This window comes from Bacillus sp. NPDC057893 (assembly GCF_042796455.1).
GTDB lineage: Bacteria > Bacillota > Bacilli > Bacillales > Bacillaceae_G > Bacillus_A.
Genome location: NZ_JBHVNG010000013.1, coordinates 1 through 57,671, shown reverse-complemented (window position 1 = coordinate 57,671; position 57,671 = coordinate 1). Strand labels below are relative to the sequence as shown.

53 protein-coding genes and 10 pseudogenes (1 of these 63 running past the window's edge) are annotated in these 57,671 nt (G+C 34.5%); 45 read left to right on the top strand and 18 right to left on the bottom strand.

What is annotated here, in order from left to right; genetic code table 11:
* The 7 genes and pseudogenes from ACFVQC_RS27160 to ACFVQC_RS27130 all read left to right on the top strand — a co-directional run.
* On the top strand, positions 1-508 hold the end of the coding sequence (locus tag ACFVQC_RS27160) for an MFS transporter (RefSeq protein ID WP_377899822.1). Its footprint begins 689 nt before the window's first position; the window shows 508 of its 1,197 coding nt (coding positions 690-1,197); its start codon lies beyond the left edge, outside the window; the stop codon is at positions 506-508.
* Positions 492-692, top strand: coding sequence for an NETI motif-containing protein (locus tag ACFVQC_RS27155; protein ID WP_000166302.1), 201 nt, complete (start codon positions 492-494; stop codon positions 690-692). The genes ACFVQC_RS27160 and ACFVQC_RS27155 overlap by 17 nt, the downstream gene beginning before the upstream one ends.
* 185 nt (positions 693-877) lie before the next feature.
* Positions 878-1,169 (top strand): annotated as a pseudogene (locus ACFVQC_RS27150) (DUF817 family protein); the annotation flags it as partial.
* 318 nt (positions 1,170-1,487) lie between these two features.
* Entirely contained in the window at positions 1,488-2,723 is a 1,236-nt protein-coding gene (locus ACFVQC_RS27145) for a CapA family protein (protein WP_377899820.1), read from the top strand.
* 48 nt (positions 2,724-2,771) lie between these two features.
* Entirely contained in the window at positions 2,772-3,497 is a 726-nt protein-coding gene (locus tag ACFVQC_RS27140; RefSeq protein WP_377899828.1) for a M15 family metallopeptidase, read from the top strand.
* A gap of 500 nt (positions 3,498-3,997) precedes the next feature.
* A pseudogene (locus ACFVQC_RS27135) lies at positions 3,998-4,117 on the top strand (alpha/beta fold hydrolase); the annotation flags it as partial.
* A 249-nt stretch (positions 4,118-4,366) separates the two neighbouring features.
* Positions 4,367-4,702 (top strand): DUF3895 domain-containing protein, encoded by a 336-nt coding sequence (locus tag ACFVQC_RS27130; protein WP_002161149.1) that lies wholly within the window; start codon positions 4,367-4,369, stop codon positions 4,700-4,702.
* Between the two features lie 93 nt (positions 4,703-4,795).
* Here the strand turns inward: ACFVQC_RS27130 and ACFVQC_RS27125 are convergent.
* Positions 4,796-5,373, bottom strand: a pseudogene (locus ACFVQC_RS27125) (DNA alkylation repair protein).
* Positions 5,374-5,555: 182 nt separating this feature from the next.
* Here ACFVQC_RS27125 and ACFVQC_RS27120 point away from each other — a divergent pair.
* On the top strand, positions 5,556-6,014 hold the full coding sequence (locus ACFVQC_RS27120; protein ID WP_377899819.1) for a hypothetical protein: 459 nt from the start codon (positions 5,556-5,558) through the stop codon (positions 6,012-6,014).
* 171 nt (positions 6,015-6,185) lie between these two features.
* On the opposite strand, the gene ACFVQC_RS27115 is transcribed toward ACFVQC_RS27120, so the two are convergent.
* Entirely contained in the window at positions 6,186-7,433 is a 1,248-nt protein-coding gene (locus ACFVQC_RS27115; protein WP_377899818.1) for an MFS transporter, read from the bottom strand.
* A 221-nt stretch (positions 7,434-7,654) separates the two neighbouring features.
* On the opposite strand from ACFVQC_RS27115, the pseudogene ACFVQC_RS27110 reads away from it, so the two are divergent.
* From ACFVQC_RS27110 to ACFVQC_RS27065, 10 genes and pseudogenes are all read left to right on the top strand, one after another.
* Positions 7,655-8,237, top strand: a pseudogene (locus tag ACFVQC_RS27110) (TetR/AcrR family transcriptional regulator).
* A gap of 443 nt (positions 8,238-8,680) precedes the next feature.
* Positions 8,681-9,436, top strand: a pseudogene (locus ACFVQC_RS27105) (DnaD domain-containing protein).
* A 111-nt stretch (positions 9,437-9,547) separates the two neighbouring features.
* Complete coding sequence (locus ACFVQC_RS27100) at positions 9,548-12,967, top strand: DUF4132 domain-containing protein (protein ID WP_377899817.1); 3,420 nt, start codon at positions 9,548-9,550, stop codon at positions 12,965-12,967.
* Positions 12,968-13,067: 100 nt separating this feature from the next.
* Positions 13,068-15,458: a penicillin acylase family protein gene (locus tag ACFVQC_RS27095; protein ID WP_377899816.1), complete on the top strand. Its 2,391-nt coding sequence runs from the start codon at positions 13,068-13,070 to the stop codon at positions 15,456-15,458.
* A 277-nt stretch (positions 15,459-15,735) separates the two neighbouring features.
* Positions 15,736-16,803: a glycoside hydrolase family 113 gene (locus ACFVQC_RS27090; RefSeq protein ID WP_377899815.1), complete on the top strand. Its 1,068-nt coding sequence runs from the start codon at positions 15,736-15,738 to the stop codon at positions 16,801-16,803.
* Between the two features lie 88 nt (positions 16,804-16,891).
* Positions 16,892-17,083, top strand: coding sequence for a DUF378 domain-containing protein (locus ACFVQC_RS27085; protein ID WP_016095805.1), 192 nt, complete (start codon positions 16,892-16,894; stop codon positions 17,081-17,083).
* Between the two features lie 210 nt (positions 17,084-17,293).
* On the top strand, positions 17,294-18,376 hold the full coding sequence (gene serC, locus ACFVQC_RS27080) for a 3-phosphoserine/phosphohydroxythreonine transaminase (RefSeq protein WP_377899814.1): 1,083 nt from the start codon (positions 17,294-17,296) through the stop codon (positions 18,374-18,376).
* A gap of 12 nt (positions 18,377-18,388) precedes the next feature.
* On the top strand, positions 18,389-19,561 hold the full coding sequence (locus tag ACFVQC_RS27075) for a 3-phosphoglycerate dehydrogenase family protein (protein ID WP_377899813.1): 1,173 nt from the start codon (positions 18,389-18,391) through the stop codon (positions 19,559-19,561).
* A 13-nt stretch (positions 19,562-19,574) separates the two neighbouring features.
* Positions 19,575-20,822, top strand: a complete 1,248-nt coding sequence (locus ACFVQC_RS27070; RefSeq protein WP_377899812.1) for a DUF1015 domain-containing protein — start codon at positions 19,575-19,577, stop codon at positions 20,820-20,822.
* Between the two features lie 80 nt (positions 20,823-20,902).
* The gene (locus tag ACFVQC_RS27065; protein WP_377893016.1) at positions 20,903-21,280 is read left to right on the top strand and encodes a hotdog family protein; all 378 of its coding nucleotides are present in this window, start codon (positions 20,903-20,905) and stop codon (positions 21,278-21,280) included.
* Between the two features lie 240 nt (positions 21,281-21,520).
* Here ACFVQC_RS27065 and ACFVQC_RS27060 read toward each other — a convergent pair whose 3' ends face one another.
* From ACFVQC_RS27060 to ACFVQC_RS27050, 3 genes are all read right to left on the bottom strand, one after another.
* A complete protein-coding gene (locus ACFVQC_RS27060; RefSeq protein ID WP_078214105.1) occupies positions 21,521-21,808 on the bottom strand; it encodes a hypothetical protein in 288 nt (95 codons plus the stop codon).
* Positions 21,805-22,908, bottom strand: a complete 1,104-nt coding sequence (locus ACFVQC_RS27055) for a tetratricopeptide repeat protein (RefSeq protein ID WP_377899810.1) — start codon at positions 22,906-22,908, stop codon at positions 21,805-21,807. Before ACFVQC_RS27055 ends, ACFVQC_RS27060 begins: the two co-directional genes overlap by 4 nt.
* A 303-nt stretch (positions 22,909-23,211) precedes the next feature.
* Positions 23,212-23,625, bottom strand: coding sequence for a hypothetical protein (locus tag ACFVQC_RS27050; protein WP_377899808.1), 414 nt, complete (start codon positions 23,623-23,625; stop codon positions 23,212-23,214).
* 468 nt (positions 23,626-24,093) lie between these two features.
* Here ACFVQC_RS27050 and ACFVQC_RS27045 point away from each other — a divergent pair, with 468 nt between their 5' ends.
* The 3 genes from ACFVQC_RS27045 (at position 24,094) to ACFVQC_RS27035 (ending at position 26,413) form a co-directional block, all read left to right on the top strand.
* Positions 24,094-24,735 carry a hypothetical protein gene (locus ACFVQC_RS27045; RefSeq protein ID WP_377893020.1) on the top strand — a complete coding sequence of 214 codons (642 nt, stop codon included), beginning with the start codon at positions 24,094-24,096 and terminating at the stop codon, positions 24,733-24,735.
* A gap of 217 nt (positions 24,736-24,952) precedes the next feature.
* On the top strand, positions 24,953-25,222 hold the full coding sequence (locus tag ACFVQC_RS27040) for a 2TM domain-containing protein (protein ID WP_377899807.1): 270 nt from the start codon (positions 24,953-24,955) through the stop codon (positions 25,220-25,222).
* A gap of 351 nt (positions 25,223-25,573) precedes the next feature.
* On the top strand, positions 25,574-26,413 hold the full coding sequence (locus tag ACFVQC_RS27035; RefSeq protein ID WP_377899805.1) for a YitT family protein: 840 nt from the start codon (positions 25,574-25,576) through the stop codon (positions 26,411-26,413).
* Between the two features lie 222 nt (positions 26,414-26,635).
* On the opposite strand, the pseudogene ACFVQC_RS27030 reads toward ACFVQC_RS27035, so the two are convergent.
* Positions 26,636-27,158: pseudogene (locus tag ACFVQC_RS27030) on the bottom strand (DUF6141 family protein).
* 603 nt (positions 27,159-27,761) lie between these two features.
* Here ACFVQC_RS27030 and ACFVQC_RS27025 point away from each other — a divergent pair.
* Both ACFVQC_RS27025 and ACFVQC_RS27020 read left to right on the top strand, forming a co-directional pair.
* On the top strand, positions 27,762-28,439 hold the full coding sequence (locus tag ACFVQC_RS27025) for a response regulator transcription factor (RefSeq protein ID WP_002066188.1): 678 nt from the start codon (positions 27,762-27,764) through the stop codon (positions 28,437-28,439).
* 1 nt (position 28,440) lies between these two features.
* On the top strand, positions 28,441-29,817 hold the full coding sequence (locus ACFVQC_RS27020) for a sensor histidine kinase (protein ID WP_016095800.1): 1,377 nt from the start codon (positions 28,441-28,443) through the stop codon (positions 29,815-29,817).
* Positions 29,818-29,862: 45 nt separating this feature from the next.
* On the opposite strand, the gene ACFVQC_RS27015 is transcribed toward ACFVQC_RS27020, so the two are convergent.
* Positions 29,863-31,146: an MFS transporter gene (locus tag ACFVQC_RS27015; protein WP_377899803.1), complete on the bottom strand. Its 1,284-nt coding sequence runs from the start codon at positions 31,144-31,146 to the stop codon at positions 29,863-29,865.
* Positions 31,147-31,365: 219 nt separating this feature from the next.
* Entirely contained in the window at positions 31,366-31,989 is a 624-nt protein-coding gene (locus ACFVQC_RS27010; RefSeq protein WP_377899802.1) for an ArsR/SmtB family transcription factor, read from the bottom strand.
* A 184-nt stretch (positions 31,990-32,173) separates the two neighbouring features.
* Between ACFVQC_RS27010 and ACFVQC_RS27005 the strand changes: the two genes are divergently transcribed.
* Both ACFVQC_RS27005 and ACFVQC_RS27000 read left to right on the top strand, forming a co-directional pair.
* Positions 32,174-33,238 (top strand): ABC transporter permease, encoded by a 1,065-nt coding sequence (locus ACFVQC_RS27005; protein WP_078181080.1) that lies wholly within the window; start codon positions 32,174-32,176, stop codon positions 33,236-33,238.
* Positions 33,238-33,909, top strand: a complete 672-nt coding sequence (locus ACFVQC_RS27000) for an ABC transporter ATP-binding protein (RefSeq protein WP_002146733.1) — start codon at positions 33,238-33,240, stop codon at positions 33,907-33,909. Before ACFVQC_RS27005 ends, ACFVQC_RS27000 begins: the two co-directional genes overlap by 1 nt.
* A gap of 77 nt (positions 33,910-33,986) precedes the next feature.
* On the opposite strand, the gene ACFVQC_RS26995 is transcribed toward ACFVQC_RS27000, so the two are convergent.
* Both ACFVQC_RS26995 and ACFVQC_RS26990 read right to left on the bottom strand, forming a co-directional pair.
* Positions 33,987-35,336, bottom strand: coding sequence for an FAD-binding oxidoreductase (locus tag ACFVQC_RS26995; protein ID WP_377899801.1), 1,350 nt, complete (start codon positions 35,334-35,336; stop codon positions 33,987-33,989).
* 533 nt (positions 35,337-35,869) lie between these two features.
* Complete coding sequence (locus ACFVQC_RS26990) at positions 35,870-36,988, bottom strand: LPXTG cell wall anchor domain-containing protein (protein WP_377899800.1); 1,119 nt, start codon at positions 36,986-36,988, stop codon at positions 35,870-35,872.
* A gap of 587 nt (positions 36,989-37,575) precedes the next feature.
* Between ACFVQC_RS26990 and ACFVQC_RS26985 the strand changes: the two genes are divergently transcribed.
* From ACFVQC_RS26985 to ACFVQC_RS26960, 6 genes and pseudogenes are all read left to right on the top strand, one after another.
* The gene (locus tag ACFVQC_RS26985) at positions 37,576-38,049 is read left to right on the top strand and encodes a DUF4188 domain-containing protein (RefSeq protein ID WP_377893033.1); all 474 of its coding nucleotides are present in this window, start codon (positions 37,576-37,578) and stop codon (positions 38,047-38,049) included.
* Between the two features lie 188 nt (positions 38,050-38,237).
* A complete protein-coding gene (locus ACFVQC_RS26980; RefSeq protein ID WP_377899799.1) occupies positions 38,238-39,158 on the top strand; it encodes a class I SAM-dependent methyltransferase in 921 nt (306 codons plus the stop codon).
* A gap of 161 nt (positions 39,159-39,319) precedes the next feature.
* Entirely contained in the window at positions 39,320-39,745 is a 426-nt protein-coding gene (locus ACFVQC_RS26975) for an ester cyclase (RefSeq protein WP_377899798.1), read from the top strand.
* A gap of 447 nt (positions 39,746-40,192) precedes the next feature.
* Positions 40,193-40,432: pseudogene (locus ACFVQC_RS26970) on the top strand (RtcB family protein); the annotation flags it as partial.
* Between the two features lie 924 nt (positions 40,433-41,356).
* Positions 41,357-42,316 (top strand): RtcB family protein, encoded by a 960-nt coding sequence (locus ACFVQC_RS26965; RefSeq protein WP_377899827.1) that lies wholly within the window; start codon positions 41,357-41,359, stop codon positions 42,314-42,316.
* 499 nt (positions 42,317-42,815) lie between these two features.
* Positions 42,816-43,316: a DinB family protein gene (locus ACFVQC_RS26960; RefSeq protein WP_002146751.1), complete on the top strand. Its 501-nt coding sequence runs from the start codon at positions 42,816-42,818 to the stop codon at positions 43,314-43,316.
* 142 nt (positions 43,317-43,458) lie between these two features.
* On the opposite strand, the gene ACFVQC_RS26955 is transcribed toward ACFVQC_RS26960, so the two are convergent.
* Positions 43,459-43,782: a hypothetical protein gene (locus ACFVQC_RS26955; RefSeq protein ID WP_377899797.1), complete on the bottom strand. Its 324-nt coding sequence runs from the start codon at positions 43,780-43,782 to the stop codon at positions 43,459-43,461.
* A 210-nt stretch (positions 43,783-43,992) separates the two neighbouring features.
* Between ACFVQC_RS26955 and ACFVQC_RS26950 the strand changes: the two are divergent.
* A pseudogene (locus tag ACFVQC_RS26950) lies at positions 43,993-44,225 on the top strand (hypothetical protein); the annotation flags it as partial.
* 246 nt (positions 44,226-44,471) lie between these two features.
* Here the strand turns inward: ACFVQC_RS26950 and ACFVQC_RS26945 are convergent.
* From ACFVQC_RS26945 to ACFVQC_RS26935, 3 genes are all read right to left on the bottom strand, one after another.
* Positions 44,472-44,669, bottom strand: coding sequence for a YolD-like family protein (locus ACFVQC_RS26945; protein ID WP_128280575.1), 198 nt, complete (start codon positions 44,667-44,669; stop codon positions 44,472-44,474).
* 385 nt (positions 44,670-45,054) lie between these two features.
* Complete coding sequence (locus tag ACFVQC_RS26940; RefSeq protein WP_002084593.1) at positions 45,055-45,252, bottom strand: hypothetical protein; 198 nt, start codon at positions 45,250-45,252, stop codon at positions 45,055-45,057.
* 704 nt (positions 45,253-45,956) lie between these two features.
* Positions 45,957-46,529, bottom strand: a complete 573-nt coding sequence (locus tag ACFVQC_RS26935) for a cupin domain-containing protein (RefSeq protein ID WP_377894769.1) — start codon at positions 46,527-46,529, stop codon at positions 45,957-45,959.
* Between the two features lie 1,122 nt (positions 46,530-47,651).
* Between ACFVQC_RS26935 and ACFVQC_RS26930 the strand changes: the two genes are divergently transcribed.
* Both ACFVQC_RS26930 and ACFVQC_RS26925 read left to right on the top strand, forming a co-directional pair.
* Entirely contained in the window at positions 47,652-47,903 is a 252-nt protein-coding gene (locus ACFVQC_RS26930; protein ID WP_377894766.1) for a hypothetical protein, read from the top strand.
* A 434-nt stretch (positions 47,904-48,337) separates the two neighbouring features.
* Positions 48,338-48,676: a hypothetical protein gene (locus ACFVQC_RS26925; RefSeq protein WP_377899795.1), complete on the top strand. Its 339-nt coding sequence runs from the start codon at positions 48,338-48,340 to the stop codon at positions 48,674-48,676.
* 130 nt (positions 48,677-48,806) lie between these two features.
* Here the strand turns inward: ACFVQC_RS26925 and ACFVQC_RS26920 are convergent, their stop codons facing one another.
* On the bottom strand, positions 48,807-49,022 hold the full coding sequence (locus tag ACFVQC_RS26920) for a spore germination protein (protein WP_002084597.1): 216 nt from the start codon (positions 49,020-49,022) through the stop codon (positions 48,807-48,809).
* 448 nt (positions 49,023-49,470) lie between these two features.
* Here ACFVQC_RS26920 and ACFVQC_RS26915 point away from each other — a divergent pair, with 448 nt between their 5' ends.
* From ACFVQC_RS26915 to ACFVQC_RS26885, 7 genes are all read left to right on the top strand, one after another.
* A complete protein-coding gene (locus tag ACFVQC_RS26915) occupies positions 49,471-50,103 on the top strand; it encodes a Holliday junction resolvase RecU (protein WP_377899793.1) in 633 nt (210 codons plus the stop codon).
* Between the two features lie 138 nt (positions 50,104-50,241).
* Positions 50,242-50,697, top strand: a complete 456-nt coding sequence (locus ACFVQC_RS26910; RefSeq protein ID WP_377899792.1) for a hypothetical protein — start codon at positions 50,242-50,244, stop codon at positions 50,695-50,697.
* A 578-nt stretch (positions 50,698-51,275) separates the two neighbouring features.
* Positions 51,276-51,473 carry a hypothetical protein gene (locus ACFVQC_RS26905; protein WP_033712261.1) on the top strand — a complete coding sequence of 66 codons (198 nt, stop codon included), beginning with the start codon at positions 51,276-51,278 and terminating at the stop codon, positions 51,471-51,473.
* A gap of 370 nt (positions 51,474-51,843) precedes the next feature.
* Positions 51,844-52,035, top strand: a complete 192-nt coding sequence (locus tag ACFVQC_RS26900; protein WP_377894759.1) for a hypothetical protein — start codon at positions 51,844-51,846, stop codon at positions 52,033-52,035.
* Positions 52,036-52,272: 237 nt separating this feature from the next.
* Positions 52,273-52,467, top strand: a complete 195-nt coding sequence (locus ACFVQC_RS26895) for a hypothetical protein (RefSeq protein ID WP_080017270.1) — start codon at positions 52,273-52,275, stop codon at positions 52,465-52,467.
* Between the two features lie 304 nt (positions 52,468-52,771).
* Positions 52,772-53,356, top strand: a complete 585-nt coding sequence (locus ACFVQC_RS26890; protein ID WP_377899791.1) for a recombinase family protein — start codon at positions 52,772-52,774, stop codon at positions 53,354-53,356.
* Between the two features lie 152 nt (positions 53,357-53,508).
* Positions 53,509-53,787, top strand: coding sequence for a hypothetical protein (locus tag ACFVQC_RS26885; RefSeq protein WP_377894748.1), 279 nt, complete (start codon positions 53,509-53,511; stop codon positions 53,785-53,787).
* Positions 53,788-53,864: 77 nt separating this feature from the next.
* On the opposite strand, the gene ACFVQC_RS26880 is transcribed toward ACFVQC_RS26885, so the two are convergent.
* Entirely contained in the window at positions 53,865-54,086 is a 222-nt protein-coding gene (locus ACFVQC_RS26880) for a hypothetical protein (RefSeq protein WP_215557192.1), read from the bottom strand.
* A gap of 12 nt (positions 54,087-54,098) precedes the next feature.
* Entirely contained in the window at positions 54,099-54,302 is a 204-nt protein-coding gene (locus ACFVQC_RS26875) for a hypothetical protein (RefSeq protein ID WP_377894746.1), read from the bottom strand.
* Between the two features lie 106 nt (positions 54,303-54,408).
* Between ACFVQC_RS26875 and ACFVQC_RS26870 the strand changes: the two are divergent.
* Positions 54,409-54,666 (top strand): annotated as a pseudogene (locus tag ACFVQC_RS26870) (N-acetylmuramoyl-L-alanine amidase C-terminal domain-containing protein); the annotation flags it as partial.
* A 275-nt stretch (positions 54,667-54,941) separates the two neighbouring features.
* Here the strand turns inward: ACFVQC_RS26870 and ACFVQC_RS26865 are convergent.
* Positions 54,942-55,283 carry a YolD-like family protein gene (locus tag ACFVQC_RS26865; RefSeq protein ID WP_377899790.1) on the bottom strand — a complete coding sequence of 114 codons (342 nt, stop codon included), beginning with the start codon at positions 55,281-55,283 and terminating at the stop codon, positions 54,942-54,944.
* Between the two features lie 173 nt (positions 55,284-55,456).
* Between ACFVQC_RS26865 and ACFVQC_RS26860 the strand changes: the two are divergent.
* The 3 genes and pseudogenes from ACFVQC_RS26860 to ACFVQC_RS26850 all read left to right on the top strand — a co-directional run.
* Positions 55,457-55,662, top strand: a pseudogene (locus ACFVQC_RS26860) (N-acetylmuramoyl-L-alanine amidase); the annotation flags it as partial.
* 42 nt (positions 55,663-55,704) lie between these two features.
* A complete protein-coding gene (locus ACFVQC_RS26855; RefSeq protein ID WP_377899789.1) occupies positions 55,705-56,499 on the top strand; it encodes a MerR family transcriptional regulator in 795 nt (264 codons plus the stop codon).
* A gap of 109 nt (positions 56,500-56,608) precedes the next feature.
* Positions 56,609-57,442 (top strand): CPBP family intramembrane glutamic endopeptidase, encoded by an 834-nt coding sequence (locus ACFVQC_RS26850; RefSeq protein WP_377899788.1) that lies wholly within the window; start codon positions 56,609-56,611, stop codon positions 57,440-57,442.
* Positions 57,443-57,671 lie beyond the last annotated feature (229 nt).

The window sequence follows — 57,671 nt, the reverse complement described above, 5'->3', positions numbered from 1 at the left end:
ACTTCGCAAAGGATGGTCTATAGCGGAAGTTTCCTTCTTATTACCAGCATTCGCAGTTGGAGGTATTATTACACAAATCCCGCTCGGTATGTTAAGTGATAAATACGGAAGAGATCGTATTTTAACGTGGATGTTCAGCGTAAGTACTGGCATTTTCCTACTTGCAGCAGTATTTGATCAATATTACTGGATCGTCTTTGCCTGTATGCTTTTAGCTGGTATGGTCATTGGCTCGTGCTTCTCATTAGGTCTTGGATTTATGACAGATTTATTACCGAGGCACTTACTACCAGCAGGTAATATATTATCCGGAATCGCCTTTAGTATAGGAAGTATTATGGGCCCTGTATTAGGAGGCGTATTTATAGAAAAAATACAGTATACAAGCTTTTTTATTGCGGTTATGATTATAATGGGTATTCTCGCAATGGTATATATTATTCACATGAAAAATCAATTCGCATCAAGAAAAATAGAAAGTAGGTTAGGGCATGACAAAACAACCTAATAAAAAGAAATTTGAAGTACTAGAAAACGAAACAATTACAGACTGTTTAGCACGTATGGAACAAGAAGGATATGCACCGTCTCGTCGCATGGAAGAGCCAATCTTTCATGAAGTGAAGAAAGACGGGAAAACAGAAGTTGAACCGTGTGGTAGAAAAATTGTTTTTGAGGGGAAATTGAAATAATCAAATAACAGATTTTCTTTTTGATACAGAACAAGCCATCCAATTCATCCTCTATGAATTGGATGGCTTGTTTTTTTACAATTGATCAGTGAAGGAAAATATATTTTCTGGGAAGAACGAAAAGACATGCCCAATTCTCCTAGATCCTGTTTTCTAGAGTATAGCTTCATGTAGAAAACTTTGCAACAGAGCCTTTATTTATTGTTTTTGCTAAAACTTATGTACAATTCACAGTGCGAAACAACACATATAAAATGCCACTTCCTTTTTCATTTCTCCTAATTGGCTTCTTTATATGGATCGCAGAAAATATTGCTACTTTTTTCGTATATTGGTAAAATAAGTTCTTGGGTCTTACTTGTTGTTATCAGTATAATGATTGTCGCTCAATTTAAAGAAATTAGTTACAAAGATCTCGGAATATCTAAAGGGGGTACGGCAACGATTCCCTCTTTTTGGAGCCACTCACAAACGTAAAACAAGAGAGGAGGCTATATGAACTATTCTCCTCTCTTGTTTAGATTAACCAGCTACTACAATTGGAACAGGTATATCAAATTCAGTATCTGGAGGATGTTGATTAGAATCTAGTCGACATCCTGGTGGATAATGTTTTTCTAGCAATCTATCAATTCTGATGGAATCGATAGATTGTTAGAAGGTGGAAAACGATTATCAGCATATTCCGAAGCAAATGTAATCCTTCCATAATTAAGTGTAAAAACCACAATACACTGTTTTAAAAAGTTATTTGTTAGAACTGGTTATAAGTAATAAAACAGAAAAGAGGATCACATGTTAGATAATTTACAGAGAAGTAAAAAGTTTTTTTTATTATGTCTTATTTTTTTAGTGCTTTTAACCGCTTGCGATAATACAGATGTTAAGACATCTAAAGCTTCAGTAGCACCTGCTCAATCAAATACAGATAAATTATTAAAAGCACCAAATTGGGTAGATAAAAGTCCTATTCAACAGTCTCCTAATTTTAGTGAAGATAAAAAAGTAAAATCGGTTGTGAATTTAATGGCAACGGGTGATAATTTATATCATGACGCAGTAATTAAAGATGGCAAACAAAAAGACGGTTCATATGATTATCACTATATTTATGAAAATATAAAAAAAGCTGTTCAATCAAGTGATCTTGCTATAGTGAATCAGGAGACTCCAATTGCAGGAAATAATCTAAAAGTACAGGGATATCCAACTTTCAATACACCTGAAGAAGTAGGTCAATCTTTAGTGGACACTGGATTCAACATAGTAACTCAAGCAACAAATCATGCTATGGATATGGGTATCAAAGGTGTATTGAATACAAGAGAATACTGGAAGAAATATCCGGATGTTATTCCGTTAGGTATTAATGAGAGCCAAAACGAGCGTAATGAAATAAAAACGATTACAAAAAATGGTATTCGCTTTGCGCTACTTAATTATACATATGGTACGAATGGAAATAAAATTAAAGATGATAAGTCTTGGGCAATAAATTTAATTGATAAAAAAGCGATACAAAATGATGTGGAAAAGGCAAAGAAAAACTCTGATATGGTGATTGTTATGGTGCATTGGGGAGTAGAATATACCTTTACACCTTCAAATCAACAAAAAGAAATTGCTCAATATTTAACAGATTTAGGGGTAGATGTAGTAATTGGAACTCATCCACATGTAATTCAACCAGTTGAGTGGAAACAAAATAAAGATGGACATCAAACGCTAATCTATTATTCTCTTGGAAATCTAATTTCTGCTCAAGAAAAATTAGAAACATTAGTTGGAGGTCTATCTTATATACAATTTGTCAAGTATGAAGATGAAACTTTTGGTATACGACAAGCTGCAGTCGTACCGACAGTAACCGACTATGCTGATGGTAAGAAACAGTTTAAAATTCAATTTTTAAAAGATTATTCGGATGAAAATTCTAAAAATCATGGGATTAAAAAATTTGTCGGCCCCGTTTCTTTGAAGGATTTCAAAGATATTCCTAGAGATGTGTTTGGGAATTGGTATAAAGACTAATAAATAAGAAGGGAATGAGAGATAATTAAAAAATTTATAATGTTAGCATTGGTATTGGCATTGGGATGGAGTCTTGCTGCTTGTAGTGGAAAACAAATATCTCAGGAAAATACTAAAAGTAACAATAAAAATGAGACAGATGCAAATAAAAAAGATGTTTTACCTATCTCTGATCTTAATGATTGGAGAATCATTCTTGTAAATAGAGAACATATGTTATCAAAGGAACTAGGGATTGAATTAACAAGTATCACCCAAAATGCTAAGCCAAATATGAAAATAGATAGCAGAATTTCAACTTCCTATCAGGATATGGTAACAGCTGCAAAAAAAGAGGGGATTAATCTTTATTTAAGGTCAGGTTATCGAGCTATAAAATTACAACAAACTTATTATGATGCTTCAGTTAAAAGTTATAAATCTCAGGGTTTGTCGGATAAAGAGGCTAGTGATAAGGCATTGGAATATCTTCAGTATCCTGGTGCAAGCGAACATCACACTGGATTAGCGTTAGACATTATTTCAGTTGAATGGCAGAATACGGTGGAAGATTTAAATGCAAAATTTGATACTACCGATGCATTCAAATGGTTAGATAAGAATGCTGCAGAGTATGGGTTTACTCTCCGCTATCCAAAAGATAAAGAGAATATTACTGGCATAAAGTATGAGCCATGGCACTATCGTTATGTAGGAAAAGAAGTTGCTATTTATCTAAAAGAAAAGGGGTTAACTTTAGAAGAGTATTGCAAAAAAATTAATCCTGACAAGTAAAAATACAATTTGATTCTATTAAAAAGCCAGTGGACATTTTTCCCTTCCTCAAAGGAAATAAATTATGCACTGCTACCGGAAAAGGCGGATCTGGAGGATGTGTTAACCTTCCTCCTAGTATTGTAAAAACTGTGTATGATAATTTAAGCACGTATGAACCGGCTATCGTGTTCTAGTAAATAGCAACCTCGTGTGAAGCGATGTATGTATCAAGAACTTAAATTTATAAAAGAAGCAGTGGAAAAGGATCTGATATTCATATCAGATCCTTTTTCATTCGTAACATAGAATACTTGCTTACTGTATCTGCTTAACTAGGCTTTAGAGACTGCCTGCTTTCCAGATGCTACAATATTAACCTCGCCATCTTTTTTGTTTTGGATGTTCGCTTTTCTTAGCTTGATAGACATGTGGAGGTAGCCCGAACACTGCGATTGGTATTGTTGTTTATTTGTTAGTATCTTACAAATTTTGTTAATAATCGAAATAAGAAAGTACACATCACAGAATGGGGTAATAAGAAAAATGCGGTTATCTTTTGTTTACATGGGTTAGGTGGCTCTAGTCTTACTTTTATAGAAGTGGCTGATAAACTAAAAGATGAGTATAGATTTGTTACATGTTTTGTGCAACTAACAAATCAGATGATGTTCACTATTGCTTTCAGTCCTGCTATAACGAATTCTACAATAGATAATAGAACGTATATTTGGTATAATCGAAACATACTACTTGAAACGCTGTACATAATGTATGAAATTCATGTAATAAGGTAAGGACTACATGACAATAACTAAATTTAAAAGTTCTAGTACATATAGGATTCAGTTCATGTTATACAAATCCATTGTCAGAAAGGAAAAGATGTAATGAATCAAATTTCATTTGAAGATTTATTTGAAGAAGAAAAAGAAAAGGTGGAGGTAGCTGAGGTATCTAAGATACCAGCTCCTTTATCGCCATTACAAAAAGATATTTTGGAATTAATTGATTCTGAAGAAATAAGTGCACTTGAGCTATGCGAACGATTAATACGATCTGGTAAAATACCCGATGAAAGATTCACAACGAATAAGCCTAAAGCATATGGACAAGTATGCTTAATATTAGAAGGTTTTGTTACGGAAGGGAAGCTTACTTTTATCAAAAATGATGAGAAAAGAGATAGGGTATATAAATTGAAAGAAGAAGTTTCTAACGGATAAGATGTACAGTGGGAAATGAATGATTGGTTCCCCGTAACTTTTAATATCTACAAAAAGGGTGTCAATCTAAGCAAGATTGACACCTTTATACTTTTAACATCTTACATATTTACGTTTGAAACCAAGTCTTCCTCTATCAAGTTCTTTCTGAATACTTTCGTGAGCATTTAGCAAACTACTTTTTTGTTGTCACGTTTTACTTCAACTATACCAACTTCTTTTGCAGTCTCGACTGCCTTTTCGTGTAGTGGCACATATGAAATTGCCACAGTGTTTAGAAAATTATTCATAGAGGATTTTGCTTGTTATGGCGAATCATGAATTGTATTTTTCAACATTTCAAGCATATCGGAAATTTTGCTTTCGGAAAATTCATTGTCTTTGCGATTCCCTAAAAGCCAGCGGTAGCAACTCCAGCCTGCAGACATTCTAAGCTCGTCCCCATTTGCAATCCATTTATCAGCAACGTCTTGTGCAATATTTGATTCTGATAAAGTTATTGCTACTACATAATCAGACAGCATATAAAAATACGCCCCATCCATCCAACGATTAAAATCCGATTCACTCATAGCTTTTGGATTTGCAATAATGCCTGCAAAGTACATTGCATCGTAGTTACCTGTGGAATAAAGTTCCTCAGCTAACTCTTTCCATCTAGTTATAATCATGAGAATATTACATTAAGATAAACGGGAAAGAGACAAAATAGATGTATAACTTTCTGCATAGGTTTTTAAAGTGGGAGAATGTAAATAATATTTTATCTTTGGCACTTTCTCTGTAGTGTTATGTTATTATTTGGTAAGGGGATAAATGGAATTTAAAGTTAAACATGTGAGGTTGGTTACAAATGATAAAGAAATTTACTAGAGTAGTATTAACGGCGGTTATGCCAATCGGTCTTATTGCGGGGTGTGGAACTGCTGAAAAAACTGAAGCAAAAGAGCCGAAAGCGGTACAAGCGGAGAAAAAGGATTATACGGATTACTCATATGGTAGCAAAGGTATATTAGTAAGCGGAAAAACGAAAGAACGTCTACAATACGAGGTTGGGTATAGGGATGATAACAAGTTAATTGGGATTGATGAAAATATTGAGGACTGTATTATTTTAGATAATAAAGATGAAGCAGGTTACATTTGGAAACAAATAGAGCGCGGATCTATTATTGAAGTGCAATATGGTAAGGACCGCAAAGACATCGTAGGGGTACAATTAGTAGGAGATCGTAAGCCATACGAAATTAGTGATAAGTTTGATCGAAATACGATAAATGAGATTGTTGGACAAGTTAAAGGTAATTTGTAATAGATGTATTTCGCTAGTATATGATCTATTATCATGAAATGGCGAATCGCATACATAAAAGTTTGGAATCAACGGCATTTTTAATATAAAAATGCCGTTGATTTATGTTAAAAAGTAAATGCTATTCTATAGTCTTGTAGAAAAACACGTATTAAAAAATACACAAATGAATTATTCTTCTTTTAGTTGTGATGATCGCCGTAAGGTTATTACCCAAAATAAAAGAGCGCAAGCACTAACGGATGCACCTAATATACAAACTCCGTTCCATCCGTAGCTTGCATAAATGTTTGTGGAAAGAATGGCACCTGTAGCACTGCCGATAGAATAGAAAATCATATAACTAGCAGTGAGCCGACTTCTCGCTTCAGGACGCACTGTGAAAAGTATACTTTGGTTCGTGACATGTACAGCTTGCACAGCTAAATCTAAAAGGATAACACCGATAACAAGTAGGAATAGAGAATGGTTCATTAATTTAATGAGGAGCCATGAAAGTAATAATAAGGATAAGGCTATGCCAGTAGTTCTTTCTCCGAATCCGCGATCAGCGAGTTGTCCGGCCTTAGTGGCAGCTAATGCACCAGCAACCCCAGCAAGACCAAATGCTCCGATAGCTGTATGTGATAGATTATATGGTGCAGCACTTAGAGGTAAAACTAATGAAGTCCATAAAATACTGAAGGAAGTAAAAATAAGCAATGCTAATATTCCGCGAATACGTAAGATCCTTTCTTCTACAAATAATAAGAGAACAGAACGTAATAATTTACGATAGGTCATAGCTGTTTTTTTATGTTCAAGATTAGGTAAATTACGGTATAACAAACCAATTACGAAGAGCATAAGTACAGCAGAGGTAAGATAAACGGAACGCCATCCCGCTAAATCTGTTAATGTTCCGGCAAATGTACGTGCAAGTAGAATTCCTATTACGACACCACTCGTAACGAAACCTACTATTCGCCCACGGTCTTTTGGGTTAGCTAAAATGGATGCGTATGCGACGAGTGTCTGCGTAACAGTCGCAAGAATTCCGACTAAGGCCATACCTATAAAAAGTACGGTACTTGAAGGAGCGACTCCAACCACAATTAAAGCGAAAACGGATAAAAGCATTTGAACAATAATAAGTCTTTTTTGGTTTAACAAATCACCAAGTGGAACTAATAAAAGTAATCCGAGTGCATAACAAACTTGAGTAATCGTAATAACGACACCAATAGTTGAATGGTTGATCTTAAACTCAGCTGATAAAGAATCAAGTAGAGGATGAGCGAAGTATATATTCGCCACAGCCATCCCGCAAGCTATTGAAAATAATAGAGTTATATAGCGGGGCATGATTGTATTGATAGGTAATTGGAACTGATCATTATTCTGAGTAAGAGCAGTTGTCATTTTTTCTTTAACATCCATAATATCATCTCCTTTTGTTTTTAAAATAATGTACCGAACAGTATGTTATTCCGTAAGTAAAATATAATCAAGGATAAGTTAATATGTCAAGTGAATTGTAAAGTGATTTCAGTTTCTTTTGAAATATCATTTATAATTTAATACGATATATAATATACTGATTAGTACATAAAAACGTGATTTATAATTTAGAAAACAGATGAAGAAAGAGGAGGGGTTAGATGGCTCGACTACGTGAATTTGATAAAGAAAAAGCTTTGGATGCTGCTATGCAACTTTTTTGGGAGAAAGGATACGCTACTACTTCATTAAGTGATCTAACTGCTAGAATGGTAAATACAAAGACCGAGTTAATATGCAGCATTTGGTGATAAAGAAGGGCTGTTTGAAGCTGCATTACGGAGATACACGAATTTACACGCGGCTAGTATTCGAACAAAACTTCAAAAAGAACAATCTGTAAAAGAGGCCATTCGTACATTTTTTGAAGATATGGTGGAAGAGGAATATAAAAGAGAATCAAATAAAGGCTGTTTTTGTATTAACACAATGGTGGAGCTTTCTCCTCATAATGAAAAATTTGAAGTGTTGACTAGAGAACATCAAATGTATCTTTCAATTATATTTCAAGAATTGATCGCCAAAGGTATTCAGTCTGGAGAACTGCAAAGTGATGTGAATGCTAAAGCATTAGCACAAACGCTAGTCACTTCATTAATTGGATTAACAGTGTTAATGAAATCTCGTCCAGAACGTTCAGTTGTAGATAATTCGGTATGTATCATATTATCGTTACTAAAATAAATGTAACAGAATTGTATTTCAATCAACTATGTCGATTATAGAAAATTTTATTTATAAACTTTCAACCTTAAAGCACTGAATTGTCTACGAAGGCAACAAGTGCTTTTTGTTTTCGGGTAAATATGAGCAGGTAAATCATAATGGTTGTCTGCAATGTATGAAGATTGTTGGAGACATTTGTAATTAGACATCAGATAAGAGGGGAATGAAAATACTATATAAGCCCCTTCAAAGCCCCTCATAAGCACCTATCAAGTAATAAATCACTAAGAAAAAACAAAACAAAAACAACTACAAGAACAAAAAAGCGCGAAAAAATAAAACCGGGGTAGTAGTAGTAAAAAAAATTGAAATTCGAATGCCAAAACCGTTACCTCATTCTTATATTTATATTGAAGGATTGGAATTTTCCTATTTGCTAGTAAAGAGTGGAGGGAAAACTGATGGCGGTGTACCGTAATGTGCAGGTGAATTTTTGGCAAGATGAATTCATTTTAGATTTAACGCCAGAAGAGCGTTATTTTTACATATATTTGTTAACTGGTACGAAAACGAAGCAATGTGGTATTTACATATTGCCAAAGCGTTTAGCAGAGCTTGAAACTGGTTACAGTATGGAAACTGTTGAGAAGTTATTGAACCGGTTTGTGGAATACGGGAAGATTTTATATGATACGGAAACGAAAGAGTTATTCATTATAAATTGGTTACACTATAATCCTATTTTTAATGCGAACATAGAGAAATGTGTATTACGTGAGCTGAAAACGGTGAAACGTAAAGAGTTCCTACATAAGTTTTTACGTAAATGTCTTGAAGAAGAATGTAAGATCCCGTTATTACTTCAGTATTTTGGTATGCCGGCAGAAGAGGATAATAGTAGTTTACAAGTAGTTGCTGAGGAGGAAGATATAGAAAAGGATACTTCGCATAGTGAAGTTTATAAATTTTACGAACAAAATATAAGTAGTCTATCTCTATATATCGTGAAGGAATTGAAAGAGTGGATACAAAAAGTTTCAGGAGAGACAGTACTAGAGGCACTTAAAATTGCGTTTGAGAATAATAAGGGGACGTTCGCTTATGTGCAGGGGATTTTGAGGAATTGGTGTAGAAAAAAGTGAGGGAATTCTAGTGAAGAAAAGTGTGTAATGGGAAGTTTAGAGAGAAGGAGAAGTGTTTTGAGTAGTGTGTTTTAATTTACATTAATTTAACATAGAATGTATGTTCGTTTTTTATTAGTTTTATGCTATACTACAATTAAATAAGGGTATTTTTATAGTAGATAAAAAGATGCGGGGGAACAAAGTTTGACTACAAATACAGCTCAGTTGTTTCAATATATTCATATGACAGAAGAACAGGAACAATTATCATTACGTTATTTAAAAACGAGAGAAGAAGAGATTTTAAATAATATTCAACTAACGACAATTAGAGATCAAAAAAGAAGCGATTTTGCAAATCAGTTTATAAATGATTTTAGGAAAGTATATAAACAAGATCCGGCTTTCTTTCGGTTATTTTATTATTTGTTAGGGGAGCAATTGTTAAATGTTCTTATAATAAGGTTTAAATATGTGGATTTTGCTAATATGAAGATTTATTTAGAAAAAAGTGCACTTCCATTGGATAAACTTGTAGTAATTGCGTGTAAATATTTTACTAATATTTCAAGTTATGTGAATGAGGCGTATGGTTTTCTTAAAGGGCTAACAAAAGAGAACCCGAACTATATAGAGGAACAATTACACACTTTACCAAATCAGCAGCAATTATCGTTACTTCTCGTAATGTTTGAAGTAGATTATGAGAGATTCCGTACATACAGTTTTTTATTGGACGAGAGATTAGAAGAACATGCTGAATTTATATTGAATTTGAATGGAGAAAAGGAAAAGATTGAAGCAGTTGAAAGATATATAAAAGGTGAAAGTGATAGGGAATTATTTTTAGGTGGAAATTTACCAGAATATATTTGGCGACTATTATTTAGTATTCATCAGTATTCAAATATTGCGAGGCGGTATGTTGAAATATTAGCGAAGAAAAACGTTTGGGGTTTTATGAATCATGCTACGCGTTACGTGCGTCAAGCTCTCAATCAGCCTCAAAACTATAAAAGAACTGGCAGTGTAAATAAGAAAACGTATGATGAAATTCAAAGTTTTTGTAAACAGTTCTGGATTTCTGAGGAAAGATTTTTTGCGCATCGTCTGAGGCAACATGATTTAAATAATGAGGAATTTTGTAAGACGTATGAATATGAAATGCTATGCTTCATGGCGGAAGAAAATTCTGAATTTGTTCAACGTACTTTGCAATATGTAAGTAAAATTAATTATCTCATTATCGCACGAACGTTAACTGAAAAAGGACATGAGTTAAATAGAGGGAAAATGCGAGAAGAATTTTTTGTCGCTGCTTTGCAAATTAAATTGTCTACAATACGTGACACATATCGTGATTATTTATTAGGGAAAGTGTCACTTGATGATATGAAGCAAATACTTAAAAATCCGAAATTTAGAAGTATGTATTGGGGTATGCCAGTGTTAGAGGTTGTACTCCTTTGGGATATAGATGATGTAGCGAAGAGGGAAGCTGTACTTACACTACAATTCGGAGATGATGATAGTGTTAATTTATACGAACTTCTTTACGAATGTTCTGTCAGAGGGATAGAACCGAAACAAGTATTAGAAGATCTTCTTTCGTATGGGTTAAGTAAGGAAAAGCTTATCGCTTATGCAGTTGAACAAGCTGCATGCTACAGTGAAGAGAGAAATAAGGCGAAGGAAGCGCTTGTTCATGTCATTGTAAAAGAACAAGCGTACATCATTGAACGATTTGATGAGTATTCTGCTGTGGCCAAAGCGTATATTTTAGAAGAGTTAGCAAGGGATAATATGATTAAAATGCGTCCAATTTTAATCAAAAACTTAGGGGATTCATCTAAAAAAATGCGTGAGTCTGTAGTGAAAATTATTTCAAAAGATGTAGGAGCTGCGGCAGATGTAGCAGCTGAACTTCATAATAAAAAGAAAATTGTTCGTGAAAATGTGATGAAAATACTAATAGAGTATAAGATTGAAAAATATATACAACTTGTACAGGAAGCTTTACAAGAAAAGAAGAATGCTTCTTTTGTTGAGAAATTTGCTCCGTTACTTGAAGTGGATGGAGATTCAGAAAATATAGAAGAACTTTGCAGTCGTATAGTAACGGAACAAAAAAGAAATTCATTTGTGCAATGGATTGGGAACGAACCACAAATTCGTCTTCGTAATTTAGATGAAATAGCAGATGCAACAATTCCGTTAGCCTATTTACAACAGTATATTTCAGATTCTGTCATTGAGAAGAAAGATGCGGCTGAAGTAATTAGTACTATTTTGAATGAACAAGACTTGAAGGAATATGTACAAGAAATATATCAAGTATGGATTTCTCAAGATGCAGATGTGAAGAAACGTGGTATTCTTTCGTTATATGGCATGTATAGTGATGATAAAATGGTCGGTATACTTAAAAAGCAAATTGATGAATGGGTGCTTGATATGAGAGGAAAGATTGCAGCAGATGCTGTTCGGGCTCTAGGGTTGTCCTCATCTAAGCTTGCACTTGTGTCTATTCATGCGATGGCATTTAAATATAAGCATAAGTTAGTGCGTAATGCGGCAAAAGAAGCACTAAGTCTTGCTGCGAAAACACGTGGTATAACAGAAGAAGAGTTGGAAGATCAACTGGCACCAGATCTTGGCTTCAATATAAGTGGTGAGAAGGAGATTGATTTTGGGAATAGATGTTTTACTGCTATTTTAACTTCTGAGTCAAAAATTGAATTAGAGACAGAAGAAGGAAAACGTATGAAGTCACTTCCAAAGCCGAATGCAAAAGATGATATAGAAAAAGCTGAAGAGGCTAAGAAAGAGTTAGCCGTATTAAAGAAAGAACTTCGAAGTGCCCTTTCCATGCAGAAACAACGTTTGGAAGACGCTCTATCACGAAAACGCTACTGGTCATATGATACGTGGAAATCGGTATTTTTGGAAAATCCAATTATGAAGCAATTTGCTATTTCGCTTGTTTGGGGTGAATATACGGAAGGAACGTTGCGGAAAATGTTCCGTTACGTGGAGGATGGTTCGTTTTATTCAATGATAGGAGAGAATCATGAACTTTCACCTGGAAATGTTATTGGTTTAATTCATCCGTTAGAATTATCAGGAGCGGAAAAGGAGCTATGGAAAGAGAAACTGACAAATTCCGGAATTGTGCAGCCATTTCTACAAATTGAACGGCCAGTGTTTGTAGTAGAGGAAAATGATAAGATTGATGTTGAGAGATTTGGCGGTATTTTATTAAATGGTCGCTCGTTATTTGGTAAGATGACCAAACTTGGATGGACTCGCGGGTCGGTTCAAGATGGCGGTGTTTATTATACATTTTATAAAGAAGATACTCGCACTGGATTAGGGGCGCAACTATCATTTAGCGGAGCGCCGATTGGATATGAAGGTGAAGAAGATGTATGTGTATTTGAGATTCAATTTTATAAAGCGGGTACAGTGAACCGTGGTTCATATGAATATGACGAAATTGATGATGAGAGACGCATTGTACCAAAACAAGTAGATAAGCGCTTCTTTAGTGAAGTATTATATGATGTGCAATTAGCGACCGAGTCAAATCTTGGTCATAATGAAAGCTGGCGTAACAAACGTTAAGAATTCCCCCTTCATTTGTAGGAAAATGAAGGGGGTTTTTCAAGTTTTTAAAAGGTTCTTCCTTAAATAGAAGCGAATAGTTTGAGAAAGGAGGGGTTATATGGAAGTCGTTATAAAGAAGAAACGAACTAGAGGTAAGAAAATTTTTATTTGGTCTAGTAGTATCGTTCTTTTGTTAGTTATTTGTACAGTGATTTTTTTGAACATATATACGCTTAGATCTGTGCCAAAGATAGATGGAACGATAAAGCTAGAGGATTTACAACATGCTGTTACGGTAAAGCGAGATAGTAAAGGGGTACCGCATATTAAAGCGGAAAATGCACATGATTTATATTTTTCACAAGGGTATGTACAAGCGCAAGATCGTTTGTTTCAAATGGATTTAAGTAGAAGGCAAGCTTCTGGGATGTTGAGTGAAGTTGTAGGGGAAGCAGCTGTTGATCGAGATAAGTTGTTTCGAACGCTCGGTTTACGGCGAGCGGCCGAAGCGTCTGTTAGTCAATATGATGGGGAAGCGAAATATGCCCTGCAGTCATTTGCTGATGGGGTGAACGCTTTTATACGCGAGGCAAAAGAGGAAAAGAGATTGCCGGTTGAGTTTACTATATTAGGTTATGAGCCTACTGAGTGGTCAATCGTGGATTCTTTAACGATTGGAAAGTATATGGCGTTTGATTTAGGCGGACATTGGCACGGACAGGCGTTTCGATATTGGGCACTGAAAAATCTACCTAAAGAGCAAGCAAATGAGCTATTTCCTACATATCCGAAAGATGCGCCTAGATTGCTAGCTGAACTGAAAAATACAAATGTGAATGTAGCACAAAGTTTTGCAAAAGCGATCATTCCACCAGAGTTTAATGGTAGTAATAACTGGGTCATAAGCGGTGAGAAGAGTGCGTCTGGTAAGCCGATTTTAGCGGATGATCCTCATTTATCTCTTGCGACGCCTTCTATTTGGTATCAATCACAACTTGAAATGAAAGATTTACATGTGAGTGGCGTTATTTTTGCGGGAGTGCCAGGTGTTATATTAGGTCACAATGACAAAATAGCATGGGGCGTTACGAATACAGGTCCTGATGTGCAAGATTTATATATTGAGAAGAAAAATCCTAATAATGAAAATGAATTTTTGTATAACGATAAGTGGGAAAAAGCTACAGTTGTTGATGAATCTATTAAAGTAAAAGGCGGGAAAACAATTCCGTATAACGTTACAGTTACGAGGCATGGTCCAGTCATTTCAGAGTTTGCGGATAAAGGAAAAGAGAAAACGAAAACAGTATTCGCTTTGAAATGGACTGCTTTGGAACCTTCCGCTGAATTAAAGGCTGTATTAAATATGAATAAAGCGAAAGATTGGAATGAGTTTGAAACTGCACTTCAAGATTTTCATACACCAACTCAAAACTTTGTGTTTGCATCAAACGACGGCACAATTGCTTATAAAGCGAATGGAAATATACCGATACGTAAAAAAGGTGATGGTAGTTTGCCAGTGCCAGGATGGACAGATGAATATGAATGGGAAGGGTATATCCCATTTGATCAGCTTCCGAAAGTAATAAATCCAAAACAAGGGTTTATTTCAACTGCAAATAATAAAATTGTTGATGATAATTATCCGTACCATATTAGTAATACGTGGGCGCAACCGTACAGGCAAATGCGTATTCAAGAGTTTTTGCAAGAGAAGGATAAGTATACGGTAAAAGATTTAGAAGAGTTACAGATGGATCAAAAAAATTTATACGGGAAAGAGTTTACTCCTATATTTTTAAAGGAGTTAAATAAGACATCTTTATCAGATGTAGAGAAAGAGGGAGTAAAAGAATTATCGAAGTGGAATTTTTACGATAGTAAAGATGAAGCGGCACCATTAATTTTCCATTTGTTAATGAAAGAGATTTCGAATACGTTATTTTCAAAAGAAATACCGAAAGATGTGATGGAGTTATTTGAAGGGAAGTCACAAGTTGTTGATGAATTGATTCGAAAAGAAGCAGCAGGAGAAAATAGCGCTTGGTTTACGAAGTACGGAGGCTTCACAAAAGTTGTGCATACATCGTATGAGAATGTAATGAAGAAATTACAGAAGGAATATGGACCAGATGTTGGAGAATGGAAGTGGGGCGATTATCATCAACTTGCTTTTACACATCCAATTTCGAGATCTTCAAGTATATTAGCACTACTCGCATTTAATCGTGAGAAACCAGTTCCAATTGGCGGAAGCCAAGTTACCGTTCAAGCAGCGAGTTACGGAGATAACGGTATTGTCAATCACGGAGCTTCTTGGCGATTCGTTATTGATACGAAAGATATGTCAAACGGTTATCATATCGTAGGACCAGGACAATCGGGACATTTTAGAAGTGATTGGTATCATGATCAAATAGATGATTGGGTGAACGGTGAGTATCATACGACTACTTTGAATACAGATGGAATTGAAGGGAAAGTATTAACTTTACAGCCGCGATAATGTTAGAAGGGATTCTTACTATATGTAAGGGTCTCTTATTTATAATGGTGACAAAATTTGACCCAACTAAGTTACTAGAAGGAAGACAATGATTTCAATCGTGAGAAGATAAGAAAAAAGAGCGGAAAGCCGCGCCTTTTTTATTTATCTTACTATTTTTAGGGGAATTATAGGGATAATACTTTTATTAATGAAAATTTCATTTAATTTTTTCTGGAATATATGTGAAACGTTGTATAAAATAATCAAGAAAGCCAAAAATTATAGGGGGAAACTTGTGAAGAAAAGTAAGAGTTTAGTAAGTATTTTAGGAGTGTGTATCATGTTGTTTTCTTTTTGTTTCCAAGGAAATGTACAGGCAGATGTAAATACTGTTCAATCTGGAAAAATAAAATCAGGAAACGTAACGGTATGGGAAGTAGGAAATGTAGCGAAAGTGTTAGCTGATGCAGAACGCTTGAATTTAAATACGGTGAATGTACCTATTCAAGTAGATATTCCGGATGTGAATTCGGCTAATATGGTAATTAATCAGGCGCAAAAGAAACAAGCTATTATTTTAATTCAAGAATTATTAAAGCGTAATATACAAGTTATAGTGGAACCATTCCCGTTTATTCAGCAAGGAAATATTGGAGAGACGGAATGGAACCCGAGTAATATTAACGATTTCTTCTGGAATTGGAAAACGGTTGTTTTACAAGATATTTTTGATTCCATTACTAGTAAATACAATGTGTATGGACTCAAGATTGCTTCTAATTTCGTGAATATGGAATATGCAGAAGGATACTGGAGCGATACAATTGATTTTGTTCGTAAACAGTATAAAGGAAATGTTTTGTATCAAATGAACTGGTGGTTAACAGCAAGTTGGGATCCATCTTATGAAGCGAAGTTTCTAGCAAAAATAAATCGCCCGTATTTAAAAAAGGTGGACATCGTAAGTATTGATAGTTGGTTTGAAGTTTCAGGCGAAAGAAATCCATCATACGAAGAAGTAAAACAAAGTTTATTTGCGACGACAGTATACAATCGTGGTCAAAATGTCGTGCAGCAACTGGAACAATTACATAAAGCAACAGGAAAGCCAGTGTACTTTGGTGGGTTTAACGTCCCAGCACGTGAACTTGGATTACAAAGCCCGTGGAACCCAGATGTTACGAATGTGTTTTCAAAAGATGTACAACTTAACGGGTGGCGTGCTTACCGAGATGTATTAGAACCGAAGCCGTATTTTAAAGGTTTTTCAATTTGGTTTATCGGATCTAATGATAGTAATCATTCATATCAAATACATAGTAAAGAAGCAGAGACAGTTATTAATGGATGGTATCGAAAATAAATTTTATAAAATAGGTAAGTTTTAGAATCCATTACATATATTTTAGTGAAAGGCCTTTCACCATCTTATCACCTAGGGGGCAATCATAATGAAATTTTTGTCATACCTTACAGTAATTTTGGTGATTCTTGGCGGTTTGAATTGGTTGTTTGTAGCGTTAGATTATAATGTAGTTGAGAAATGGTTTGGTTCTATGCCGGCGTTTGTGGATACTATTTATTGGCTCTTTGGTCTTTCAGCTATTTATCAAATTTTCGATCGGTTCTTTACGAGTAAGTAGCTATTATACTTTATTACTAGAGTGTTAAGTACGATTATGTACTTAACACTTTTTTGTATGTTTATAAAAAAGTGTTTGCACTTGCAAGCGATTCCATCGCGTCTTGCGCCGTAATAACGGAAAACAAATTGACCGTGTATTGTATATAGGTTATAATTCAGAAAGTTTAAAAAAATAATAAAAATGAGAAATAGGGAGGTTATCTGGGTGATGGAGAGAGTGTATAATTTTTCAGCAGGTCCATCTATACTCCCTTTGCCAGTTTTAGAGAAAGTGCAAAAGGAACTTGTAAATTATAACGGGACAGGCATGTCTGTTATGGAAATGAGCCATAGATCTTCTTATTTCCAAAGTATTATTGATGAAGCAAGCAGCTTACTTCGTGAATTAATGAACATTCCTAATGAGTATGAAGTTTTATTTTTACAAGGTGGTGCGTCATTACAATTTTCTATGATACCGTTAAATTTAATGAGCACGTATAAAAAAGCTGGGTATGTACTGACAGGTTCATGGTCTAAAAAGGCACTGCAAGAAGCCGGAAAAGTAGGAGAAGTACAAGTGATTGCTTCTTCTGAAAAAGATAAGTTTACTACGATTCCTAAAATGGATGATTTACGAAGTGATGAAAAACTAGATTATGTACATATAACAACAAATAATACAATTGAGGGGACAAAGTATGTGGATATACCACATTTAGAAAGAGTGCCGCTTGTCGCGGATATGTCCTCAAATATTTTATCAGAACAATATGATGTTACGAAGTTTGGCCTCATATATGCGGGTGCGCAAAAGAATTTAGGGCCAGCGGGCTTAACGATTGTAATTATAAAAAGAGATTTAATTGGCCGTGCAAATAGTGCTTGCCCTACAATGTTAAACTATGAAACTTACAGTAAAAATAACTCCCTATATAATACACCGCCAACCTTTAGTATTTACGTAGCAAAACTTGTACTAGAGTGGTTGAAAGAACAAGGCGGGGTATCTGCGATGGAAGAACAAAATAGAATGAAATCTTCACTTCTTTACAATTTTTTAGATGAATCTAAATTGTTTACTTCACCAGTTGATCCCACGTATCGATCACTTATGAATATTCCATTTACAACACCGTCAGAAGAGCTTAACAATCAGTTTTTACAAAAAGCGAAAGAACGCGGTTTCGTTACGCTAAAGGGACATCGCTCAGTAGGTGGTATGCGTGCAAGTATTTACAATGCGATGCCAACCCAAGGTGTACACAAATTAGTAGACTATATGAAGGAATTCGAGCTTGAGAATAGATAGGGAGATGGGGATATGTTTCGTGTTCAGACGTTAAATCAAATTGCGGAAAAGGGTTTGCAAATTTTTGATGGGAATCGCTATGAAATTGGAGACAAAGTAGGTCATCCAGATGGTATTTTACTTCGCAGCTATTCTTTACATCAAGAAGAGTTTTCAGAAGATTTAAAGGCGATTGCAAGAGCTGGTGCCGGTGTAAATAATATTCCTGTTGAGCGTTGTACGGAAAAAGGGATTGTAGTATTTAATACGCCAGGGGCTAATGCGAATGCAGTGAAGGAGCTTATTATCGCAAGCCTTATTATGTCTTCCCGTAATGTTATAAACGGAGTGAGCTGGACGAAAGAGTTGGATGGAGAAGAAGTACCACAGCTTGTTGAAGCTGGGAAGAAGCAATTCGTTGGATCAGAGATATCAGGGAAACGTCTAGGTGTTATCGGTCTTGGCGCAATCGGTGCTTTAGTTGCGAACGATGCGTTAGCTTTAGGAATGGACGTTGTCGGATACGATCCGTATATATCTGTTGAAACAGCATGGCGTCTTTCTACGCAAGTACAAAGAGCGTTTAGCTTAGATGAAATTTTTGCAACTTGTGATTATATTACACTGCATATTCCTCTTACGAATCAAACGAAGGGGATTATTGGTGAACACGCGATTGAAACGATGAAGAAAGGGATGCGTTTATTCAATTTCTCAAGAGGGGAACTTGTTGATGAAACAGCTCTTCGAAAAGCGCTAGATGAAGAGATTATTCAGCATTACGTAACGGATTTCCCGAATGAAAATGTTATAAAGATGAAGAATGTAACTGCGACGCCGCATCTTGGTGCATCAACGTCTGAGTCTGAAGAAAATTGTGCGGTAATGGCAGCTCGCCAATTACGTGAATATTTAGAGACAGGTAATATTCGTAATTCAGTAAACTATCCAAACGTAGAACTTCCGTATATCGGAAAGAAACGTATTACAATTATGCATCAAAATGTTCCGAACATGGTGGGGCAAATTACAGGATGTTTAGCAGAACATCATATTAATATTGCGGATATGATTAATCGTAGTAAACATTCTTGGGCATACACAATGATTGATATTGATAACGGAATTGATGATATAATGAAAGAGAATATTGTGGAAAATATAAGCAAAATCACAGGTGTTGTAGCTGTTCGAATGATTGTGTAAAGGAGAGAGAAACTTGGCAAAAATCCGACCGTTTCGTGCTATTCGTCCAGTAGAAGGAAAAGCAGCACAAGTAGCAGCTTTACCGTATGACGTATTAAATAGTGAAGAGGCAAGAGAAGTTGTAAAAGGGAATCCATATTCTTTCTTACACGTTGATAAAGCAGAAATTGATTTAGACCCGGAGATTTCACCGTACGATGATCGCGTATATGAAAAAGCGGGTGAAAATTTAAAGCAATTTATACAAGAAGAAGTGTTCGTTCAAGATGAAGAGCCAGCGCTTTATATTTATGAACTGACGATGCAAGGAAGAACGCAGTCAGGCCTTGTCGTTTGTACATCGATTGACGAGTATGAAGATGATACAATTAAAAAACATGAAAGAACGCGTCATGAAAAAGAACTAGATCGTATTCGCCACGTAGATGGGTGTGACGCAAATACGGGGCCAATCTTTTTAACGTATCGTACAAAAGAAGAAGTGAAACGTTTCATTGCAAGCTGGAAAGAAGAACATGCGCCAATCTTTACATTTACAGCAGAAGATGGTGTGGAGCATGTTGCGTGGAAGATTGCAGATGAAGAAGTAATTACGACTTTAGTAAATGCATTTGAAGATATCCCTAACTTGTACATTGCAGATGGACATCACCGCTCAGCATCAGCGGCAAAAGTTGGACTTATGCGAAGAGAACAATATCCGAATTACACAGGAGAAGAGGAATTTAACTTCTTTTTATCCGTTCTATTCCCTCATGATGAATTATCAATTTGGGATTATAACCGGGTTGTGAAAGATTTAAATGGCTTATCAGTAGAGCAATTTTTAAAGCAAGTTGCGCAATATTTTTATGTGGAAGAAGCAACTGTTTCACCGTATAAACCAAATGAACCAAAATCATTTGGAATGTATGTAAACGAGAAATGGTATAAGCTCACAGTGAAAGAGGAAACATTTGATGCGAATGATCTTGTTAGACGTTTAGATGTATCTATTTTACAAGATCATTTATTAAGTCAGGTGCTTGAAATACATGATCCGCGCTCTGATTCACGCATTGATTTCGTCGGTGGAATCCGCGGGCTAGAAGAACTAGAACGTCTTGTGAAAAGTGGTGAATATAAAGCAGCATTCGCATTATATCCGACATCAATGGAAGATTTATTAGCAATCGCAGACGCTGGAGAAGTAATGCCGCCAAAATCAACGTGGTTTGAGCCGAAACTGCGCAGTGGGTTGTTTGTTCATTCGTTAAAATAAACTTCTTTAGTTTGAAAAACCGAAATGATTTTTAGTTTCGGTTTTTCTTATTTTAAAAGTGTTTTTGAGGAGGGGTATGGATGGAATTGCAAGTAGGCGAAAAAATCACCTTTGAACGAACTTTTACAAAAGAAGATGTTGTTTTATTTACGAAAGTATCTAAAGATGAAGGCGTTCACCATGTTACACCAGATGAGCAGGGGAGATTTGTTGTACAAGGGCTGTTAACATCAACATTGCCTACAAAAATTGGCGGTGATTATAACGTGTTAGCTCGCAAGATGGATTTTGAATTTTTACGTCCTGTTTTTAGCGGTGATACGATTCGTTGTGATGTAACAATTGAACAATTTGAACCGGATGAGAAAAATCGCACAAAAATCATTGCGATGTTTACATGTATAAATCAACTTGAAAAAGAGGTATTGAAGGGGAGTTTTTCTGGGATTATTCTTTAATTATTAGGAAAAGGGATTAAATGAAAAGATGTAATCATTCAATGGGGGAATTGGAAACAAAAATACACCTAGTTAATAGGTGTATTTTTTAGACTTGAAAACCACATATGTATTGGAGATTTCTCTCGGGTACAGTGTATCACAATAGAAATCATGTATATACATAATATTCGTTACATCGAATGGTTTTCTTGTAAATATATAGAAACAGTAATCTAAATAGATTTTAATTTTGTTAACTTACACACCTGTACCATGTTCAGAATTAGCAGGGGCGCCGCCATAATCTCCAACGCTTTCTAATTGAGGAGCAGGGAAATGTGTATGCCCTTCTTGCTTAGGAGCCCCACCGGTGTCACCGATGTTTAATGCAGGAGCGCCTCCAGTATGTCCGTCAGATAAAGAAGGTGCTGGTGGGGAAGGGAAGTGAGTATGTCCAGCTTGGCTTGTGAAACCTGCATTTAATCCAAATGCAGCAATACCTGTAAATGCAATACCTAAAGCGATTTTACCAATTGTTTTTTTCATTTCTTTAACCCTCTTTCATTCGATTTTTTTGCTACTGTACTATTAAAGAAGTAGGAACTTGCTTTCTCGTGTTGTTGTTTGTTATAAAACGCTAGAGCTAGTTTTTCAAGATACTCAGAAACATAGATATATAAAGATTCTTTATTGAAGTATTCAATTCCTTCTAAAACAATCGGTTCAATTTGGTCTAATTCATTTTGCTTCGTGAATGCTTCTAATATAGCAAAGTGATGTCTGTGCTCTTCATTACCGAGTTTAGATACAAGTTGCTTACCTGTTTCGATGTATTCGTTTGCTTTGTCTATCAGCCCTAATTTTTCATGTTCTTGTGCAAGTAAGAATATAGCCTTATAGTGAGAAGGGATTTTTTCAACGACTTGCGTCAAGTGACGAATCGCTTCTTCAGATAGATTCTGGCTTGCATATAAATGTCCTAGATTACCGCGTACATACAGTTGTAATGATTCTTCATTTAATTTCTGAAGAATATCTAACGCTTTGTTATAGCTTTCCTCAGCTTGTTCAAAATGGCCAACGTCTACATAAGAAGCACCAAGTACACTTAAACAGGAAGAAATATTTCTTTCACATCCGTGTTGAGTTTCAAAAATTTCTAATGCTTTCGAAGCATTTACAATCGCAAAACTTGGTTGTTGTTGGTGGCAATGATAAGCTGCATAGCGGTAATAGAAATCAGCCTGTTCGATCTGACTATGTCCTGATAAAAGTGCCTGTGCTTTTAAGAAATATTCTTCTGCTTCTTGATAATGATTAATTGCTGCAAAATGAATCGCTTTATAATAATGATATAGATAAGATAAGTGTTTATCTTCCGTTTTTTCCTGGTCTTCTATGATTTGAAAACTATCTTTCGTGATCGATAGACCATCTGTCAGAGCGGTATGTCGGAACTGGAGTAATGCGTAATATAAATGATAGAGTGGAATTGTTTCGGTTTCTTTCAAAAGCATTTCTTCATGTTCTTTTTTAGCTTCTTGAAACTGAATTTGTGCTTCCTTAACGTTTTGCGTTAAGATTGCATGGTACCAAGCTTCTAAATGTTTTGTTGTATATGTATGTCCCTTTAATGAAATGTTCATATTAGCCCCCTTGTATATTTTTCTATATAATTGTAACTATAATGGTAACACAATCAAAAGTAATTATATGGAATTTTTCATTGATAAATAATATTCTGAATTTTTTGTATAAATAATCCTGTCAGTCCTTGTGTTTTTATGGTGCTGTCCATTTTTTAGGGAGAAAGGGACCATAATTGACTATAGAATCTTAATAAAATGATGTCATATGCACAGTACTAAAATAAAAGTTGAGAAAGTATGCATGAAGTGTGAATAGGATGAGAAGATAAAACCCCTAGCTGCATAGCTAGGGGTTTTATGTTAAATAGTCTCACCGTGAGCGTCTAGTTTCGGAGCAGGGAAATGTTCGTGCCCTTCAAGCTTAGGAGCCCCGCCAGTATCGCCACGTGAATCTAATTTCGGAGCAGGAGTATCCCCAATGTTATAGGTAGGAGCCCATGAATCTCCATGTGAATCTAATTTCGGAGCAGGAAGATCCCCATGTCCCTCTAATTTCGGAGCAGGAAGATCCCCATGTCCCTCTAATTTAGGAGCAGGAAGATCAGCATGGCTCTCTAGTTTAGGAGCATGGGAATCCCCATGTCCCTCTAATTTTGGGGCAGGAGTATCCCCATGTGCAGCCTTTACAACGCCGCCATCCCCAATATTTACACCAAAAAGACCAAAGCTAAATACCGATAAGCCTACAACAGCTGTACTAATTTTTCTTTTCAATCTATCTCTCTCCTTTTGTATTGTTTTTTTCATTTTGTCTAAACGTGGTAGATAAAATGAAATGAATCGTAAAAAATTACCAATTATATTACGATATACGAATAATTCTGTGTAATATTTTGTAAAACCTCCTTGAAATTTGAATTTATAAAAATAAAATTCGACATGGTTCATTTTTCAATTAGTTGAATAGATTTTGATTGAGTTTTTATAAAGCTATTCGCTAACTTTAGGACCGAAAGCAGCTCTTAATTTCTTTATACCGTGCTCATAAGGTTATTTTAGCTTTGAATTAAATTAACTATTATAATTCGAGAATTTAGTCCTCTTGCTGTATATTTAAAAATTACAGTATGCATCATTGCATGAGAAAGATGGTTGCTATTTTCTAAAACCTGTAACTATAATGGTTGCAGATTGGTCGTATCCAATCAAAAAATAAAATCATCATGAATGGAGATGTTACATATGGGTATGAAAAAATTAATTTTAGCAGGTGCTTTAGGGATCGCAGCATTATCAGGAACGAATTTACCAGGATTAGAAGTAACAAAAGCGAGTGCAGCTTCTATTGAATCAAATTTCTCAACGTTAGAAGGACGAGTAGTAGAAGTAGATAACGGTGTAATTGTTGTAAAAACTAAGCAATATGAAGAACCTGTTAGTGTGTATATGGATTCACTTTCAAATGTGAAAGTAGGGGATGAAGTAAAAGCTACTGGATCTATGATGCGTAATTTTACAGAATATATGGTTGCAACCGCAGTTGAAAATACATCAAACAAGTTAGGTATGCACATGAAAGAAGACGGTTCGCCTGATTATGTAATTGGGGAAGTATCAAAAGTAGGAACGATGGAAGATGAGGGAGACGGCGCTACTAAATATGTCGTAGTTGAGTATCCATCGCTAAACGGGAAGAAAGTTATTATTGATGTCTTCTTAACAAAGGGACAAGTATTTAATACGGGTGAGAAAGTGAAGATTGATATGAAGTATGTGGGCTGGGGTGGAAGTTCTATTAACTGGAACACAGTTGATCATATCGAAAAAGTTCATGAAGCAAAGAACAACATTGAAAATAATGATGATGTATGGATTTGGTCTTAATAAGGCGAGTATAAGTCGTTATTTGCAATTTACTCCAAACAATAAATGTAAAAACTAAATGTATCATGCAGTACCCAACAAATGATCATGTGTATGACAATTTGCTGGGTACTTTTTTGTTTGATGTTTTTTTGAGAATAACGGATTTCCGATTAGAATATGATGTTAACACTGGAGCGAAGGTGAAAAAATACAATAATGAAAGAGGTGTTTAAGGGTGGAGCGAGATGAGGTTTATTTACGAGCTAAAAAAAGGGTGGAGAATTTAAAAGCGTTTTACATTCATTTAATGGTCTATATACTAGTTAACTTAATGCTTTTTTTTATAAATATAAGCTCTGATTCAAGTGAATTATGGTTTTTATATCCACTGGGAGGTTGGGGAATCGGTATCGTTATACACGGTTTGACAACTTTTCCATTTGGGATATTCGGAAAAGAGTGGGAAGAACGAAAGATTAAAAAATATATGGAGAAAGATAAGTAAATTTATTTCTGGAATGTATGAATATAAAATCTCATATAAATCTCTGTGATCAAATGCTTGATGCGAAGTCTATTCTATGGCTTCGCATATTTGTTTTTTATTCGAAGTTTGCGCGAGTCAGTGTACATATTCATTTTTAAGAGTGAATTGCGTGTGAAATCAAAACTTTATTTGTAGTACATAATAAATAAAGTTGTTTTACTGTTTTAATTACATGTGGATATAGGATTAAAGTTTGTTTATTATCTTATATTAAAATAAAAAAAGACCACTGTTCGATTTGAATATTCCACGATATAATGGTGGGAGTTTAAACTTGAATAAATATTTACATAAGAAGTGAGGTACTGTATGAAAAAAAGAACGACAGACATTATTTTTATTATTATTGGTGCATTTCTTTTTGCGTTAGGTGTGAATTTGTTTGTTATTCCGAACGAGTTTGGTGAGGGTGGAGTAACGGGTATCACGATTATTACCTACTATTTATTTGAGTGGTCACCAGGCTTAGTCAACTTAATTTTAAATGCGATTTTGTTAATAGCCGGTTATAAATTTTTGAATAAGATAACAACAATTTATACGATCATTGCTGTAGTTACTAACTCGCTATTTCTTCATTTGACAGAAGGCTGGACTATTGCTTCGGATGAAATGCTGGTAAATGCCATTTTCGGAGGAATATTTATAGGATGCGGGATTGGTCTAATTATTCGTGTTGGCGGAACAACAGCAGGTACTACCATTTTAGCAAGGATGACACATAAGTATTTAGGTTGGAGCATTAGTTATGGTCTATTGTTCTTCGATTTAATAGTTGCTTTTTCATCTTATTTCATCATTGGTGCAGAAAAGCTGATGCTGACAATTATTATGTTATATGTAGGAACGAAAGTGATGGAATTTGTAATTGAAGGTTTGAATCCGAAAAAGGCCATTACGATTATTTCTGATAACCCGGATGAAATTGCCAAAAAGGTGACTACCTTAATGGACAGAGGGGTTACCGTGTACTCAGGTCATGGTTATTATACAAAAACCCCGAAGGACATTCTTTACATTGTTATCAATAAGCAAGAAGTAATAAAGTTAAAACGGATTGTTCAAACTACGGATCCGGCTGCTTTCATCGCTATACACGATGTTCGTGATGTGTTTGGGGAAGGGTTTGTTGATATTTCTAAGGCTTAATAAGAGTTAGAATTAGTTTTTAAAAAGGCAGAAAATGAGCAATATTTTTTATTGAAATAATCTTAATGCGAAAATATGAGAATCTATTTTGATCACTTAATTATCAAGACCTAAATTTTAAAAAAACAAATAAATTCAAGGACATTATATATTTTATATGACTAATATGTAATGTCCTTTCTTATTCCACAATGATACCCGTTTGTTGACGATTAATTTTCATTATGCTTTTTGTGCCGAGTCCAATGCTTTTTTTAATTCGTCCGGTTTTTGAGTGCCGATTACCACTGTGTTATATTTCAACTTTAACTCTATACCTTTCTTTCCATTCATGTTATAGGCCGTTTCACCCTTAAGGTTAAAACGAATTCCCCATCCTCCGAATCTTTTTAGTGGACTGTAAGTAATGCTTTCATAGTGACGTATATTTTTGAAAAGGTACTGTTTATATTGAATTATATTGAAAATGAAAAGGAACAAAACGAACATAAAGACCTTTTTCACGGACTTCTATAATCAGTTTCAATACCCCAAGCATTAATACAGGAAAGGCAATCCCAAAAAACAACCACAAAGCAATTAACACACCATTGGGAGCTGGTTTATCTCCAAACGGGGTATCAAGGATAATTTGTTGAATGAATCCATACCACATCAGTGCTGCGATCCCCAATATGAGTATCCATGCCCAAATTTGTTGTGGTCGCTGAACCTCACGAAAGATAATACGTTCTTGTTGTTTCATTAATAATTGTCACCTCCTAAATGATTTATTACAGGGAATCATCCAGTAATATGTGTCCTTTGTTGTTATTCTCTATGAGAACCTCTTGTACTCTCATAGCACTTCACCCCTAAAAAAATTAACGCTCAGTCTAAAGACCTCACAACGCTTTCCGTTATGAGATACGTTAGCTACCTAAATTATACAAACTTTTCTGAATCCGGTATACATATAGAGTTTTATTTTTATTATCTGTATAAGTAATCTAATGTTTATAAGAAAAGAGGATATATGCTCATATATTGAACGTAATATCCTCTTCTTAGTTTAGTCTATTTAAAATCTATTTCAAAATGGATTCTTTTTATTTATCGTAAAATATTGGCTTGTAGGTATTATTTATGAACCTTTATTCCAAAGCTACATTATCATACGATCTGTTGTACTGTATTGCGGTTCTAATGCGTAGTATCTTTGATAACCTCAATAATTTCACTTAATGGATTTTAAAATTTAGCTCATTGCCATGAAAAAATTAATGCTGTAATTGTTTTTCTTTTTCTTGCAAAAAATCCAATTGTTTCTTAATGTAAGGATGTAGAAGGATGAACAAGAGAGGGTTTAATGAAGATGATACATATTTTATTAGCTGATGATGACAAGCATATTAGAGAGTTATTACATTACCATTTACAAAAAGAGGGTTTTAAAGTTTTTGAGGCTGAAGATGGAAAGGTAGCTCAAGGGATATTAGAGAAAGAAAATATTCACCTTGCGATAGTGGATATTATGATGCCGTTTATTGATGGCTATACGTTGTGTGAAGAAATTCGAAAGTATCATGATATACCTGTAATTTTATTAACAGCAAAAGATCAGTTAGTTGATAAAGAAAAAGGGTTCATATCTGGCACGGATGATTATATTGTAAAGCCATTTGAACCAGCTGAAGTGATTTTCCGTATGAAAGCATTATTGCGCCGTTATCAAATGCTGAGTGCTGATATTATTACGCTGCACGGGACGACAATTGATCGAAAAGGGTTTGAAGTGAAGTGTAACGGTCAGACGATTTTATTACCACTGAAGGAATTTGAATTATTATCGCAACTTGCTAGTTATCCTGGAAGAACATTCTCGAGAGAAGAATTAATTGAATTAGTATGGGGAATGGATTTTGAAGGGGATGAACGAACAGTCGATGTTCATGTGAAGCGACTGAGAGATCGTTTTTCAAAACGAACAGATGATTTTCAGATTACAACAGTACGTGGACTTGGTTATAAGTTGGAGTTGAAATAAGATGAAATCATTGTATTCTAGATTTGTTTTTATGACGGTCGGGATTATGCTACTTAGTAGTATTATCGGTTTTTTATTAACAAATGTGTACTATCAAGTGAAGTTAAAACCGTACAATAGTGAAAAGATTTTAATGTATGCTGAGGAAGTAAAATCATTATATGAAAAGCAAAGTGAAGAGAATAAAGAGGCATACTTACAGTCAATTGCGAAATTAGGATATGAAATTTATATTGTAGATGACCAAAAGAATGGAAAGCGCATCGGGAATGCGTTTCGTAAGATAACAATTAGTGATGCTACAGTTCATAAAGTACTGCAAGGTGAAACGTATAATGGTGTTTCCACATATCCAACCCGCCTGTTTATTACAGGATTTTTCGATAATGAATTAATTAATAGTGTAGGTGTCCCGTTAAAACATGGTGATAAACAATACGCTTTATTCATTCGTCCTGACATTCAGCAACAATTTGGTGAGATGAGAATTTTTCTAGCGGTGTTACTTGGTTTCATCGTTGTATTAAGTATCATTTTTATAGCAATTGCAGCAGGGTATATTGTGCGTCCTATTCGAACATTTACGAAAGCTACCAAAAAGATTGCAAGTGGTGAATATGATATTGAATTAGATGAAAATCGAAAAGATGAAATTGGTACACTAGCGACTAATTTTCAAAAGATGACAAAGAGTATTAAAGAATTAGATCAAATGAGACAAGAGTTCGTTTCTAACGTTTCTCATGAATTTCAATCACCGCTTTCTTCGATACAAGGTTTTTCGAAAACATTACAATCGGAGAATATGAGTGAAGAGGAAAGAAAACGTTACTTGAAAATTATTGAGGGAGAAAGTAAGCGGATGTCTAGTTTATGTAAACAGTTACTTACGCTCGCTTCATTAGATAAAGAAGAGAAAGTTCTACAAATTAAAGAGTTTCACTTACAAAAGCAAATTAAAGACGTCATTTTTATGCTTGAATGGAAATGGCGTGAAAAAGATATCGCCGTTGAATTTGATGTACCTAATATCACTATACAAGGTGATGAAAACTTACTTCATCAAGTATGGAGTAATATTTTTACGAATAGCATTAAGTTTTCAAACGATGGCGGGACCGTTGAATTTGTTGTAGAAGAATTAGAATCCAGTATTGTCATTTCTATATCAGATAACGGAATTGGTATGGAAAAAGAAGAAATGGATCGTATATTTGATCGTTTTTACAAAGTAGACACAGCAAGGGCAAGAAACGTAGAAGGTAGCGGTTTAGGATTATCTATCGTACAGAAAATTGTTGAACTGCATAATGGAACCGTTTCGGTATATAGTACGAAAGGGGAAGGGACCACTGTTCGGGTGGAGCTTCCGAAATAAATGAAAAAGAAGACAATTTCACAATGGAAATTGTCTTCTTTTTTGTTATAAAGCCGCACCTTTCCCACGTTCTTCCTTAAACCGAACCCCAAAAGTATCCGCTGTAATTTCATCAGCTTTCGGCAATGAACGTAATTTTGGATGAAGTAGCCATACGAGAGAAATAAATAAAATACCGATGCTAGCGAGCGCGAAAATGAGTTGGCTACTAAATACATTTGCAGTGTATCCACCAATTAAAGAGCCGAACGGCATAGCAATTGTGCCCATACTTCGCATGACTGAGTTGATACGTCCAAGATATTGATTTGGAATTGCAATTTGACTAATTGTCGCAAATAATACGTTGATCGCACCAATTGGTATCCAAGCTAGGCCGAATAAGAAAATAGATAGCCATTGAAACGGTACAAACGTAGAGAGAAACCAAAAGAAAGCGCCAGCTGCAAAGCTAATAATGGAGACACGACCAACATTACGTTTACCAACCCATGAACTGAATAATGCTCCAATGAGACTACCAGCGGATATAGCGGCTAAAAAGAAGCCGTATAGTTTTACGCCACCTAAAGAGTCTGTAAAAGAAGGTAGTATTGCCATCGTCATACCGATAGAAAAATTAGCGACAACTGAACCGATTAAGAAAACGCCCATTAAAGAACGAAAGACGATTGAAAAGCCTTCTTTTAATTCAGAGAAATATTGTTTAACCGAAAACGATGTATTATCTTCAGAAGGGAAGTCTGTATTGGCTTCTGCTTGTTTCGGCATTTTCAACGAGATAAATAAAATCGCAGTAATCGCGAATGTGAAGGAGTCGATCACATATAAAGTAATTGCGCCAAGTAGTGCTACTAATATTCCAGAAAGAGTCGTACAAATTAAATCAATACCTTGATACGCAAATGAAAAGAGTGAATTTCCTTTTAATAATTGTGTTTTATGCAGTAGAAGTGGTAAAGCTTTTGATTGTGCGGGATAGGCGAATTGTTCGATAAAGGCTACGATTGGCATAATGATGAGTAGTAGTTGAACTGTTAATAGATCGAAGTAGTGTGTAATAGGAATGATTAATATAAGAATGCATTGCAGGACTTGTGTGATTACGAGGGTGTTTTTAATCGACCATCTATCAACGAATGGACCAGTAAGAAATTGTAATGCGGAAGGTAATGACGTAAGAAAACCAGCTAGTCCAGAATAAAAAGGATTACCACTCAGCTCATATACGAGCCACATCGCTGCTACATAATACAAGCTATCTCCTATGTTTGTAAAAATTCTCCCTAAAAATAATAAGAGGAAATTCCGGTTTTTTAATATGTCCATTTAATCTACTCCTTTATAATAAAGTGAAACTTTAATCAGTGGGGTTTTGTTCATTCCCACTGATTATTAGTTGAACCAATCGGGCGTTTATGGGCAGCCCGACTCCCACCTAACTTCTGTGCTCCAGCTGAATTTTGAGGTGGGAGTCTTACTGCCCGTTAATGCGGGATAAATTTATTCGGTAAAATAAATTTGACCGTTTATGTAAAAAAAATCGTATTACGATTTTTCTTCTTTTTTAACAAAGCGTTGCATTGCTCTTTCGTCGATTTGTAGCGCAGTAGTAGAAATGTAATATGATTTACTATTTGGATCTTTATCCGCATCTTTTGTGATCTCGTTTAATTCAGCCATCACTTCATAAAACTTTTTCACCCACACTTGAAATTGTTCTGGCGTGGCATCAAACTCCCAGCAGGATGAAACGTAATTCCACTCAGCAGGGTCTTCACTTATTTTTCGTAATGTAAAAGCTTCTTCAGGTGCAGCAAGAATATGGCTTTTCGTTCTTTCCGTCATTTGTAAAAAGATTTGGCGACCTGATTCGCTTAATATTTCTAAATGAGGTAATAGATCTGCGGCAGGAGTGAAGCCTTTAGCAACAGATTGATAAAACTTTTGAACGATGCCATTTTTCTCTTCTGTATATACGATTTCTATAAAACCATTTTTCTCTAATTCTTTTAAATGATAATGAATTTTCGCCCTTGAAATGCCGAATTTTTCAGATAGTAGTTGTCCTGTATAAGGACGTTCGCATAGACGCATCATCATTTCGACTCGTAGTGGATCGCTTATTGCTTTTAGTTGGCTATAAGTAGTTAGTGTTAACATGGGCTTCAAAATGATCAACTCCTCAAATTAAATTACTCGGTCAATATTATTTGACTGAATTGTATCAAGGATTCTAATTATTTTCAATACTTTCTGAAAATTTAATCTTTCTCTTGTAATCTTCTGTTCATATTCCGTTCATATTTCTTTTTTATGATAAGTGCATAGAAAGTAAGAGGAAGGAGCGAGCAAAATGTTTTTAGCTCTGCGTGAATTAAAACAATCAAAATTAAGATATGGATTAATCGGACTTATTATGGTGTTATTATCATTTTTAGTCCTTGTCATTTCAGGATTAGCAAATGGATTATCATATGATAATGCTTCATCGATTCAAAATATGGAGGCAAATAAGTTTGTATTAGCAGATGATGCGGAAAATAAATTACTTCGTTCACAAATTAAGCAAGATGATGTAGATAACGTAGTAAATCAAGTAGGCGAGAAAGAGGCAGTTCCATTTCGTGTGAAAATTTCAACTTATGAAAAGAAAGATAGTTCGAAAAAAGTTGATGTCGCTATTTTCTCAAGTGAACGTGATTCGTTTTTAGAACCGAAAATTGTAAAAGGTGAGAAATTGGGTACAGCAAACAACGAAATGGTTGCTGATGAATCAATTAAAGAAAAAGGAATCGATATTGGGGATACAATTATCGATCCTGTTTCAAAGAAAGAATTTAAAATCGTAGGATTTACGAAAGATCAAATGTTTAGCCATACACCAGTCGTTTATGTAAATGAAGACGTATGGGGCGCTATCTCACAACCAAACCAAAAAGATTATAGTGCAATTGCGCTTAATACAGATAAAGAAATTAAAAATGCACATGTTATCGACAAAAAAGAAGTATTACAAAGTATTCCAGGATTTAAAGAAGAGCAAGGAACATTAACGATGATCATTGCGTTCTTACTTGTTATCGCTGCGTTACTAATCGGTGTATTCTTCTACGTAATTACGTTGCAAAAAACACAGCAATTAGGTGTACTAAAAGCAATCGGTACGAAAAATTCTTATTTAGCAAATAGCTTAGTCGTACAGGCGTTATTCTTATCAGTCGTTGCGATGATAATCAGTATTGTTCTTGTACAAGGATTAGAACAGATTTTACCAGCGGGTATGCCGTTCTTATTAACAACACCGATGATTGCACAATATGCCGCAATCTTTATCGTAATTAGTATTTTAGGAACACTTATTTCGTTATATCAAGTATTAAAAGTTGATGCATTAGAAGCAATTGGAGGCGGGATGTAATGACTTCATTATTAAAATTAGACAAAGTAAGTAAAGTGTACGGAGAAGGGAATACAGAAGTAACAGCCCTTCATCCGATGTCGCTTGATGTGAAAGCTGGAGAGTTTATTGGAATCGTTGGTCCTTCTGGATCAGGGAAAAGTACGTTATTATCAATCGCGGGTGCTTTACTATCACCGTCAAAAGGGGATATTTACATTCGTGAGCAAAATATTACGAAGTTATCAGAAAAGGAAATGACAGACATTCGTTTGAAAAAAATCGGCTTCATTTTCCAGTTCGCAAATCTTGTTCCATATTTAAATGTAAAAGAACAACTGCTTTACATTGCAAAGCTAAAAAAAGAAAACAAACAAGAATCTGAAAAGCGTGCGGATCACTTATTAGCGGCATTTGGATTAGGAGAAAGAAAAAAACACTATCCAAATCAACTATCTGGTGGGGAAAAACAAAGGGTAGCAATCACGCGTGCTTTCATGAACAACCCAGATTTAATATTAGCTGATGAACCAACTGCAAGCTTAGACTCAAAACGTGCTCGTGAAGTCGTTGAAATGATGAAACGTGAAGTGAAAGAAAGTCAAAAAGCAGCAATTATGATTACACATGATGAAAGAATGCTTGATGTATGTGATCGTATATTGACGCTTAGAGATGGGAAATTGGTATGATGAAAAAGGAACTCTTACGATTGTAAGAGTTCCTTTTTCTATTTAAATTAAAGAGGCTTTATTTATTTTGTCATGCATTAACAAGAGGAAGAGGGTGGTATACTTTGTGGAAAACGGAATAGATTTTCAGGGTCATATTTTTCTTTTATTTTCCGAAGTTTAGCAAAGTTTGATCCGTAATATTCTTGTCCGAAATTTTCGATGTTTTGATCTGGAACATTAACATAAGAACCAGTTACATAAGGTTTTATTAATTGGCGTACTCTTTCAACTGATGCTAGATTTGCAGCCTCTTCGGACTTATCTTTCCAACTAGCAGTCCATTCCGTATAAAATAATGGGCTACGCCAAAAGAAAGCTGTTTTATTGCTAGGTACTTTACTTATAGCACCTCCCCAATTAATAAAAAAGAAATTAGCTTCTGTTCCAGTAGCTTCTTCTAAAAATTGTTTCATAATTGAAATAGGCTCTTCCGGCCAAAGGTTAAGTGCCCAAGACGAAGAAAACTTAACGCTCTGATCAGATCGACCAGGGATTGGCTCATCTGGATCTAAGAAATCTATAGCGGCTGGGTAAGGTAATTCTTCTATAACAATTTGTGTTGGAGTTCCAGCACTTGTTAAAGGTTCTAATAAGTTTATAAGCTCGTTTTTTGAACCTAAAAAAATACCTTCTGCATGACAAAGTCCATTTATTTTGCTGTAAATTTCAAGTAGGCATCCTAATCGTGAGTCTACAAAAGGAGCCCATTCTTGCCAGACTTTGAAAACAGTTTCTAACTGATCCCATGGCCAAATGATATTGAAGACTGTGGCAGTATTAGGGGCACGGTGAAGCTTCAATGTATATTCAGTATTGTATCCGAAATTTCCACCACCACCACCTCTAGAAGCCCATAATAAATCTTTATTGCAACATAGATCTGCTTGAATGATTCGGCCTGTTGCATCTACTGTTTCCAAAGCAATAAGATTATCACTTATTAGACCGATTGTTCGTGAGACTACTCCAAATCCACCGCCCATTGTAATGCCACCGATTCCAACTGTTGGACTATCTCCAAATGGTGACATAAAACCTTCTCTAGCTAGTCCTTTTACAAGTGGGCCGACGTGAATTCCAGTTTGAACGGTTGCTATACCATTCTTTTTATCTAAACTAACTTTGTTCATATCACTTACATCGATAACAATGCCGCCATTTACTACAGAAAGATTTTTATCTAGCGCATGCCGACCGCTTCTGACACGTAAGGGAACATGATTTTCGCGAGCCCATTTAATGGCGTTACTGACATCATATGAACTTTGTGCAAAAACAAAGACGAGGGGGAAGACATCAACGTAAGGATTCCAATTCTTAATAGCTTCTATATAACCGGGGTCTCCTTTGTAAATTACCCGTCCTGTGAGTTTTGTTGAACCCATGTATTTCACTCCTTATAAATATTTATAGATGTCGTTCGAATGTAGCAATGGAACATGGTCATGTAGTAATTAGAAGAATAAAGACTGTATGAGAGGGAGGATGAAAATATCCTGTAGGCACTAGTAGAGGTTGAATGTGTGGCAGTCTAGATGATTTGGAAAAATTTATTGCTACACAAGTTCTATTAGTAGTGTATGAATTGAGAGTGAACTTTGTTAAAGAATTGTACATTTTCCTATCAGTATGACTTAGGGGAATTACAGTATGAGTGAAGGTTTTCTTGTTTTGTTAAAGCATAAGGAATTAATATAAGTTTGAAATGGGATAAAAATAATTGATATATATTTGCTTTCAGGGGATTATCATAATGCAAAAATGAAAAGGTTTGCCTTTACAACAAATGATATGTGGATAGAGAGAGAATCTAAATTTAGAGGAATAGCTAGTTCATAAACGTACCTATAATTGGTCTCTTCTTTAAGAAGCCGATGCAATGGTCTTAAAGAAGAGACAGTAGATTATATAATATAAATTATAATTGCTTTATAAAAACTTTTTTAATTTTATTACGCGTAAGTAATAAAACGCCGCCTAAGACAGATAACATTCCTAAAGCCATATTACTTGATTGCTCACTACCAGCGTTAGGAAGTTCTCTAGCAGTGTTTTTCGATGGAACAGTAGTATTGTTATTATTAGCTGTCGTTTGTGTAGGGTGTGATACTTCATTAATCTTGTTATCTACATTTTGCTTCGTTGTATGTAACTCAGCTAATTTGTCATCAATTTTTTTCTCAGTATGTTTAAAATCGTTTATTTTAATATCTAAGTCTTGTTTTTTCTTTGTTAAATCGTCTGAAACAGTTTGTTTCGCTTGTTTGAGTTCGTTCAATTTATTTATTAAGTCCTGTCTATTCTCTTGTAACTCAGCAAGTTTGTTTTTCACATCTTGTTTAGCTAGTTCTAAGTTAGATGAAAGACTATCTAAATTGTGTTTGATTTTCTTAAGTTCCTCTAACGTGTTACCGGTATTCGGCTTATTTTCTTTAATTTCAGCCAGTTTGTCCTCTGCAGTTTGTTTCGCTTTCTTTAACTCAGCTAATGTTTCATCTACATGTTTTTTAACTTCTTTAAGTTCATTAACCTTTGCATCGATATTTTCTTTATGCTGCTTAATTTCATTCACTTTTTCATCGACAGTTTGTTTATGTTCTTTAATCTCATTAACCTTTTCATCAACAGTTTGCTTATGCTCTTTAATTTCAGCAACTTTTTCATCTACATGCTTTTTATGCTCTTTAATTTCAGCGATTTTCTCATCAGCGATTTGTTTGTCTTGCTGAAGTTTTGCATCTAATTCTTGTTTATGCTGATGTAGTTCATTCGCTTTTTCATCGACAGTTTGCTTAACTTGGTTAAGTTCATTTAACGTTTGATCCACATTTTCTTTGTGTTGCTGCAATTTCGCATCTAACTCTTGTCTATGTTGCTTAATTTCAGCTAATCGATCTCCTGTACTTTGCTGGGGAGTAGCATCATTTACTTCCGCATGGGCTGAGTTTGCACCAGCGATCATTGCTAAAGCTAGTGTAGACGCAGCAATCGTTTGTTTTGTCTTCATATTTTTATACCTCTTTTCTTTCATATGCATGAGCTGTTTTGTGTAGAGTTGAGCATATAGAAGTAGATTATTTTATTATTATATACCAAGTGCGGCGACTAGAGGAAGTATTTACATATTAATCTAAGAATATGTAATTTTAAAAATCTCTTATTTACTTTATAGAGTAGGGGAGTTGATTAGCTTTTTGTTGTTCCTGCAAGTTTGAACGCTAGTCTTGCAAAAGATGTGAAGGAGTGTGTTGTGATGTTGTCTTAACTCAAACGAACTAAATAATATACTGTTAGAAAGGAGATAGCAACATTATGATTATTGAAATAGATATACAGAAGGAATTTTAATTTCGTTTACTCCTCTCGAGGTGAAGCATAAGGAACAATTATTTGAAGCTCAAAAAAAGCCCTAAAGTATGGAAATGTTCCTGGCGAAAAGGAGATCTAAGGCAAATATTAGTAATAGCTGTTAATAACAAAAGAGGTGGGAAACATATACCTTTTATTGCTAAGTACAGCCTTTCATAATCTATGTTAAAGTAATTGGAAATTTCATGGGGAAGTGTTATGGTTTATTTGGGAGCTGCACATTATTTATGTTCAGTAAAAAAGGGGGGGATTAAAGTGGGAGCTGAAATTTTCAACGGCAGGCATATAGCCAATAGCAAGGATCAAGAATTTGTTGTTTTTATTATTGGTATGCGTATTAATAACCTATTAAAATTTTGGAAGTGGATACCAGTTTTTAATGCTATGGGACCTATGATTAAAGAATTGTATCAAAATCCACAATGGGGTTTCTTACATACAGAATTCTTATTTAGTTGGAGAAAAGTGATCCTAATTCAATACTGGAAGGGATTCGACGAATTAGTAAACTATGCTCACGGAAAAAATCATTCATATGCTTGGAAATCCTACAATAATAAGATTAAAGATAATGGGAGTGTTGGTGTTTTTCACGAAACTTATCAAATAGAAAAAGGTGCTTCTGAAGCAATCTATGTTAATATGCCAAAAACAGGTTTATCTAGAGCTACCGAACATATACCAGTATCTCAAGATACTAATACTGCTCAAAAAAGAATGAATAAATAATTCGGAAAATTGTGTATATAATTTCGATTTTCCTGCCAGAGAATATACAAAGTGTCAGAGTGTTAGCAGGCTGGAAACTTGACAAAAAAACTTATTTGTGCTATAATTTACCAATATAAAAATAACGTGTATAATAGGGTTCTCCTGGCCAGGGGAACCCTATTTTTGTTGTGAAAATGAAGGAGTGTATGTGCATGAACAAAGGTGAAGCAAGTGTAACGTCGTTAGTATCAGCTTTCGGAAGGGCGTATCATAGTGAATTTGATAATCCTACAATCTTTGATGATTATGTAGCTAAAGATTTAATTTCACAAAAAGAGCGTAACAATATTGAAATGAACATGGTTCAAGGGATACATTTTTTCAATAAAGACATTGCAGAGCGGTTTCAAAACAATCCAAAAGAAATATTAAAATGGATTACGCAAGTTCAGTTGTCACCAACACCTTTAGCACGTGCAGCCTATTGTGAAAAAGTATTACTACATGAAATTACACTAGGAGCAAAACAATACGTCATACTCGGTGCGGGATTAGATACGTTTAGTTTTAGACACCGAGAATTAGAAAATAAAATAGAAATATTTGAAGTGGATCATCCTTCTACGCAACAGGCTAAGAAGGTAAAAGTGAAAGAAGCAGAATTTGAAATTCCAAATAACCTTCATTTTGTTTCGATGGATTTTACGAAAGGATTTTCCTATGAACAGTTGCGCAATGAAGGATTTGAAAATAAAAAAACTTTCTTTAGTCTTTTAGGTGTTACGTACTATTTAAAGAAAGAGGAACTTGCTAGTTTAATAGAATGTTTATTCGAGATGGTTCCAGAGGGGAGTTCTATCGTTTTCGATTATCCTGATGAAAACTTATTTACGGAAAAAGGATTGTCCAATCGAGTTGAAAACATGGTGAAAATGGCTACGGTAGGCGGAGAACCGATGAAATCATGTTTCTCTTATGAAGAAATGGAAGCACTATTAGAAAAGTCGGGTTTACTCATTTATGAGCATTTATCACCAGAGGACATAAATAAATTATATTTTGAAGGACGAAACGATTATTTAGAAGCTTTTGAGACGGTACATTATGTTCATGCGGTGAAGAAGTAGGTGATTGTTATTGTGAATTTTCAGGGGAATCAATTGGGATATCTTAAGAAAGAAGAGATTTTGTCTTTTTATTGTACACATGAAGCAGTTTACTTTAATAGTTAGATTAAAATAAACTGTGATATGATTAGTATTGGGTTTATTAATAAGGGGGTTTTTATATGACGCCAGAACAAATTGTTAGAAAATTTTTTGAAGAAGTACGTTCAGGGAACAATCCTGACTATTCAAATCAATTAATGGCAGAAAAAGTATTGACACATCAAATTGTATCTGAAGAAGAACAAACAGTTTGCAGAACACCTGAAGATTATGCTGAACATGTAAGAGAGATGATTGAAGTATACGGTAATTTTTCTTTAGAAATTCAAGAATTTTTAGTACAAGGAAGTAAAGTATATGTACGTTGGAAACAAGTGGGTATGCATCTAGGAGAGATCGATGGATATCAACCTACAGGACTCCCAATAATTCAAATAGCAAGTGCGGTGTATAGAGTAGAAGATGGAAAAATTGCAGAGTATTGGATTCAAATTGATAGGTCAGGAATTCAAAACCAATTAGAGTGCAATAAAAATATTCAGTAGTTAATTTTTAAGAGTAATAGAAAAATAAAAGCAAGAAACAACATTTTGTTAAGCGGAGTACTTCTGCTGCATAAGGTGTACAAAACGATTAAACTTTTTTCGGAATAATTATTCGAATTATCGCAAAAATACCGTATTTTGATTGACCTTTTTTTAAAAATAGGTTCTTTTCTTTTGTTTGTTTATTAGGGTTAATGGCATTATTTCGATTAAACTTTATTTTAAAGCTACAATTAGGCATGGGGAGAAATCTCTGTGTCTCTTTTTTATGGAAAAAGGAAATGAGATGTAGTGATGGAAAGTATAATGATATGTATATTACTATATGGTTTAAATCTATATTTCATCTAAATGTATTAGTTATTTGTATCACCACTTAAAGCTCCAATAATTCAATTAAATATTAATCACTGTTTTGTGGAAACTAAAGGAAAGGGGAAATAAAAGATGTTGAAATTACAAGGGAAATACAATGAAGCGAAAGTGTTTACTACTAATGTCGAAGAAACTGCAGCAGGTCAAATTATTGATCTTTGTAATCAAGAGTTCGTAAAGGATAGCAAGATTCGTATTATGCCAGATACACATGCTGGCGCAGGTTGCACGATTGGGACAACAATGACAATTCAAGATAAAATTGTTCCTAATTTGGTCGGGGTAGATATTGGTTGCGTGGATAAAGATACAGAGTTTTTATCGACGCAAGGATGGGTTAAAATTTCTGAGTATAATGGTGAAGAGGTTGCGACATATGACATTAAAAACGATCGTACATATTTCGAAAAACCCATTATGTTTATTAAGAAAGAAGAAACTAAATTTTATCATCTGAAGACCAAATATGGTATTGACCAAATGCTTTCTAAGGAGCATACAGTTTTAGTGGAGAAGGGTTCACACCATAGGCCGAAATCTAGAGGTCAACGCTATACTTTGACAGCAGAAGAATTATTTAACAAGCATTCAGAACTAACACTTGGTTTTCGTGACAATTTTATTACTGAAATACCAAACCTAGAGATTTCGACACAACTCCCATTAACGGATGCCCAAATCAGAGTACAGGTGATGGTTATGGCAGACGGTCGATTAGAAAATAAGACCACATGTAGCGTTAAACTAAAGAAAGAGCGTAAAATTTCAAGAATTAAAAAGCTCTTAGAGGTTGCTAACATTATGTACTCTCAGAAAACATACGATGATGTTGTTCATTTTCGTTTCCAGCCGCCAATGATGGAAAAGAGAATGTATAAATTATATGAAGCATCCTTATCTCAATTAGCTGTTATTTGTGATGAAGTAAAACATTGGGATTATGCAGTAGATCAAGAAGCATATTGTAGTATTTATAAAGAAGATGCAGACTTTATACAATATGCTTTTGCAACACAGGGAATTCGTACATCTATTAACCATGACAATAGAGAAGGCAAAGAGTCATATCGTTGTTTAGTTGCAAAATCAAAGCCTAGAGTGCAAATAGCAGGAGTACCAAAGACAGAAATTCAAACTGTTTCTTCTGAAGATGGATTTAAATACTGTTTTACTACTCATACTGGATATTGGATTATGAGACGAAATGGATGCATTGCTATTACAGGTAATTGTGGCATGGAAGTTGTTATGATTAATAAGAAAAAAGAAGAAATTAATTTCGATCACTTAGACGAAACGATACGTAAATTTGTCCCAAGTGGTTTTCGTATTCGAGATAAGGAACATAGATTTTTTAAAATAATTGATTTTGATAGTGTAAGAGCCCCAATTACATTACAACGTGCTCAAAAGAGTATTGGTACACTTGGTGGAGGAAATCATTTCATTGAATTGAATGAGGATGATAAAGGGAATGTATACATTGTCATTCATAGTGGTTCTCGTAATTTAGGTAAACAAGTCGCAGAGTATTATCAAAACCTTGCTTACGAGCAACTTGTAAATGTTAAATCTATTAAAGAGGAAATCATTGAGCGTTTCACAAGAGAAGGCAGACAACAAGAAATACATGAAGCCATACGGGGTATTAAGAAGCCGACAATTCGTAAAGAATTAGCTTATTTAGAAGGTCAAGGATTTAAAGATTACATGAATGATATGAAAATTGCTCAAAAATATGCGGAGTTAAATCGTAAAGCAATGATGGATGAGATCGTCACTAGAATGGATTGGACAGTAACAGATCAATTCACTACAATCCATAACTACATCGATATGGAAAATATGATTTTACGAAAAGGTGCTATTTCAGCTCAGAAGGATGAACGAGTAATTATTCCAATTAATATGAGAGACGGTTCAATTATTGCATTTGGTAAAGGGAATCCAGATTGGAACTTTTCTGGGCCGCACGGGGCAGGGCGTATTATGAGTCGTAAGAAGGCTAAAGAAGTACTTAACTTAGAGGATTTTCAAAATACAATGACAGCAGTTTGGACTACATCTGTTGCAGAAAGTACTTTAGATGAAGCTCCAATGGTATATAAGCCAATGAATGAAATTGTTGAGAATACAAAAGAAACAATCGATATCAAACATATTATTAAGCCGATTTACAACTTTAAGGCTAATTAAAAGATGAGTAACGTTTATTGTAATGAGATATAGTGCTGGTAAGTATTAAGTATATTGCTATTGGAAGTAGCGGGATTGTGAAGAATAATTTAAATGTTTATATAGGGGCAGTTGCACATCGCCATCAACCTAACAAAACAGGTTGCCCCCAAAACGAAATTCCTAAGCTTAAATACAGAATTCCCCATTATCTCCACGGAGAGATCCCTGTGGCTTTGAAATAAAGTTTAACCGTTTTAAAGTTATCAAGACCTAAATTGTAAAAAGTGTGTCTTTAAAACAAAGTTTAATAATTTATAAAAAAGTCTGATCGTTTAAAATAAAGATTGATAATATGTAAAAAAGTTTGATCAAAATCCTGTGTTGATGTGCAGGATTTTTTCTTATTCAGCAATCGGGCCATTTAGTTGAAGATCTCATCAGATAAGTAATAATATTTAAAGGAATAATTCATTCTGATAAAGAATATTAAAAAACGTGATGATAAGGAGGCGATTGTATGGCAAATCATGTAGAAAATCTATATAACTATCATGTATGGGCAAATCAACGGATTATTGATCATCTTAAGACACTTTCTCCTGAGAAATATCAAAAGGAAATGAAAAGTGTCTTTTCTTCTGTTTCAAAGGTTTTATCTCATCTCTATTTGGTGGAATATGGATGGCTTAATACCCTCGAGGGTCAGAGTATGAATGAAGCAATGCAATCTTCATTTCAAATTCAAGAAAAGATTGAGAAACTGCCCATTGAAGACTTAGAAATGGAATTTCACACTTTAACATCTCGGTTTAAAACCTTTTTGAACAGACAGGAAGATATGGAAAAGAGAATAATGTTGGATAATCCATGGGCAGGATTAAGAGAAACAAGTATATCTGAAATGGTCTTACACGTTGTGAATCATGGAACCTATCATAGAGGGAATATTTCAGCTATGTTACATCAGTTGGGTGATTCTTCAGTTATGACTGATTATGCTTTTTATTGGTATTCTTGAAATGTTATTCATTATAAATAGGCAAGAGAAGAGTAATCCATTTTTTCACCAAAATACTTGGGGGTATTTCAAAATCTCAAGTTGATGTGCATGTGACGGTGCCTCATGCTCACCAAGCTAGTTAGTGTATGTTAAGTAAACCTTATGGATTTGTATATCTCATCCATCCACTTTCAGATTGTTTCGCTTTATACTTCCCATAAGATAGAAGCTTCATTGCCGAGCGATTGGCCGCATGAAAAACCAAGTTCAGCTTCCATTCTTCCTCCATTTCACTGGGATAGGTGGTGGATTCATAAACATAATAACCCGCCATGATACAGGGGACTACTTGCTCCGGTTCAAATCCATAAGCAGTTGCATCATCCACAACCAAATCAATGATGTATCGGTTTCCATCTTTAACTTTTTTCTGGAGTAATTTTTTTACCGATCCTGGTACTAATTCTAATATTTTATCCTTCATGTCAGTCACCTCATCTTTTATCATGTCCAGATAGCCTGGGGATATGTGTCAAACAGAATGAAATTCCAACCATAATTGCACAGGTTTAACAAGATCTTAAGGACTATATCACCCTAAAAGGGAAAATGGCTTTAAATCCAAGAAATCTGGTGAGACAGGGAGAAACGTATTCGTTCATTTTGCAGTCGACTGGAACGAAACAATTTAAATATAGGAAAACGTGTCGTGTCTAAAGTGGACAACCTATGTTTCTATGATTCTCCATATTGGCAGGATAATAATGTTGTAAGCATCTGTAGATGCAGGATTAGGATTTACTATAGACGCAAAAGTAACTGTCAATGGATCCACAATATAAAATACACAAAAGCAAAGGCAAAACTAAAAGGCATGAGCCCGGTACAATACCGGACCCATGCCCAAGAAGCTGCCTAATGAAATAACGTGTCTAACTTTTAGATGTCACTTTGTGGCCATAAAACAAAGTTTGATAAAAGGATGATTTAATTGAATATAGAAAAAGCGTGTTTTGAACAATCTTTTTTCGAACCACGCTTTTTTTATTTGCTCTTTTATCAAAGTTGATTAAATTAATTTAATCAAACTTTATTTCAAGGCTACACTTAGTTCTAAGTTTAAATTAAAAAGAAAAGAGGAGGTTTCTCCTTTTCTTTTTTGTTGGGTGAATTTTATTTTACGTCGATTATATTTGAAAACTGTAGTTTCATCTTGTTATAAAAAGAATCCGTGCATATCACAGCACTATTTAGCAGATCAATATCAACAATAGTCATATAGCTAGTGAGTAAATAACCGTCTTCATGATAAAAGCTTTTGATGTTATTACAAAATGTGAAATTATTCACTAATCGAGACATAGAAAACATTAATGCCTTACCGTAAAAAAAGACACCCTAAGGTGCCTTCCTCCGACTTGAACCAACTTAATTTTAGTAATATGTATTGGACTCCCATCCAAATAATATTTTACCATGTTAAGTTATTTTATTCAGGATGGGAATTCAGTGCAACAAAAAGTAATGAATAAAAGAGAAAATCCCTGCGGGGACAGGGATTTTATAGGAGAGATATTATTGTCGTACGGTGTCGGAATTTGGCGTATTCGACGAATTAATATTATCACGAGTTTTCAAGTAATTGTGATGGTTGATGTGTCAAAAATGTGTACGACTTTCATATAAAAGCGTTATTTGAATAGGAAAAGGGAAAAGAATTAAGTTCACTCGTTCTTAAGATTTTTCCCTTTGAAATTTACTGTTTGTTCGTTGTTCTATATACGTCTGAAATTGGTAGATCTTCGCCACGTAAAGCTTGAGTACTGTCCTTTTTGTTTGAATCATGTGCCTCCTGAGATGTTTCTTGCATTTGCTCTTGGGCCTTACTAGGAGTATTCAGCGCATCCAATGACACATGATCAAGTTGTTGACTTAATAGATTTTTTTTATCCATGTTATATAGCTCCTTTTTGAACTTAGATATAAAAACGATGTATTTTTAAATAGTTACGTGGGTATTATGTATTTTTGAATGGAATTATATACACAAACTATATTGAGAAATTAACTAATTATAAAAATAACTTGTGATGACAAACTTAAAAAATATAAAAATCATTAGTTCTTAATAAAACCGCTATTTGGTAGCCAGCTTTAAAAGTAAAAAGAGCTCCGTCTACTGGTCGGAGGCTCTTTTATGGAAATCAGTGAGTTTCGTTCGGTAATTCAATATATGTATAGCTTATTTTAGTGTGACAAGCTAATAAGAATAAAAGAGCAGCTAGCAAAAGCTAACTGCTCGGCTCTCCAAGGGGGAACAAGGAGAAAATCTACTGTCATATACAGTATTGACAGGCTGTTTATTAAATAATCATTCAATTATGGCTGGTTCCAAAAAAGTGACATACCAACAAAATATAAAATTATTAAAGGGACAAGTGCTACGAAAATGATTAAAGAAATCTTTATCCATGAATTTTTCATCAGTAAACCTTCTTTAGTAAGAATATTAACATCTATCTAAAATTTGAACGAAATAGTTATTTGAAAATTAAAGAGCGCTTTTTAAGGCGCTCTATGATCAAGATTTATTGTGATCTTTTTAGGTTTGTGGAGTATTTGAACAATAATTTAGTTTAAGACAAAGATAATTTCTTATTAGTAATACCGACTTGCTTCAGTAGACATGGCAATTGCTTTTGTTTCATGAACTGTACCATATGGATGCTCTGGAGGTGCATATATAGAGTAAATTTTAAGTGGTTTATTCCCCGTATTGATTACATTATGCCATTTTCCAGCAGGTATCATAATTGCATAGTCATCATAGGCCATTTCTTGAAAATATAATTTATCTTTGTTATCACCCATTTGAACAAGTCCCTGTCCTTCTTCAATACGTATGAATTGATCAGTTGTAGGGTGTACTTCTAAACCTATGTCATCTCCAACATTAATACTCATTAAAGTTACTTGTAAGTTTTTTCCTGTCCATAAAGCGGTGCGGTAAGTATGGTTTTGTTTAGTGGCCTGGTTAATATTCAATACAAATGGTCTAGCTCCATAATCTGTTAATCTAATGTTTTCACAATAAGGATTCCGGTTGTGATTCCAGGTGTTATTGTTGTTACTGTAATAATAAGGATTCCAATCATAAATCCAATTATTGTTATTCCAGATGCTATCCATTGAGCTTTGACATTGATAGTAAAAACGTGGATTATGTTGCATATCCAAGCTCCTCTCATGATTTTATCATTTACCTTTTATCCTATGCTGTTGTCTATTTATAGGAATGCAGAATAAGAGGAAATGGGTAGTAATAAAAAATCATAAGCAAACTTTATTATTTTTTTCTATGGAATATGAAAATAAAAGGTTAATAAAGGATGTACTATTGGTGTAAAAAAGAAAACTTAATAAAATCATTATTTAAATAAAAGAAACCCCGATTGTCTGCGGGGCTCCTAAGGGTAATCGTCAAGTAATGACGTACTCGACTAATTAACGATATCATGAATTTTTTGGTAAAAATACTGGTAAATGTGTCCAAATGAACGAGGGCATCATTTGGAACAAAACCGCTATTTTAATTTCAAACAAAAGAACAGTCAGCAAAAGCTAACTGCCCCATTTTGGAGGAAAATCAATTGTTACAGATTGGCGTATTCAAAGTATGGACATAAATTGGGGATTTATTCAGACAAAACTAAAAAGAGCACCTTCAAGTAGTGCTCTCAGTAAGTTGGGCCCTCAGAGAGTAGTGTGGCACACATGATAATATGAGGTGCAAATACCTAATAAAAAATCCATTTGGCACAACAAAGCAGCTAGCAAAAGCTAACTGCTTAGCCCCAAGTAAGAGAGCGGAGCGCTTTATTAGGTCTAAGGCTGAAATAAGGGTTTTAGATGTTAAGACCTAGGACCTAATATATAGTATGGATCTCACTTCAGAAATTATGTATATAAATTGTATTCATACAAAAATGGTTAAAAAACAAAGTAGCTAGCTCAATTAACTAACTACTTGTTGTACAAAAGAAATTAGGCCCTACAAGTAATGATGTGTAACTTTAAGTTACGGTTATAGTGTAAACAAGATTGGAAAAGTTATTCGGAAGTGAACTTAATAAAAATTTCATTTTGTATGTATTTGAAACACGAAAAAACACTTAATAAAGTGCTCTCGTGACGAGTTCATTCACTTAAAAGAAAGGATACACCATATCATACGGGATTTTTCAAAACGTGCGTGGATAAATTAATTAGTATTTGTAAAAAAGCAGCTAGCAAAAGCTAACTGCTCGGCTGGTTCTCCAAGGGGGAATGGAGAAAGGCTAGGGACTTCATTAAATGAGTTCTGGCTATCGCCTACCTATATTATTGACGGAATATTTAGTTTTATTCAGAGGGGAAAATAAAAAGCTAGGATTTCTCCTAGCAATAAAAGGTATGTCGTACATAAATGAGATATTTGCAAATCAATTATTTGCACTTTTAGTATATAAAGTTTTTTGGTTAAAAGGAATGAATTCTAATAATCTTTACAAAGATTTAATATCAAATTTGAATTTTATAAGAAAGAGGGAAAAAGATGAAAAGTGAATTAATATGTCCAAATTGTAATGAAAAATTAGATATAGATACGAACGAGGATTTAATATTCCTTAACTGTTCGAATAAAAAGTGTAGTTATGAAAGTGTAATAGACATGGATTGTATTTCTGAATAAAAGCATTATTTTAATCGAAAAGGGGAATACGGGGATAAAATAAGGCCGCACCTTTTATCGGAACGGCCTTACGAATGCCTTGTGCTGGAGTTTGACACAAATGGCTTAAGATGTTTTCTCTAAGCAGTATGGACAAGGAATTTTACGATTATACGTAAAAACGGCAGGTAATTGACTAATTTACCCGCCATGTTTTTAAACGATACGGAGGAGAGAGCTCCGATTTGAAAGAGTGAAGCCGGTGGGAAGTCGGCTTGCAGGTAGTATGTGTAATATAAAAAAGATTATTCGAAAAGGGGAATAAGAGATGGATAAAACAACAGTAGTTGAATTGATAGCTAAAACAATAGTGGATGCTTCTGAACGAGGGAAAGATTATTCGTGGATGTATGATACCGATAATTATCATTTAGATCGGTTGTGTGAGGAATTAGATATTAGTCTTGAAGAAATTCAGGACATAGTTACAACGAGAAAAAGTATACATACCTATGAAGATTTAGTAACACATTGCAAAGAAATACTTTCAAGGGGATGGACGGAACAAGCGGTTTATAACTTTATGGATAATTACTCAGGATGGGCTCCAGACAGTATAACTTTTGCAATTGACGAAGCGAATAAAAGAGCAGCTAGCAAAAGCTAACTGCTCATCTCCAAGGAAGTCTCGATTAGTACGGTTACACATAAGAGATTTCCGGCTGTTTAACAGCCTATCTATATTATTTACGGAATATTGAGTTTTATTCAGGGGAGGAAGAGGAAAATGAACAATTCTAGACTGTTCCAACTTGGTTTTGATCTGCAATATCAGAATCGTATGTGTTTGTTGCACTAACACCGCTAAAGGTATTGGCAACAAAAGCAACAGTTGATGATCCTGAACCATTATAAGCTTTTGTATTTTCCTTTGGAGAAACGTTATAAAAATCACCTAAATTGAAAGAACCGTTACTATTTTGTACAACCAGATTTCCAACAACAGATGGCATAGTTTTCACCTGCTTTCCAAGGAAGTATTTAAATTAGTATATGGTGTATGCGTCTAGAGGTTCATCTAGATCTGAAAACTTTGAAATGAAGTTTGTTAGAAAACATAACAAAATAATCCTTTTACGAAAAAAGGTCCTGTTGTCTCCAACAGAACCTTTCCTAAAATGGCAAAGAGTAACTCTTACCTTACTCTTCCGCTATATAATACACAAAACACGTATAGATGTGTAGAACAAGAAATTCCAATATAATTATTCGAATAAAGTGTTTAAAAGTATCCTGTCGGGGTTTAATATAAGGAATTAAATTACAAATGTTGATTTATCAATGGATTTTAATAATGTACTAGAAAATGGTAGTTAATAAAGAGATATTACAATAATAAAATATGAAATATTGCATATTCAATTGAAATAGAAATTCACAAGTGGAAAGCGAGGAATAACAATGGGACTAGGAAACCGTGGGATGGCATTTGAAATGCTTATCAATCTAGCGAATGAAATGTATCAAAGAGGGGGAGTGGCGCTTATAAACAAGCGTCCAACTCCTGTAAAGGTGTTAAAGAGTAAAGGTGGCCGTGTATTAAATGGATTCTATGAAGCTAAAAGTACAGTAGATTATGACGGCGTGTATAAGGGACGAGCTATTGCATATGAAGCGAAGTCAACACAAAGTCTTACACGATTCGATTTAAGTAACATTGCGCAGCATCAACTGGATTACCTGGAGAAAGCAGAGAAGATGGGAGCGATTTGCTTCTTCCTTATAGAGTTTAGCAAGGATAAGTCAGTATTCGTAGTACCACTATCAGTCATCCAATCTTATGTAAGGATGTCACAACAGCCAAAGGGTAAGAAGTCAATACCAAGAGCAGACTTTGATATTTATGGGTACCTGGTAAATCAGACGGAGCGAGCACCAGTTGACTATTTACAATACATCGATGAACAAGGATTAATTCCAGTTATGTTAGATATTATGATTCAAATTGATCAGGACCATAAAAAGGTAGCGAATAACATTGAAGCAGCGAAAGAGAAAATGAACAACAAGAAACGTAAATTATTAAAGGCTTAATGGATAACTGAACAATGACTAACAGTGTAGTGGGGGCTGTATTGTAGTCATCGTTCCCTTATTCAGTAGTTATATATTAAAATTTCACGTACTTTATGTAATGTTAAAAAGACAAATTCAGAAATAGGAGGATTTACCATGACAAACATTTATCAAAACTTAGGTGAAGAAATCGAATTAATGGAGATTGAATTAAAGGACTTGAAGTTAGAGCATAAATACTTGATGAAAAACATGCATATGAACGCTCCTAAATTTAATGGAGTAACAGACTATAGCAAGGACCATGTAACAGGTGGACAAATTCCATTAGCATTAGATGAAATAGCAGGTCGTCATGATCGCATTGTGGAGAAGTCAGAAAGATTAAAGCAACGTATTGCTGATAAGAAAGTATTAATGGGAGAAGCACAGTTTGTGATGAGTAAGAAAAAGGGAATAGAACAACAGATTATTTATTTGCGAGATGTAATGGGATTCAATTTAAAACAGGTTGCTAGTGAGCTAGGTTATAGTTATGACCATATTAGAAGAGTGAGCAGCAAAATGAAAAGAAGCCACAATCATGCTACAACGATGACACATTGTTCTTGATATTTAGGTGATACACTATTATTACTGAGAGGTAGCGGAAACTACTTTCAAGGTCTTGATTTCGAAATGGATTGTTTTACAAATGTGGTGATGGTTCGTTCGATTGGATGAACTGTAGCGTTATGAAAATATAGGTCTAAACGAGCAGAGAGTTTCCGCTCTTTGTTTGAGCCAATACAGCTGAACCTTCCCCTCAGTCTTATGTGTTGGTTCAAACAAGGCGTCGGAAGAAACATTTACGTCTTGATATTAATTCTTTATAATTCGATATTGGTCTGCGAGGGTGAAAATGACATTAAGTAGCCGAAGTATTGAGCCGACTCTACGGAGTATAAACGAGAAGATTCTTAGTCTTCTCCCAGTCACCGAACACAGGGTGTGTAGCCATACAAGTTGATGCGGTGGCTTGGAGAAGGTTGAGAGTAATCTTGACCTTGGAAGAGAAACTTTGCCATTTGTTTTCTCTCTTTTCTCCCATCCCCTTTAGAGCTGTCACCTTTCGGTGATGGCTTTTTGTTTTGTAGGATATACTTCTTTTCTGTCGAATAGATAGATATCAGGAGGTGGAGAATATGAAAATGAAAAAATTTATAATTAACATAGAAGCAGTCGATGGTAAACAACACGAATTTGAAGTTGAGTATAAAAAGACAGTAACTGTTACTGATATAGAGAATTCTATACAAGCTAGAGAAGCTAGATTCTTCAGGTTTGGAGATCGTATGATTAATTTGGACAATGTATTCTCTTTAGTGGTAAAAGAAAAGAAAGATTAAAAGAAAAAAGCATCTATAACGGGTGCTTTTTTCTTTGTTATATAGAAATTACACATTAAACCAGTGAACATTCTAATAAGACAAGCATATGATGAATTCGTGGGGACGAGTTATCATATGAGGTGAAACTTGGAGCGCCATACTTATTTGTTGAAGGGTACCTAATGACGGGTACTCTTTTTATTTCGCACCTTTTAATAAGGACAAGCATATATTGGAGTATGGGGTAGCCCCACTTCATATATTTGAGCACCTGCAATCGTAAGGTGCTCTTTATTTTTTACAAAATGGACATTTGGTTTAAATGAGTATATAAATAGGAAGAATCTAATTATTGAATTCACATTTTAATCCAAGAGGTACAAATTCGATGCGACGTGAAAAGGATTTGTTGAAACAATGGAAGGTTGATTTGCAAGCTGTTCAAGAAGAGAAGAGGCTGAAGAAGAAGGCTAAGAAAAAGAATAAGAAATATAGCATTTCTGGTAATACAGCTGACTTTATGAATGACAAGAATACTTATCGTAAAGAGAATGGGGTATGGAAGCAAAGAAATAAATGACATGAGGGTAAATCAATGGATTAAACCAATAGAAATTTTCGTAGGCGCTGCCGTGATCTAGGTGGCGTCTTGTTTGTTGTTAAGGGATGATAAGGGGTGAAATAGACTTGCAATTTGAAGATTAAATACGAATATTATTATTCTATAATGCAAAACATAGACTAATAAACAAGCTGTTTTTAACTTTTAATCATAGAATATGAGGAATTCTATTGTTAAGAGGAGGTAATCATATTTATGGGATGTAATTGTAATTTCAGACATTGCAGAGATTGTAATAGATTTTGGGATGATTTAATGTTTTGCAGACGCAGACATAGAGATTGTGATGACCGTCGTTGTAGACGTGACCGTGACTGCGATTGTGATGAATGCCGTCGCAGACGTAATCATGATCGTGACTGTGATCGCGATAATCGTCGAGATTGGTAAATTCCTTTGAATGAGTGTGCTTCTTCACAGCACTCTTTTTTTGTTTATGGGTTTTCTAAATTAATACGTATTAAATACGAAGAATGTAGTTGCAATTCGATTTAAGGTCTAACAAAACAAACGAACACAACGAACGAAAATAGAGATAGTTAAATGTCCTGTTTAGGTCTATCCTATACGGACGCGAAAGAGAAAACGAATTTACTATACTTCTCGGTGTCCTGTTTACATGTACGGAAAGCAAATGATATTATGTACTTAGAATTAATTTCCGAACACGTTAACGGACGAAGGGGAAGATATTATGATAATTGGTTATGCTCGTGTTTCTACACAAGAACAAAATTTAGCTAGGCAGTTGAAACAGCTAAATGATTATGGATGTGATCATGTGTATGAAGAGAAAACAAGCGGAGCAACAACAAACAGAGAAGAACTACAATTGATGCTCGATAGTTTAAAAGAAGGTGACACGATTGTTGTTACTGATTTAACTCGTATTAGTCGTAGCACAAAGAATTTATTTGAACTAATTGAGGTTATTAAGAGTAAAGGAGCTTCAATTAAATCTATAAAAGATACATGGCTTGATACTACGAGTGATAATCCATACAGTACTTTCTTACTTACTGTAATGGCTGGTGTTAACCAGTTAGAAAGGGACTTGCTTAAGATGCGCCAACGAGAAGGCATAGACCTTGCTAAACAACGTGGCGTATATAAGGGAAGGCCTAAAAAATACGGTGATAAAAACCCTAAAATGGAGCATGCTTTAGAGCTGCTTGCCAATCGTGAAGAGAACGGATATACAGTTAAGAAAATATGTGAAGTAACTGGTGTAAGCCGTACTGTTCTTTATGAAAGAGCGAAAGAAAAGGGGATTATGTAGATTTTAAAGTAGCGAATCTGCTACTTTTTATTTTATAAAATAAATTGTTTCTGAGTAGAAATGAAAATAGGGGTTTGCCTTAAGCATTTAATTATAATCAAGAATATGAGTATAGAAACAGGTTGATTTTTGTAATGACGGAGGGGATTGTTGTGGACATAACTCAAAGTGTGGCAAGAATAGTGGTTAATGGGAAAGACCTTCCGTTCACTTCAGTTCAAACCTCTGCATGGAATCATGGGCCTGTAAATGATTTAATCGTTTCGACGAATCAGAGAGTGAATGAGCTTTATCAATTCATGTGGGCACAAGTACCAGTTACGATCTCGGTGTATTTTCTTCAAGGGGCGGACTTAATGAGATTCGCTAGGATTGCTGGAATTAATGAACGTGTAACGGGAGAATATATATATCATTTCATTTGGGGATAAGAAGAATTCAAAGTAGCTTAACAGCTTCTTTTTATTTTGCATACAAAAAAAGGAAACCGCAAAGGGTCCCTTTTATATTACGCTGCCTTATAATTTTTATTTTTAATCCTATTTCTAGTATCCATAAATGCGGCGAATGTCGCTATAGCACTACCTAAATCATAAACCGGGAATTTGTGGGCAAAAGCAAGTCCTACAATGAAATTGTAGCTGTATATAAAGCATGTAATGCCAAACAACCATAACATGAACTTCAAATCTTTTAAGCTCAATCTATAATTCTTAATTTTTTTCCACATATATATCAACTCCTATTGTTCTGAGGTTCTATAGTTTTTCTTGTTGATCTCTCGCATGTTTACGATAAAGAATAGAAGGAAGATAACAGCTGCGATGCCATTAACCCAGTAGTACGTATGTCCCATTGTGAATCCATCATAGAAGGAATAGGCATTCCAAATTATAAGGATTACTGAGCAGATAGTAGAGGTCAATAATGAACCAAAACTTCTCATGATTTTCACCTCGATTCAAAGTTTTAGAACTTTTTATACAATTATACATTTAAATAAAAAGATTTACAAAAGGAATTACCATAAGGAGGAGTTATGACGAGTTACTTCCTACGTATGCGCTATAATGGGACAAACTGTTGGGAATGATGGAGGAAACGGCGGTTCTAATGGTGGATATCAATACGTTAAGTCAGGTGGATCCTTAGATGAAGATATTCAAGCTATGGCAGAACGAGGAATAAAAGGTAGCGTTAATGTTGATCCAATTTCTGGACTATGTTATATCCAAACCGATGTCCTACCTAATGCAGAGTTAGATAAGATTACTTGGTGGATGGATACTAGACCAGGTGGTAAATGGTGATATGAATATATCAAAGTGAGATAATAGTTGAAGCGTCCTTAATCGGGCGTCTTCAACTATTATCTAAATGCTTCCTTAGCTTTCTCTATTGAGTTCTGTTCCTCTTTTGTATTTGTAAATTCGATAACCATAACAGACAGTCCAAAACATAAACAAACAGCCTTTATCTTGCTAACTCTCACAAGAACGTACACGTTTGCTCTATCTGTATTTAACCTAGAATACAAGATTCTTTCATTTTTATTCCCGGTTATATTTGAAAAACTGTATGTTTTTTATTTCAAATCAATTATATCTATAAAATTAAGGAAAATTCTGTTATAAGATGCATCAGTGCAAGTTATTAAATTCTTTATCGGATTTATGTCAGTTACAGTCACATATCTAGTAAGCAAATGACCATCTCTATAATAAGTAATCAATATCTTCTCTTCAGAAAGAAATGAACATAATAACTTATTTTCAATAATTTCTTGTTCGTCTTGGGTTAATGTAGGGCGCTCCACTTTTGTTTGTTTTTTAACAATCTTACCAATACCGATGAATTTCTTCGGTATCGGAGCGAATGGAGTCCGCTTAACCATTCCTATTCCTTTTGGCATATGTGTATAGTTCATGCTGTATATCTCCCTAATTGCTATTAATAACTGTATCATTATATCAATTTTTGGAGATGTTAGGATTATTTATGTAATTATAAAATAAACATTTAGAGGTTTTTGGCTCCGTATAAAATCAACCCAATTTAACTAAGTATGATTTATATATATAGTAGGAGAAATTACTGTGTAGTCCCTTTGTAGGTAAGCGTGTTGTTGCTAAGGTTAATAATCTACGTTTCAATAATACCTTTCTTGGCAGGGGAAAGATGTCGCTGGAACTGTAAATATAGGTAAAGGGTTTATAATTGACGAAAAAGTAAAGGTCAACGATTCACAGCAATATAGAGTGCACAATAGTAAAGGAAAAATATACACTTCTACTTTTCTATTTTGATGAAGGATACATGTATCTTTAGATACATTAGAGGAGAATATAATGTACACAATTGGACAAGTCGCTAAATTTTTAGGTGTATCTAGGGATACTTTGAAATTTTATGAAGAAAAGGATTTGGTCAAGCCTAAGCAAAATATTGAGAATGGGTATAGAAAATATAATCATTTTGATATATATGATATAACAGCGGTAAATTTCTATAGGGAAATGGATATCGAAATAAAAAAAATTCAGGAATTAAGAAAAAGTAAGAGTGTAGAGGGAATAAAATCATTGTTAGAGAAGAAAGAACAAGAGGTATTAGAAGAAATAGAATATAAAAAGATTCTTTTAAAAAAGCTTCAAAGTGTAAAAGAAGATTGTGAAAAAATAAAGAAATTCTTAGGGGAATACATAGTAAAAGAAACGGAGCCTTTAGAAATAAAAGGAGAGATAGAACATTTTACTGCGTATGATGAATATGAAACTCTAAAAAAGAACCCAGATAGCTTAAAAAAAGCGGTTACTCTAACATCTTTACGAAGAGTCATAAGTTTTAATGAAGAAGGTATTATAGAAGATAAATTTATAATTGGAAGAAAAGTAGAGGACTTTGATAAAGAAATAGAAGGTGAAGTTCTATCTCATCCAAAATGTATTTATACAGTTATTGAAGATGGAAGATGGGCAACTGGCGGGAAAAGTATTGATCATAGCGTGGAAGCAAGTTTAAGAAAGGTAGCAATAGAAAAAGGGTATGAACTTTTAGGACTAGTTTATATAAATCTATTACTTACCACTTATGAAGATGGGCTAGAACGTATATTTTTAGAAATTTATGCACCTATAAAATAATGCAGACATGTATTGACCTGTGAGTAACTCCTAGGTTTAAGCTGAAGATATTCGCAAATATAAATACTATTATGTTTACGAAATACTTAGTTTGAAATGGGGATTACGCATGAATAGAGAAAAGAAACTAAAAAAACCAGTAGCAAGTTTTATTCTACTAACCAATATCATTTTTTTGCCACTTTTTTTGCTTGTAGGAGCTATAAGTGTGTTGGGATTTCCTGCGTGGGTCTTTGATGTAATGTTTTGTATATCATCTTGGTCCTCAACTTTTGCTTTTGCATTGCTATTTAAAAAAATCTATCCTAGGCAGAGTTTTATCCAATTTGTAAAAGGTAAATTTAAGAATAAACTTAAATTATCTGTGATTCTTACTGTGAGTATGATTCAAGCATTCATATTTTTGATGATTTTGTTTCTCATATCTAAAAATAGTGAAGTAGACTCTATTTTTACTGTATCTTCATGGGGCATGCTAATCTATTTCTTTGTTAAAAACTTTCTTGCAGGGCCATTAGGAGAAGAAATAGGATGGAGAGGTTTTGCTCAAATTGAACTCCAAAAGAAGCATTCGCCATTAAAAGCTTCGATAATCATAGGGTTCTGGTGGGGGATGTGGCATCTGCCTATATGGTTTACTACAGGATTTGTTGGCATTGATTTATTCGAATATATCTTATTTTTTATGATTTCAATCATATCCATTAAAATCATCATGACAGCATTTTATAACTTAAATCAAAATTTAATCATCCCAATCATCATCCACCAATTCTTTAATTTTTTTATTGGCATAATAAATGGAAACTTAATTGATTTAATCATGTATAACGCAATTTTTTATTTAGTAGTAGCAGTTTTAATCATTGTTATAAATCCAAAAAAAGTATTGTATGGAAAGGAAGATACAAACATTACTATTGGAAAGTATCATAGGGTATAGTGATAGCTTTATCAAACTTTTTTTGAAAAACAAGGAAATGAAATGTAGCGATGGAAAATATAATTATAAGTATATCGCTATTGGAAGATGGTGAATTATGAAAAATAATATAAATGTTTATATAGGGGTAGTTGCACATCGCTATCAAGCTAACAAAATAAAATCCCCCCTAAAATGAAAAAATACGCTATTCTTTCTGTAGAATCATAGGAAAGGATGGCGTTTTTGT

Excerpts from the sequence above, each read along its gene's own strand:
- ACFVQC_RS27155 (WP_000166302.1), top strand. The coding sequence starts at position 492 with ATGACAAAACAACCTAATAAAAAGAAATTTGAAGTACTAGAAAACGAA.
- ACFVQC_RS27145 (WP_377899820.1), top strand. The coding sequence starts at position 1,488 with ATGTTAGATAATTTACAGAGAAGTAAAAAGTTTTTTTTATTATGTCTT.
- ACFVQC_RS27130 (WP_002161149.1), top strand. The coding sequence starts at position 4,367 with ATGAATCAAATTTCATTTGAAGATTTATTTGAAGAAGAAAAAGAAAAG.
- ACFVQC_RS27120 (WP_377899819.1), top strand. The coding sequence starts at position 5,556 with ATGATAAAGAAATTTACTAGAGTAGTATTAACGGCGGTTATGCCAATC.
- ACFVQC_RS27115 (WP_377899818.1), bottom strand. The coding sequence starts at position 7,433 with ATGGATGTTAAAGAAAAAATGACAACTGCTCTTACTCAGAATAATGAT.
- ACFVQC_RS27095 (WP_377899816.1), top strand. The coding sequence starts at position 13,068 with ATGGAAGTCGTTATAAAGAAGAAACGAACTAGAGGTAAGAAAATTTTT.
- ACFVQC_RS27085 (WP_016095805.1), top strand. The coding sequence starts at position 16,892 with ATGAAATTTTTGTCATACCTTACAGTAATTTTGGTGATTCTTGGCGGT.
- serC (WP_377899814.1), top strand. The coding sequence starts at position 17,294 with ATGGAGAGAGTGTATAATTTTTCAGCAGGTCCATCTATACTCCCTTTG.
- ACFVQC_RS27075 (WP_377899813.1), top strand. The coding sequence starts at position 18,389 with ATGTTTCGTGTTCAGACGTTAAATCAAATTGCGGAAAAGGGTTTGCAA.
- ACFVQC_RS27065 (WP_377893016.1), top strand. The coding sequence starts at position 20,903 with ATGGAATTGCAAGTAGGCGAAAAAATCACCTTTGAACGAACTTTTACA.
- ACFVQC_RS27060 (WP_078214105.1), bottom strand. The coding sequence starts at position 21,808 with ATGAAAAAAACAATTGGTAAAATCGCTTTAGGTATTGCATTTACAGGT.
- ACFVQC_RS27055 (WP_377899810.1), bottom strand. The coding sequence starts at position 22,908 with ATGAACATTTCATTAAAGGGACATACATATACAACAAAACATTTAGAA.
- ACFVQC_RS27045 (WP_377893020.1), top strand. The coding sequence starts at position 24,094 with ATGGGTATGAAAAAATTAATTTTAGCAGGTGCTTTAGGGATCGCAGCA.
- ACFVQC_RS27035 (WP_377899805.1), top strand. The coding sequence starts at position 25,574 with ATGAAAAAAAGAACGACAGACATTATTTTTATTATTATTGGTGCATTT.
- ACFVQC_RS27025 (WP_002066188.1), top strand. The coding sequence starts at position 27,762 with ATGAAGATGATACATATTTTATTAGCTGATGATGACAAGCATATTAGA.
- ACFVQC_RS27020 (WP_016095800.1), top strand. The coding sequence starts at position 28,441 with ATGAAATCATTGTATTCTAGATTTGTTTTTATGACGGTCGGGATTATG.
- ACFVQC_RS27015 (WP_377899803.1), bottom strand. The coding sequence starts at position 31,146 with ATGGACATATTAAAAAACCGGAATTTCCTCTTATTATTTTTAGGGAGA.
- ACFVQC_RS27005 (WP_078181080.1), top strand. The coding sequence starts at position 32,174 with ATGTTTTTAGCTCTGCGTGAATTAAAACAATCAAAATTAAGATATGGA.
- ACFVQC_RS27000 (WP_002146733.1), top strand. The coding sequence starts at position 33,238 with ATGACTTCATTATTAAAATTAGACAAAGTAAGTAAAGTGTACGGAGAA.
- ACFVQC_RS26995 (WP_377899801.1), bottom strand. The coding sequence starts at position 35,336 with ATGGGTTCAACAAAACTCACAGGACGGGTAATTTACAAAGGAGACCCC.
- ACFVQC_RS26990 (WP_377899800.1), bottom strand. The coding sequence starts at position 36,988 with ATGCATATGAAAGAAAAGAGGTATAAAAATATGAAGACAAAACAAACG.
- ACFVQC_RS26980 (WP_377899799.1), top strand. The coding sequence starts at position 38,238 with ATGTGCATGAACAAAGGTGAAGCAAGTGTAACGTCGTTAGTATCAGCT.
- ACFVQC_RS26975 (WP_377899798.1), top strand. The coding sequence starts at position 39,320 with ATGACGCCAGAACAAATTGTTAGAAAATTTTTTGAAGAAGTACGTTCA.
- ACFVQC_RS26965 (WP_377899827.1), top strand. The coding sequence starts at position 41,357 with ATGGAAGTTGTTATGATTAATAAGAAAAAAGAAGAAATTAATTTCGAT.
- ACFVQC_RS26960 (WP_002146751.1), top strand. The coding sequence starts at position 42,816 with ATGGCAAATCATGTAGAAAATCTATATAACTATCATGTATGGGCAAAT.
- ACFVQC_RS26955 (WP_377899797.1), bottom strand. The coding sequence starts at position 43,782 with ATGAAGGATAAAATATTAGAATTAGTACCAGGATCGGTAAAAAAATTA.
- ACFVQC_RS26945 (WP_128280575.1), bottom strand. The coding sequence starts at position 44,669 with ATGTTTTCTATGTCTCGATTAGTGAATAATTTCACATTTTGTAATAAC.
- ACFVQC_RS26940 (WP_002084593.1), bottom strand. The coding sequence starts at position 45,252 with ATGGATAAAAAAAATCTATTAAGTCAACAACTTGATCATGTGTCATTG.
- ACFVQC_RS26935 (WP_377894769.1), bottom strand. The coding sequence starts at position 46,529 with ATGCAACATAATCCACGTTTTTACTATCAATGTCAAAGCTCAATGGAT.
- ACFVQC_RS26930 (WP_377894766.1), top strand. The coding sequence starts at position 47,652 with ATGAGTTCTGGCTATCGCCTACCTATATTATTGACGGAATATTTAGTT.
- ACFVQC_RS26925 (WP_377899795.1), top strand. The coding sequence starts at position 48,338 with ATGGATAAAACAACAGTAGTTGAATTGATAGCTAAAACAATAGTGGAT.
- ACFVQC_RS26920 (WP_002084597.1), bottom strand. The coding sequence starts at position 49,022 with ATGCCATCTGTTGTTGGAAATCTGGTTGTACAAAATAGTAACGGTTCT.
- ACFVQC_RS26915 (WP_377899793.1), top strand. The coding sequence starts at position 49,471 with ATGGGACTAGGAAACCGTGGGATGGCATTTGAAATGCTTATCAATCTA.
- ACFVQC_RS26910 (WP_377899792.1), top strand. The coding sequence starts at position 50,242 with ATGACAAACATTTATCAAAACTTAGGTGAAGAAATCGAATTAATGGAG.
- ACFVQC_RS26905 (WP_033712261.1), top strand. The coding sequence starts at position 51,276 with ATGAAAAAATTTATAATTAACATAGAAGCAGTCGATGGTAAACAACAC.
- ACFVQC_RS26900 (WP_377894759.1), top strand. The coding sequence starts at position 51,844 with ATGCGACGTGAAAAGGATTTGTTGAAACAATGGAAGGTTGATTTGCAA.
- ACFVQC_RS26895 (WP_080017270.1), top strand. The coding sequence starts at position 52,273 with ATGGGATGTAATTGTAATTTCAGACATTGCAGAGATTGTAATAGATTT.
- ACFVQC_RS26890 (WP_377899791.1), top strand. The coding sequence starts at position 52,772 with ATGATAATTGGTTATGCTCGTGTTTCTACACAAGAACAAAATTTAGCT.
- ACFVQC_RS26880 (WP_215557192.1), bottom strand. The coding sequence starts at position 54,086 with ATGTGGAAAAAAATTAAGAATTATAGATTGAGCTTAAAAGATTTGAAG.
- ACFVQC_RS26875 (WP_377894746.1), bottom strand. The coding sequence starts at position 54,302 with ATGAGAAGTTTTGGTTCATTATTGACCTCTACTATCTGCTCAGTAATC.
- ACFVQC_RS26865 (WP_377899790.1), bottom strand. The coding sequence starts at position 55,283 with ATGAACTATACACATATGCCAAAAGGAATAGGAATGGTTAAGCGGACT.
- ACFVQC_RS26855 (WP_377899789.1), top strand. The coding sequence starts at position 55,705 with ATGTACACAATTGGACAAGTCGCTAAATTTTTAGGTGTATCTAGGGAT.
- ACFVQC_RS26850 (WP_377899788.1), top strand. The coding sequence starts at position 56,609 with ATGAATAGAGAAAAGAAACTAAAAAAACCAGTAGCAAGTTTTATTCTA.